Genomic DNA, 56740 nt, shown 5'->3' with positions numbered 1-56740 from the left:
TTTTCCTTCAATGGCAAAGATGCCATGTCCACTAACAATAAAGCGAACTTCATCATCGGTATGATGGTGTTCTTTTTGGAAATTAATTAATAATTCGTCAAGGTTAGGTGTGCTATTTGAAAGTGAAATTACATCATGTGCTTTATAACCTCGGCGCGCTGAAACATCAGCGATTTCTTTTGAAAACACAGCTAATATTTCAGCCTTGTTTTCATCTGTTAACGAATAATTTTCATTTAAATAAGTAGGAAGTTTAGAGATGTTCCATTTCTCATATAAAACGCCTTCCTCTTGTAGAAATTTAGATACTTCTACTTCATTTTCTATGCGAGTATTTACTTCATGAATACGAATTTGCACCATTAGAAACGCCTCCTTGAATTGATAATAGTTTTATATGAAATTGGAATAAAAACTCATAAGCTTCTAATCTTTTCTTTGCATCAAAGCTATCTCGGCCCCATACGGTAATACCGTGGTTACGAATTAATACTGCTCCCGAATCTCCTTGTATGTGCTTTCGGAAGTTTTCTCCAAGCGTTGGGATATGGGCATGGTTTTCGATAATAGGAATGTGAATTGTTGCACCTTCTTCCCAAATATCGAGAGCTTTAATAATTTCTTGATTTTGAAGGGTGACTGCATCACTATATAAATTTGTGATGACATTATTATCAGTTGTATGAACATGAAGTACGCACCCAGCATTCGTATTGTTATAAATATGTGTATGCAATATTGTTTCTGCTGAAGGGCGTAATTCAGTCTCTAATACGGGAACCCCTAGATGATCTACTAATAGAAAATCATCTGGAGTAGTTTTTGTTTTATCTTTACCACTTGCTGTAATAAGAAAAGTAAGTGGCTCATGACTAACCTTTATAGAAATATTACCACTCGTTGCTGGAAACCAATTTCGTGTTGTTAATTCTTTTTTTATCTCGCTTAAGTCATACCATTGACGAAAAAGTTGTTTCATGATTTCACCTCCAACAAATGTTTTAATTGGGTTTGAACATCGTGAAATGTTTCAAACGGTGTATAAGCAATATAATTCTCTTCACACTTTGTAATAAGGAAGTCACGAGCGAATACTTTATCTGCTTGTTTCGCAGCTTGTAAATCAGTAATTGAATCTCCAATCACAATATGGAAGTCATTCGTATCACTTAATTTACGGATTAAAGATGATTTGCATAATCCGCAATGATTTTGACAATGATGATCACAAGGATGAGGCCACTTAACTGTAATGAATTCACTTGAAAAGTCTGTTTCATTACAGTAAATTTGCTCTTTTGGAATGATTCCTTGTAAGAGTGGATAGACGAAGAAATCCATTCCACCTGATATAACGTAAAAAGAAATGTTATTTTCATTTACAAATTGTATAAATTCATAAAAACCACTACGGATTTCAGCAGTTTTTATTAAAAATTGAATCATATCATCGTGTAGACTAGTAGGTATTAATTGAAATAATTGAGAAACACCTTCTTGAATAGACAGCTCTTGTGATAAAATTTTATTCTTTACTCCTTCGGCTTCTGGTGGTGCGAATTTTTCCATAATGGACATAATGTTATCATTATTTGTAATCGTGCCATCGAAATCACAAAATACTTGAATACTCATAATTTCACCCCATGAGAGGGATTTCCCCATATTTGTAGTGCACTATGCAAATTTATGTCATCTACTTCATGGAGTGGTGTATTTTGCAAAGTAGCATTAATTGCAGTACGGAAAGCTTTACCGCCCCCTTGCGCCCCACTCGGATGTCCATGTATCCCGCCGCCAGCATTAATAACAACATCTTTACCGAAATCTCGTACAATAAAGGGAACGAAACCAGGGTGAATACCAGCAGACGGAACAGAAAAACTCTTCTTGAAAAATGCATCGTCTTCAGTTAAATGTTTTGAGATGGCAAGAGCCTCCTCTTTTTCTAGTGCAACACTTCCGTATGGAGATGGGAATAATGAAAAGTCAGCCCCAGCATAACGTAGTAGCTTTCCTAGTAATAATGGAGAGGAAACTCCATATAACTTGGATGATGAATAAGCACCACTTACAGCAGGATGTGCCATAATAGGAACTGGGATTTCATCATCTTCTGCAAGTGATTGTAGTACATCTAGTCCGTAAGCAAATACATTAAATAATAGAATATCTGCCCCAGCTTGCACTGCGCGTTTCGCATTTTCTTTTAAATCAAAAGTTCGTCCTGTTAAATTTACGGCATATAACGTTTTATGTCCGTATGTTTCATATACGGATTGTAAAACTTCTTTTCCAGATACAATGCGTTTCGTAAGTGGTGTTAATGTATTCTCAAATAATATTTCATCATCTTTTACTATATCTACACCACCAATTGCTTGATCGCGTAATTGCGTTTTTAAATACCCAATATTTCGTCCAATCATTCCTTTAAAAATACTCATTAAAAGGGGACGCTCATGCACTTGTAAAAGATTTCGAATACCATCTATCCCGAATTTTGGACCAGGGAAATATTGTTTTAACTCGTCTGAAAATGTTAAGTCGATTAATTTCACTTCACCATCAAGTGATAGCTTTCCGAATGTAGTTGTTAAAATTGCTGGTAAGTCCGGACTGAAGTTTAATAAAGGATATTCGATTTTAATAATCCCGCGTTTAACTTTTTTACGTAAATACGAATTGGTATGTTCTTGTTCAGCTAGTTCCTCAACATGAATGACGTTGCCTTTATGCTGTTTTAATTGTTCTTGCAATAAGTGTGGCAAATGAGTCCAAGAGCCAATTGTTAAACCGAGTGCAATTTGCTCGGCTTTTTTTTCTAAGTTATGTGAATCATCATGGATTAAATACGTTGCTATAATTCCGCTCATTGTTAAAACCTCCTAGTTAAATAAAAAAACCTCTCAGCTAAGGAGAGGTTTTTTTACAACCAGCTCCTTATCTGTCAGCATAATGCTGCGAGAATTAGCACCGTGTCTACAATTGTAGATCGGTTGCCGGGTTTCGTCGGGCTCGTCCCTCCACCTGCTCTTGATAAGAAGTATTTAGAAATGTTTAAATTTTTAAGATAACTGAATTTTGTCAGATATTTTTCATGTTGTCAATTACTTTTTGAAAAAATTTAATTTATCAATTCGATTAATGGCTTCTCTTAATCTATCTTCTGTATGCAAGAGACCAACACGGACATACCCTTCGCCATGTTCACCAAATCCAACACCAGGAGCAACTGCAACGTGTGCTTTTTCTAGTAAAATATTAGAAAATTGCTCAGATGTATATCCTTTCGGAACAGGAAGCCATGCAAAGAATGAGCCTGTTGGAATGTCTACATTCCAACCAATTGAGTGACAAGCTGAAACAAGAGCGTTTCTTCGAGATTCGTAACTATTTACAAGGTCTATTACGCAAGACTGTGAACTTAATAGTGCTTCGCGGGCAGCATCTTGAACTGCACCAAAAATACTAACATACATATGATCTTGTAATAAGTTAATTGTCTCAATCACACTTTCATTCCCCACAGCAAAAGCGATGCGCCATCCAGCCATATTGAAAGTTTTCGATAGAGTGTAAATTTCAATACCTGTATTTTTAGCACCGTCTGCTTGCAAGAAACTAACAGGTTTTTGACCATCGAATCCAATAGCACCGTAAGCAAAATCATGAACGACTAATATATTATGTTCATTAGCAAAATGAATGGTTTCATCAAAGAAACCTTTTGATGCAGTAGCACCGGTAGGATTATTTGGATAGTTTAAAAACATTAACTTTGCATGCTTAGCGGTAGCGGCATCAATTTTTGTATAATCTGGTAAAAAATTATTTTCTGCAATAAGCGGCATTGTTTCAAATTGTGCTTTTGCTAAAGCAACTCCTGATAAATAATCTGGATAGCCTGGATCTGGAACGAGAATAGTATCACCAGGGTTTGTAAAACAAAGTGGTAATTCTACTAATCCAGCTTTTCCACCAAACAAAATAGCAACTTCTGTTTTTGGATTTACTACTACATCATATTCGCGTTGATAGAATGTTGCCACGGCTTCTTTTAAACTTTCGTGTCCGCGAAATGGTGGGTATTTATGATGAATGGTCTTTTCAGCAGCATCTTGTAAAGCTTTTACGATATGCTGCGGTGTTGGTTGATCTGGATTACCTTGACCTAGATTAATAACATCGTGACCATCTGCAACGACTTTGTTAACTTTTGCAACAAGTGAAGCAAAAAATTGTGTAGGCAATGATGTTACTATCTCAGAAGGTTGAAATAATTTCATACTTTCCACCTCTTTTGAAAGTTGTTACAATTCTAGTGACAAATGATATAATCTTTCCAGTATTTTGTAAAGAAAAAATTAAGAATGGGGCTGACAAAATGAAAGTCGCATGTATTCAAATGGATATTGTCTTTGGAGATGTAGAAAAAAATATTGAGAATGCTAAAAATAAAATAAGCGAAGCGATGAAGGAAAGACCAGATGTGATTGTCTTACCAGAACTATGGACAACGGGATATGATTTAACGAGGCTTACTGAAATTGCAGATAGGGATGGATTGCAAACGAAAGAAAAGCTGAAAGAATGGTCGAAGCAATATGGTGTACATATTGTCGGTGGGTCTATAGCGAAGCAAACAGAACAAGGTGTTACAAATACAATGTATGTGGTAAACAAGGAAGGAGAACTAGTCAATGAATATAGTAAAGTGCACTTATTTCAGCTTATGGATGAACATAAATATTTAATCGCTGGAAATAGTACAGGTGAATTTAGGCTAGATGATGTAGAGTGCGCCGGCACAATTTGTTATGATATTCGTTTTCCAGAGTGGATGCGCGTTCATACTGCGAAAGGTGCAAAAGTTTTATTTGTTGTAGCAGAATGGCCATTGGTTCGTGTAGCGCATTGGCGTTTGTTATTGCAAGCAAGAGCAGTTGAAAATCAGTGTTATGTTGTTGCATGTAATAGGGCAGGAAAGGATCCGAATAATGAGTTTGCCGGTCATTCTTTAATTGTCGATCCTTGGGGCGAAGTTGTTGTAGAAGCGAATGAAGAAGAAGCAATTTTATTGGGAGAGCTTCATTTTGAGAAAATTAAAGAAGTACGCAAAGGAATTCCAGTTTTTGCAGATCGTCGTCCAGAATTATACAAATAAAATGTTGACAAGTGATTTTTATTCTTGGTATAGTCTTCAACATAAAGTTAAAAATTCAAAAAATTATACAACTCTTATCAAGAGCAGGTGGAGGGATTTGGCCCGATGAAGCCCAGCAACCGACCGTAATACCATTGTGAAATGGGGCGTTTATTTACGCCAAAAGGCACGGTGCTAATTCCAGCAGAAAGTAAACCTTTCTGGCAGATAAGAGGGGAGAAGATAAACTTCAAACCTCTTTCTTTGTGGAAAGAGGTTTTTCTACGTCAGAAAAACCTCTGAATTAAAAAAGGGGGAGAAGACGATGGGATATTATTCATTAACTGAAACGACAGCTATACAATATGCGAAAGAACACGGTTATTTTGAAAAGAAAGCAAATGTAGTTTGTCATGAAATTGGAGATGGAAATTTAAATTACGTGTTCAAATTAGATGATGGAGAGAAGTCTATTATAATAAAACAAGCACTGCCATATGCGAAAGTAGTTGGTGAGAGCTGGCCACTGTCTATAAAAAGAGCGACGATTGAAAGTAAAGCATTACAAATTTTTGCGAAGTATGTGCCGGAATATGTGCCGGTAGTGTACAGTCATGATGAAGAGTTAGCAGTAACAGTCATAGAAGATCTATCAAGGCTAACAATTGCAAGAAAAGGATTAATAGATGGAGAGGAGTACCCGCTTTTATCCCAACATATTGGTCGCTTTCTAGCACATGTGTTGTTTTATACTTCAGATTTCGGTTTACAATCAGAAGAGAAAAGGGTACTAGAAGGTGCATTTGTAAACCCAGATCTTAGTAAAATCACGGAAGATTTAGTGTTTACAGATCCGTTTAGTCATTATGATACGAATGATTATGAACCAGAGTTACAACTAGCGGTGGATGAACTATGGAGTGACAAAAATTTAAAATTAAAAGTAGCACAGTATAAATATAAATTTTTAACGAGAAAAGAAGCGCTTATTCATGGTGATTTACATACTGGTAGTATTTTTTCATCCCCTGCTGAAACGAAAGTAATTGATCCAGAATTTGCAACATATGGTCCATGTGGATTTGATCTTGGCCAATTTATTGCAAATTTATTATTAAATGCACTATCCCGTGAAGAGGAAAAAAGAAGTGTGCTATTTTTCCATATTGAGAAAACATGGAGTTATTTTGTAGAAGCTTTTACGAAGTTATGGATTGGAGAAGGTGTAGAAGCATATACGAAAGAGAAACAATGGTTGCCAATTATTTTGCAAAATATTTTTACGGATGCCGTTGGATTTGCCGGATGTGAGCTTATCCGTAGAACAATTGGCTTAGCGCATGTAGCTGATTTAGATGGAATAGCAAATAAAGAAACGAGAATTCAAGCTAAGAAACAAGCGTTATCCTTAGGTAAAGAACTAATAAAATATGAATCTAAGAGTGCTGATATTCAACTGTTCCGAACATTATTTCAACAGACAGTTTCTGGAGGGATAAAAGCATGAGTACAATTGTTACTGTTCCGAGATCTGTCAGTTGGAAAGGTAATGCCATTGCAGTATTAAATCAAACAAAGTTGCCGCATAGTACAGAATACAAAACATTAACGACGATTGAAGAGGTATGGAAAAGTATTGTCATGCTAGAAGTACGAGGAGCACCTGCAATTGGAATTGTAGCTGCATTTGGCTTGGCACTTGCATCAAAAAAATATAATACTGTACATATGGAAGAATTTCAAAAGAAGTTTAATAGAGATTGTAATTATTTAGGAACGTCACGCCCAACAGCAGTCAATTTATTTTGGGCAATCGATCGTATGAGAGAATCAATTCGAGAAATTACTACAATAAAAGAAGCACAAAAAAAATTAGAAGAAGAAGCGCTTCTCATTCAGCAAGAAGATGAAGCAGTATGCCGGAGTATTGGAGAACATGCATTAACATGTTTTAAAGATGGTGATCACATTTTAACAATTTGTAACGCTGGAAGCATTGCAACTGCTAGATATGGTACTGCATTAGCACCGTTTTATATTGGGAAAGAAAAAGGTGTACGTTTACATGCGTATGCGTGTGAAACGAGACCGGTTTTACAAGGCGGGCGTTTAACGACCTGGGAATTAAAACAGGCAAATATTGATGTAACACTTATTACCGATAATACGGCAGCTCATGCTATTCAAACGAAAGAAATAAACGCGATTATTGTAGGAGCGGACCGAATTGTCGCAAATGGAGATACAGCAAATAAAATCGGAACAATGAATTTAGCTATATTAGCAAATTATTTCGATATTCCATTTTACGTTGCAGCTCCGTTATCTACGTTTGATATTACGAAACAAACAGGTACAGAAATTGTTATTGAAGAAAGAGATGAAACCGAAGTTACGAAAATTTTTGGAAAACAAGTGGCGCCAATTGGAACTGATGTTTATAATCCTGCATTTGACGTAACACCGAATGAATTAATTACAGGTATTATTACTGAAAAAGGCATCATACACGGAGATTATAAACGGGAAATTGCATCATTATTTGAAAGACAAGCTAATACATAATAGCTTGTTTTTTTTATGCCTAAATGTTTTCTTTTCTCTTATTTATATAATGGAAGGAGGCGGAAAAGATGGAAGAGTGGATCAGGATGGTAGGTAATGTAGGGTTTCCGATTGTTGTAACATTATATTTACTCCATCGTATTGAAAGTAAATTAGATGGGGTAATTGTTGCAATCGAGAAACTCCCTAAACAATTACTAAAGTAGGAAGGTCCTCGCGATAGAAAGTAAAATAAAGTTTGCTCTTCGTGAGCAAACTTTATTTTTTACCCCGCATTAATGGGCAGTAAAAGCCTTCACTTTATTGAGCAGTATAACCACCATCGATAACAACGGCTTGTCCAGTTATACCTCTTGCTTTTTCACTCGCTAAAAACATAGCATAATCAGAGATTTCTTGTACTTGCAATAAGCGTTTTTGTGGTACAAGTGGATAAATAACATCTTCTAAAACATTTTCAAGTGGTACATTTCGTGTAGTAGCTAAATCTTGTAGTTGATTACGTACAAGTGGGGTATCGACATAACCAGGACAAAGCGCATTAACGGTAATTCCGTGAGTAGCGCCTTCTAAAGCGGCAACTTTTGTTAATCCGATTACGCCATGCTTCGCGCTATTGTAGGCGGATTTTCCTGCAAATCCAACGAGGCCATTAATGGAGGCTACATTAATAATTCGGCCATACTTTTGTTTTTTCATGATTGGGAAGGCATGCTTAATTGCGATAAAAGGAGCGATTTGCATAATTTTAATAAGTAGTTCAAACTTTTCAGTTGGAAAGTCTTCAATTGGTGAAACGTGCTGCATTCCTGCGTTGTTAATTAATATATGTAATGAACCGAAATGAGTAACGGTTTGAGAAATTGCAGCGGTAATCTCTTCTTCAGATGTAACATCACATTTTAAACCGATAGCTTGATAGCCTTCTTTTTGTAATTGTTCAGCAGCTTCTTTTGCACGTTCTTCAAGACGATCGGTAATCACAACTTTTGCACCTTCTTTTGCGAAAGCGTTTCCCATTTCATAACCAATACCGCTTGCAGCACCTGTTAAAAAGACAACTCGATTTGTAACCATGGTGAAAAACATCCCTTCGTAATAAAATTCTCATATTGCTCTATTTAGAGAGGGGATAATAAAAATCCTGCAAAGATTTGGAAAAATATTGTTAGCTATCTTGTTTTGCAAAATAGCCTCTGCTATACTATTTTGTAAAGCAAGATACTTACGCTTATCTATCTTGTAAAACAAGATAGTGGGAGGATTTGAATTATGTCGACAAGTCAAATGCTGAAAGGGATTTTAGAAGGATGCTTACTTGCTATTATTTCTGAAGGTGAAATATACGGTTATGAAATGAGTGAAAAGCTAGCGAAGTATGGCTTTACTATGGCGAGTGAGGGAAGTATTTATCCGCTATTAATACGAATGCAAAAGGAAGGATTAATAACAAGTGTAATGAAGGAATCTCCATCTGGCCCAAAGCGAAAATATTATACATTAACAGAAAAAGGCGAGGAAGCACTTAATGAATTTATGGATCGCTGGGAAGCGATGCAAAGTAGTGTAGAGCGTCTACTTGAGGGGAAGGGGAGAAAAAAATAATGTTATCAAGTGAAGCACGAAAGTTTTTATTAGATATGAGATTATTTTTAGTGGCAAAGGGTGTGAAAGAAAGCGATATTGAAAATTTTATAGAAGATGCAGAACTTCATTTAATCGAGGGTGAGAGTGATGGGAACAGTGTAGAAGATATTTTCGGAAGCTCACCGAAAGAATATGCAAATGAACTTGTAAAAGTAATGGAAAGAGATAGACAGGAAACGTGGAGACAAATTGGTTTTACAGTAATGAATATTGTATCGTTTTGGATTATTGCTTCTATCCTAATAGTGAATAACGGATTATTACAGATCTCACTTATTCAGTGCGTTGGGTATAGTTTGTCATTGATTTTAGTTGTTATAGGTCCTAATTTTTTACTTCGCAAAATGACCTTCGTAACAAGCTTTACAAAAACGTGGTTTTCTATGTGGTTTTTAGTTATGGTAGCGCCAATGTTTTTAATGGGGGCTGTTACGATACTAGATGTAATCTATCCTACCAAAACGTTTACATTCACCCAAACGCAAAGTTATATATTAGCTGGAGCTATTTTTATGATCACAGTAGCGATAAATATATATTTTGAAGGATGGTTTAAAAACTTATATTTAATTATTCCACTTTCGATTATGTTACTGTTTAAAACATTTACATCAGAAGATCTCGTGCCAATGTTATTTCAAATTATATGTTTATACGGAAGTTTGTTTATTTTAATTTTCCTTGAAATTATGATGAAGACGAATAGAAGAGAAACGGTTAAATAAGGGAGGGGTTATCATGCAGATTTCCAAAGAAGGAGAAAAGTTTTTAATCGATACGAAAGTGTATTTAATAACAAAAGGAATGAAAGAAGAAGATGTGGACGCTTTTATAGAAGATGCAGAGCTTCATTTAATAGAAGGTGAGAAAGAGGGAAAGACGGTAACGGATATATTTGGTGATTCACCAAAAGAGTATGCGGAAGAATTGGCGAAAGAGATGGAGAAGGATAAAGGTGGGAGTATAAAGAGTATTCTTGCGATGATAATTGGTATTGGCGGGTATTGGATATTAACTCATATTTTATTTAATAATCCAAATCAGCAATTTACACTAACGAATATACAGTTAATTGGCTATCCTATCGTCTTAATCATTACGATTATTGGAACCATTGTTGCGTTTAGAATGTCTTCTTTTAAAAATAAATTTGTAGAGTTCGGAATTATTTACATAATAGTAATGGTTCCCATTTTATTATTAGTATTATTGATGTTTGTTGATAAATGGTACGGTACACCTATTTTGCAATTATCGACAATGCAAACATATATATTAGCAGCAAGTATCTTTTTATTACTTTTCGTTGGAGAAGTGTATGTCCTTGGTTGGATGGGTGTTTTGGTGCTAATTGTTCCTTTAGCGATTATGTTTATATTTAAAGGATTAGAAGAAAAAAATGTATTTTGGGGAATTGCAAAGATATTACTTATGTATGGAAGTATATATGGGTTAATGAGATGGTCTTTAAAAATTGAAGAGAGAAAAAGTGTAAACTAGTATTTCAAAAAAGTGGCTGCTCTGGATATACAAAAAATTATTTCCAAAGAAATACTATATTTTGATTTTTAGAGGGATTCGTTTTAGGTGTATAGTGTATCCTTTGCAGCCGGTATATCGTTTATTAATTGGAATAAATTGTTTTAAACAGTAACATGACAGTTACTGTTTTTTTCTTTGTAATAAAGAACTTTGTAAAGAGAGTGCTTTTTGTTCGTTTGTTAATAAGGATTGAATATGGACGTTTTCAGGACGAGGTACGATAGGGTACATAAGATTTGTTGGAGAAGGATGGTGCTCCGAGCCAGTTGGGGAATGAGGATCTGCGTGAGTAAGTTTTCCATGAACACGTCTTGTAAATAAAATATGACCGACTTCGTGAGCGAGCGTATATATATTTTTCATGGGAGCAGCCGAATTTGTTAAAACGATATAACCAGTAAGTTGCTGTTGTTTGGCTAAAGAGTACGCGCAGGCAATTACGGCTGTTTCTTTGAAATAATCACTGCCAATATAACAAATGTAAAGGTCGCATTCAGGAGCTTCATTTACACATGTTTGGAAAAAGGATGCTAATTTTTCCTGACTTTGAATAGAATTTTTATAACTAATTTCACGGTCAGAAAAACGAAAAAGTTCATTTAAAATAATTACGTCTTTAATTTGAAATGTAATGGGGTGCCAAATTGATTCTGCAACTGCTAAATCTTTTGCAATACGGTCATCAGAAATATCGGCGCCTGGAGTAATGCAAATACATATATTGACGTATGGATCCATAAGGAACACCTCAACTGAAAAAATTCTTTCTATAATATATGTTGGGAAAAGACCCTATGTATGGATAAAAGCCTTGTTTATTACAAGTCGAAAAAATTTCATAGTTCTATAACATGGTGTGGTCATCTTTTTGATATAGTAAAGAAAAGGGGGAGAATATATGTATACATTAAAAATCGTTTCAGACAGAGAAGCACTTTATCAATTTGCGAGTTATGTAAGAGTTGTACAAGGGGTTGAAGATGTATATGTAGAGGTGGGAGAACCTTTATATGAACATCCATTAATGAAGTTTTATGTACATATTAAGCTGGAGGAAACATATGAGCAACATAAAGCGTTACAAGAAATAGCAAGATTAGTAGAATTAGGGCGTTTTACATACGTTCATTATCGTAATGATGAAATTGAAGAAGCTTTTGAAGCTGTAAAATATGAAAGTTTTAAGAAATAAAAATGGAAAAAAGGAAGCGAAAGCTTCCTTTTTTTTCTTGGAAATTACATCAACAAAAGGAGAAGAATTTTGTTATGATAAGGGAGGGTGAGGAAAGGAGAATTTACATAATGGGGTATATTGAAGAGTTACGCAAAGTTGTTGGGACAAGACCACTTATTCTCGTTGGATCAGCAATAATTATACTAAATGATAATCAGGAAGTATTGCTTCAATATCGTTCAGATACATATGATTGGGGTGTACCTGGCGGCGCGATGGAACTAGGAGAAACGACGGAAGAAACTGCTCGCCGAGAATTATTCGAGGAGACGGGATTAACTGCAAAAATAATGCAATTTCTAGGTGTCTTATCAGGAAAGGAAGTATATTTCCGTTATCCTAATGGGGATGAAATTTTTAATGTTATTCATCTGTATCAGGGGCATCATGTGAGTGGAGAATTAAGGCTTGATCATGAGGGATTGAAGCTTCAATATTTTCCGGTAGATAAGTTACCAAAATTGAATGAAACGACAGAGAAAATTTTACAAAAATTTTTATATGCATTAACAGAATAGAAGGTTAATTCCTTCTATTTTTATTATATTAAATATTTTGATTTTTTAGTATGTTTATAGTATGATAGATGCAGACATACATCTTATGGAATTTCACCTAAAAACTGACTAGGGTACATAAGAGAGGGGCAAGTGCAAAATGCATAATGTTGTTATTACAGCTGCAGTTCGTTCGCCAATTGGAACTTTTGGAGGAGCGCTAAAAAATGTAACGCCAGTAGAATTAGCGGTTCCTGTACTTCAGGAAGCTGTAAAACGAGGCGGGGTAGAACCACACGAAGTTGATGAAGTAATTTTAGGTCATTGTATTCAAAGAACTGATGAAGCAAATACTGCAAGAACAGCTGCATTAGCGGCAGGATTTCCTGACACAGTTACGGGTTATACAATCCAACGCCAATGTTCTTCAGGTATGCAAGCAATTATGTCAGCTGCAATGCAAATTCAATTAGGTGTAAGTGATGTTGTTATTGCAGGTGGAGTAGAAGCAATGAGTTCAAGCCCTTATGCATTAAAACAGCACCGCTGGGGACAACGTCTACAGCACGGAGAAATTCGTGATACGGTGTGGGAAGTACTAGAAGATCCGATTCATCATATTATGATGGGTGAAACGGCTGAAAATTTAGTTGACCAATATGAAATTACAAGAGAGGAACAAGATGAAGTTGCGCTTCGTAGTCATACATTGGCACTGCAAGCCATCGAGTCTGGATATTTTGACGAGCAAATTGTTCCTATTACGATAAAAGAACGTAGAAAAGAAATAGTATTTTCGAAGGATGAACATCCACGTGCAGATATTACAGCGGAAAAATTAGCAGGATTAAAACCAGCTTTCCGTAAAGATGGATCTGTAACGGCAGGGAATGCATCTGGCCTTAATGATGGAAGTGCGGTTCTAGTATTAATGAGCGAAGAAAAAGCGAAAGAAAAAGGCTTACAACCGTTAGCTAGAATTGTTGGATATTCAGTAGCTGGAGTAGATCCGAAAATTATGGGTATTGGACCAGCACCAGCAATTCGTAAAGGGTTAGAAAAAGTAGATTGGTCATTAGAAGATGCTGATTTACTGGAAATTAATGAAGCTTTCGCGGCTCAATACCTAGCTGTAGAGAAAGAATTAGGTTTAGACCGTGAAAAAGTGAATGTAAACGGTAGCGGTGTAGGACTTGGACATCCAATCGGTTGTACAGGAGCTCGTATTACTGTAAGTTTAATTCATGAATTGAAGAGACGCGGTTTAGAAAAAGGAATTGCTTCTCTATGCGTCGGTGGCGGTATTGGGGTAGCATTATTTATAGAAGCACTATAAAAAAGAAGCAGCAATCGCTGCTTCTTTTTTATTAAGAATCAAATAAATGATGAAATAATCGATCACGATTTTCAAAGAAAAGTTTTGTCGTTTGGTAATGCTCGGTTTCTTCTAATGTGGATTCATGAATCCCTTCTTGTGTTAAAGAATATATAGTGGATTCAGGATAAGCCATTAAAATAGGAGAGTGCGTCGCGATAACAAATTGTGAACCTTGTTCCGCTAGTTCGTGCATTCGAATAAGCATGGAAAGTTGCCTCATTGGTGATAGAGCGGCCTCAGGCTCATCTAAAATGTATAAACCTTGTCCTGAAAAACGGTTCATAAATAAGGAAAAGAATGATTCACCATGGGATTGTTCGTGAAGTGAAACACCGCCATAAGATTTTATAGCGTCTATCTCATCAATATAAGAAGCAACGTTATAAAATGATTCAGCACGAAGAAAGAAACCGTCGTTTGGTGTATTGAAACTTTTAGAAATTCGAAGGTATTCATGTAAAGATGAATGTGAATCGTTTGTGCTAAAGCGGAAATTCTTCGTTCCACCTTCTGCATTAAATCCTAAAGCGATTGCAATTGCTTCGAGTAATGTTGATTTTCCCGTTCCGTTTTCTCCAATAATGAATGTTACATTTGGATGGAAGGCAAGTGATTGTAAAGTTCGGATAGCGGGTAGACAGTAAGGATATGCGGAAAAACTAGGGATATTTTCTTTTTTTAATGTGACATTTTTTAAAAAGGGTACGTCAATCAATATATAAACCTCAATTCATAACGGATTTTGATTCTAAAAAAGCAGCAAATACAAGGGTAAGACAGCTTGCAAATAGTATTGTATATTGAAGTGCGCCAAAGCCAAGACCTTCCCAGCCTAAAGTCATTCTCTTCCATATGAAAATAAAAAAAACGCTTATAAAACCAACGAGAGCAGGCATATATTTTATAATTTTTAAGTGCTTCCACAGAAAAAAGCCGATGTATGTAAGTACAAAGAAGATAAGCAGAATGAGAAAAAAGGCAAGTGTTAATGACACGTGAACCTCTCCTTATTTTCTGAATATTTCATGTGGATTATAACATGTAAACTATCATATTCCAATGTGAAAATAAATATTGCATCAAGATCAATTCTCTCGTTATGATAGATGGTATTCTATTGAAGATATGAAAAGGAGTTAAAACATGCCGTTTACATTTGCGCATCCAGCAGCAGTTCTTCCTTTTGTGAAAAAGCGTTCTCAATATATTTCAGTAACGGCTCTTATATTAGGCAGTATGGCGCCTGATTTTGAATATTTTTTACACTTTAGACCGTATGGTGTTATTGGGCATACATGGCTTGGATTCTTATATTTAAATTTACCACTTGTATTTCTGTTAGCATATATGTATCATTACATTTTAAAAAAGCCGTTTATAACACATTTACCTAAACCATTTGCTGGCTATTTTGCATATGCAGTAGATGAGAGGTGGGGGCTTCATACATGGAAGGATTTCTTTGTATTTTGCTATTCTGCTTTATTTGGTATGCTCACGCATGTCGTTTGGGATGCATTTACTCATAATACAGGCTATTTTGTTACGAAGATACCATTGTTACAAAGAGGATTACATAGTATCCCGGTGTATAAATATATGCAACACGGGAGTACATGTGTTGGTTTCTTATTACTATTATACGTACTATGGAAGTATAAAGATGAAACAGGGAAAGATTTTATGATAGCTTCAGAAAAAAGGAAGTATTGGGTTTCGGCAATCATTTTCGCAGCTCTAGTATTTATCGTTCACGCATTAGTAGATCCCTATTTTCATATTTTCCAAATAGGGGGTATAATAGTATCTGGACTGACAAGTTCCTTTTGTGGAATTCTCATTGTTTCTATAGTCTACAAAGCAAAGGACTAATTTATATTAATGAATGATAGTGTTAGGAGAAATTATATGATGAAAGCATGGAAAAATATTTTTGTTTTATGTAGTTTTCTTCTTATGTTAAGTGGTTGCTTCCATCAAGAAGAAAAGAAAGTTGAACCGAAGAAGAAAGAATCTATTCCTGAAACAAAAGAATATGGTGGGCGTGAGCTGAAAAAAGTAGGACAAAAAGTGAAAGAAACAGGGTGGGGTACTTTTAAGTTAGAACAGATTCAATCTGTAAATCAAACATTTGAAGTAGCACCAATGAAAATTCACATACAAGATGTAAAAGTAATCTCTTTATCGCAGATGAGTAAAGATGCAAAAAATGCATTAAAAGTATTTACGGCATTAACTCCTGAAGAAGTAAAGCGTAGATTAGGAGATAAAGTAAGTCAAGAAGATGCGGAGTTATATGCATCGATAAGTGGTACAGAGATTAGTGATACGATTCGTTACGTTGAAATTACATATAAGGTGGAAAATAGCGGGAATAAAAATATGCAATTTTTCTCTATGAATGATGTTACGATTAATGATAAGCAACATTTTAAAGTAGCAACTCAAAACTTTTTATATGATGAAGATACGCTCGTTGGTACAAAAAATGTATCAAGGGAAGACTATAAGCCTGGTGAAACAAGAGATGGTATTATCGGCTTAATACTTGATGATGGAAAAGAAAAGGTAAAGGATATTAAGTTTACAACAGATAATGTAGTCGCAGCAGATACAGAAACGCAAGATGTTGTAAAAGAGGCACAAACTTTTAATATCTCACTTTCTGAGTAGGGGATTTTTAAAAACATAAAAGAAAAAACAGTCAGCGTTAAAAATATTATGCTGACTGTTTTTTCTTTTCTTTTATGTATGAATCTACATTTTGAAAAGGTACCTTAATTTTAAATGCATCTTTTTGTTCATTAAATTGCTTTTCATTATAAGGACCAAAACGTTTATTATGCTTTACGTCAATAATCCAATAATGCTCACTTTTTTTATTTGCAATTGCTCCGTCAGGGTTATTCGGATCTGACTTTTCCTCAATTTGTTTTGCAATAATGTATTTATCATCCCAAGCTATGTCTGTAATTTTTGCAGGAATGTATTGTGTGGCATATACAGCATCTTGCGATGGGAAAAGTTCAAATGCATTCCCAGAAGTACGTATGAGTTCGTATTCATCGTTAATCGTATAAGTTATATGATTTGTATTTCCAGCACAACCGGCTAATAGGAATGCGACGAATAGGATTATCCATTTTTTCAATATGGGAACCTCCTTTACAATGCTGTTGTAACACATTGTACAAGAAAAGTAAGAGAAACGCTAGTTTACAATGTTTTTTAGAAGTGGTACGATGAGACGGGTAAAGAAGGATATGAAGGAGTCGACATAAAATGAAGTTAAAGATGCATCGTCCAGCGCTTGTAATGAATCGCATAGGTGCTTCCCTAATTGACATGTTTTTAATCTCGGTTATGTATGGTGCAGTAGTAGCTATTATGACCGGAAATTATAGTGCTATTTTTAATCGCTTTAATATTAGTTTTGGTGATTATAGATATGATCTCGCAGTAGTTTTTATATTAATGGCGATATATTTTATTTTGGTACCCTTTATTTGGAACGGTGTTACACTTGGTAAAAAGGTAACGAGAATAAAATTAATTTCATTGAAGAGTGAAAAGTTAACATTACAAACATTAATTATAAGATTTTTTGTATTGTTATTACCGAACATATTGCTACTTGGAATTCCGATATTATGTAACGTATATATGATGTTATTCCGCAAAGATAATTGTGGTTTTCAAGATTTAATTACAAAAACAAAAGTGATAAGTCTTGTATAATAAAACAGAGACCTTTTTATACATAAAATAAGAAGGTCTTTTTTAATTATATAAATATATTTTAAAGGATATATAATAAGAAAAAGTTAATCCATATCATTTTTGATTTCAATAGATTGAAAATTAAGAAAATTTTATAATGATTAAAATAATATCTTTATATAATAAGGGGGAAATTGAAATGACTGGGGGTAGCGTAATCTTTTGGGGGATTTTAATTTTCATCGGTTTAGTTTTCGATCAGCGTAATAGTAAGAAAAAAGAAGGAGTAAAAAAGTAATCGCTTACAAATTAATAAGCAACTTTTCTTGCTTGCAGACTAATCTCATAAAGGAGTATACTGAATGACGGTAAGACTTATAGAAGGGGTAATGAAAATGAAGCTTGCAGGAAAAGTTGCTATCGTAACTGGCGGTGGCATCGGTATTGGACGTAATACAGCTCTTTTGTTGGCTAAACAAGGCGCAAAAGTAATTGTGACGGACATTGATCAAGAAAGTGGACAAGCAACAGTGGAGGAAATTACGAATCTAGGCGGAGAAGCACTTTTTGTATCCTATGATATGGGAAAGCAAGGAGATTGGCAACGCGTTATCAGTATTACTTTGAATGCATTTAGTCGCATTGATATGCTTTTTCAAAATGCTGGTTTATATAAAATAGATTCTATTTTTTCTCGCCAACAAGAGAACGATTCCAATGTACTTTGTATTAATGACGTTTGGATAGAGATAAAACAATTAACGTCATCTTTTATGAAACAGCAAGAAGAAGTGGTGCTGAGTGACTTACCGATTTTCGGTATTATTGGCACGAAAGGACAATCATTTCATACAGTAGAAGCCCTCGTATAATAATGAAAACCGCCCTCAAAGTATGTGGACGGTTTTTTTGTATGTTATACAGAGGAAAATTATTTTTTAACGAATACGTTGTTCAGTTTGACTATCAAAGAAATGCGCTTTATTCATATCAAATGCTAGTTTAATTTGATCTCCAGGTGAAAATGTATGTCTTGCATCAACACGTGCTGCAAAATCTTGATCTCCAAGTTTCATATATAAAATAGATTCAGCACCTAGTAACTCAGCAACTTCGATTTTTGTTGTGAAGGCAGTAGATTGTGAAGCTTCTAAAAATAATAGTTCATCATGAATGTCTTCAGGACGAATACCTAAAACAATTTCCTTATTTACATAGCCTTGTTCACGTAACATCTTCATTTTTCCTTCAGTTACTTTGACTTTTAATGAATTATCTATAACGAAATCGGTTTCAGTCAATTTACCACGGAAGAAATTCATTGCTGGAGAGCCAATAAATCCACCAACGAAAATATTTTCAGGTGTTTCATATACTTCTTTTGGAGTTCCGATTTGTTGAATCTTTCCGTCTTTCATAACAACGAGACGTGAAGCCATTGTCATTGCTTCTGTTTGATCATGTGTTACGTAAATTGTTGTCGTTCCAAGACGGTGATGTAATTTAGAAATTTCTGAGCGCATTGCAACACGTAATTTAGCGTCTAAGTTGGATAAAGGCTCATCCATTAAGAATACTTTCGCGTCTCGAACAATCGCTCTCCCTAACGCAACACGTTGACGTTGTCCACCAGATAACGCTTTCGGTTTTCTATCTAAATATTGTTCCAGTCCTAAAATTTTTGCTGCATCTTTCACACGACGATCGATTTCATCTTTTGGTATTTTTCTAAGTTTTAATCCAAATGCCATATTATCATACACGCTCATATGTGGATATAAAGCATAGTTTTGGAAGACCATTGCGATATCGCGATCTTTTGGAGGGACATCATTCATTAGCTTACCATCAATTGAAAACTCTCCTTTTGAAATATCTTCAAGTCCAGCGACCATTCGTAATGTTGTAGATTTTCCGCATCCAGAAGGACCGACAAATACGATAAACTCTTTATCTTGAATGTGTAAATTAAAATCTGTTACAGCTGTTACATTATTATCATATATTTTATAAATGTTTTCTAATTTCAATTCTGCCATGGTATTGCCCCCTAGAAAAAATTATGCAAACGTTTTCTTTGAGTTCATTATAAACTAATAGATTCAAAAAATAAACAAAAAAATAAAACGTTTTCATTTATTAGAGGAATATTAGTAATTTGCGTATGTTTTCTTAGAAAAATAAGAATAAAAGTTGTAAGCGCTATTTTAAATTAAGATAGAATCTGTTATCATTCATTAATGAAAACGTTTGCGCCTTAAAATAGAGAAAATCGAATTATTAATGAAATGGGGTAGCATAATGGAAAAACAGTGGTGGAAAGAAAGTGTAGTATATCAAATTTATCCTCGTAGCTTTATGGATAGTAACGGTGATGGTATTGGGGATCTTCGTGGGATTATTTCAAAGCTAGATTACTTAAAAGAATTAGGGATTGATGTCATTTGGTTATCACCGGTCTATGAATCTCCAAATGATGATAATGGTTATGATATAAGTGATTATTGTAAAATTATGAATGAGTTCGGAACAATGGAAGATTGGGATGAGCTATTACATGAAATGCATGAACGTAATATGAAACTTATGATGGACTTAGTTGTTAACCATACTTCTGATGAACATAATTGGTTTATTGAATCACGTAAATCAAAAGATAATAAATATAGAGACTACTATATATGGCGTCCTGGAAAAGAAGGAAAAGAGCCGAACAACTGGGGAGCAGCTTTTAGTGGATCTGCATGGAAGTATGATGAAATGACAGATGAATATTATTTACATCTGTTTTCTAAAAAACAGCCGGATTTAAATTGGGATAATGAAAAGGTAAGACAAGATGTTTATGAAATGATGAAGTTTTGGTTAGAAAAAGGAATTGATGGCTTCCGTATGGATGTTATTAATTTTATTTCTAAAGAAGAGGGATTACCAGCTGTTGAAACCGAAGAAGAGGGGTATGTTTCAGGTCATAAGCATTTTATGAACGGTCCAAACATTCATAAATATTTACATGAAATGAATGAAGAAGTATTGTCTCATTATGATATTATGACGGTTGGTGAAATGCCTGGTGTAACGACAGAAGAAGCGAAAATGTATACTGGAGAAGAACGAAAAGAACTGCAGATGGTATTCCAATTTGAACATATGGATTTAGATTCGGGAGAAGGCGGAAAATGGGATGTAAAACCATGCTCACTTCTTACTTTAAAAGAGAATTTAACGAAGTGGCAAAAAGCATTAGAGCATACAGGGTGGAATAGCCTGTATTGGAATAACCATGATCAGCCACGCGTTGTATCTCGTTTTGGTAATGATGGAATGTATCGCATTGAATCTGCGAAAATGTTAGCGACGGTGCTTCATATGATGAAAGGAACACCGTATATTTATCAAGGAGAAGAAATCGGAATGACGAACGTTCGATTTGAGTCGATTGATGAATATCGAGATATTGAAACGTTAAATATGTATAAGGAAAAAGTGATAGAGTGCGGTGAAGATATAGATAAAGTGATGCAGTCTATTTATATAAAAGGCCGAGATAATGCTAGAACACCGATGCAGTGGAATGATAAAGATCATGCTGGATTCACAACAGGTGAGCCTTGGATTACGGTAAACCCTAACTACAAAGAAATCAATGTGAAACAAGCGATCCAAAATAAAGATTCAATTTTTTATTACTATAAAAAATTAATTGACCTACGCAAAAATAATGAAATAGTTGTGTACGGATCATATGATTTAATATTAGATAATAATCCTTCTATTTTTGCATACGTAAGAACATATGAAGAAGAAAAACTTCTTGTTATTGCAAACTTTACGGCGGAAGAATGTGTATTTGAATTGCCTAAGGACATTAGTTATAGTGAATCAGAGTTATTAATACACAATTACGACGTAGAGAGTGGATCGATAGATAACATTGTATTACGTCCATATGAAGCGATGGTATTTAAATTAAAATAAGAAAGATCCTTATGCCACACCTTGGCATAAGGATTTTTTATTACCATTTTAAGATTGAGAATCCGTATGGAGGAAGTGTAACTTGTAATACACTTGCTTCCGCTGAAAATTCTTCGTTTGTATAAATGTTAATAATTTTCTTTCCAGTAACATGGAGAGGGAGTGAAGCTGTAACATCACTATTAGTCGGATTTAAAACGAAAAAGATAGTTTCATCTTCATATGTTTTCGTATAAGAAATATAATTATGTTCATCATTTGCTTCGATGAATTGGAAAGTACCATGTCCTCCAAATGCTTTATATTGCTTTCGTAATGAAATTAATGTTTGTATATGTGTAAATAATAGATGATCTTGTTCTTTCGTATCCCAAACCATACATTTGCGACAATCTGGGTCCATACCACCGTCCATACCAATTTCGTCTCCATAATAAATACAAGGAGAGCCGATGAAGGAAAGATGGAATACATAAAGTAACTGTAACTTATTTTTATCTCCGTTACATGTTGTCAATATTCTTGGTGTATCATGACTGTCTAATAAATGAAACGCTGCTTCATTTACATTCATAGAGTAGGAATGTAGAGATTCTGTAATTTGTTTCATAAATTCATTTGCTTTAATGGAATCATTAGCAAAGTAAGACAGTAGAGCGTTTGTAACAGGGTAGCTCATTACAGCATCAAATTGATCTCCTTGTAGCCATGGAAGTGCATCGTGCCAAATTTCTCCTAAAATATATACTTCAGGATTTAATGCCTTTATCTCACTTCGGAATTCTCTCCAAAAGCTGTGGTCTACTTCATTTGCTACATCAAGGCGCCAACCGTCTATATTGAATTCTCTTACCCAATAACGCCCTACTTCAAGTAAGTATTCTTTTACATCTGGGTGTGCTGTATTTAATTTAGGCATATACGGTGTAAACGCGAAAGTATCATAATTCGGGAGTGGCTCCGTTACAATTGGAAATTCATGAATATGGAACCACTCTTTATAAGCAGACTTCTCACCGTTTTCTAGTACGTCTTGGAATTTATCGAAAAAGTATCCACTATGATTAAACACGGCATCGAGCATTACTTTTATACCGTGTGTATGACATGCCTGAACGAGTTCTTTGAACGTTTCTTTCGTCCCGAATTGCGGATCGATTTCCATGTAGTCAATTGTGTCATATTTATGGTTTGAATGTGCTTTGAAAATAGGTGTGAAGTATATTCCCGAAATTCCAAGCTTAACAAGGTAATCGAGGTTTTGAATAATACCAGCAAAATCTCCGCCGAAAAAATTAGTTGGAGTTGGCTCAGCGCTTCCCCAAGGAAGAGTGTTTTCTGGATTTAGTGCACGATCTCCATTAGCGAACCGTTCTGGGAAAATTTGATACCAAACGGTGTCTTTAATCCAAGAAGGTGCTTGAAACACATCATTTGCATGAATAAATGGCAAACAGAAAAAGTTACCAACGTCATCATTTGGAATACTGGAAAAAAATCCTCGCTCTGCATAAATAAGCGTTTCTGTATCATTTTTTAATTCGAATCCATAACGTAAGCGCTTAAATTTAGGCTCGATGGAAATGGACCAATAATCAAACAATGCAGTAGAACCAGTTTTTTTCATCGGTGTGCTTGATGTAATCCATTTCCCGTCTTTCCATTCATAAGGATCACCGTAAATAAGAGTGGCGCTTTGAACATCTTCTCTTTTAGTACGTATTCGGATATGAATCGTTTTTTCATCATAAGCGTATGCGTAATTATCTTTTGGCCTATGATAAATAGCTTCTTTAAGCATATAGAAAATCCCCCTTTAATATCTCCATGCATATTGTTCCCTTAAGTATAATAATAAAGTATATGTTGCAAACGATTGCTTTTTGCATAGCTTTAATATTGCTTATAAGAGTAGTATTCATTTCATATAAAGTCAATGTATAAGGAGTGTAGTAATAATATTTTAAAATTAATATTTGCAAAATGAATAAAAGAATGTATAATGAGAGACAAATAGCGCAAACGTTTTCATAGATTGAGATATTGTTTGTGCTTCTATTAAACCATTTAATGCAAACGTTTTCAATTAGTAAGGTACATATACAATTTAGGGAGGTTTTTGGGATGAAGAAAGCATTATCATTATTAACTGTTTCAGCATTATCAATTGGTATGTTATCTGCATGTGGACCGAAAGATTCAGGGAAGAAAGAAGAAAGTAAAGCGAAGAAAGATTACGATCTTCTCGTTTGGGAAGATGATAAAAAAGGTGTTGGTTTAGAACCAGCAGTGAAAAGTTTTGAGGAAAAATATAAAGTAAAAGTAAAAGTCGTTGAAATGCAAATGACAGATCAAGTGAAGAAGTTACGCCTTGATGGACCAGCGGGGACGGGACCAGATGTTGTAACATTGCCACATGATCAAATTGGAAATGCAGTAACAGAAGGTTTACTTTCTGAAGTGAAAGCTGATGATGCTGTGAAGAGTAGATTTACTGAATCATCAATAGAAGCACAGACATATAACGGGAAATTATATGGTTTACCAAAAGCAATTGAGACACCAGTCTTTATTTACAATAAAAAATTAATGCCAAAAGCACCAGAAACGATGGACGAGCTGTTTAACTTCTCAAAAGAATTTACGAAGGATGGCAAGTATGGGTTTTTAACACTAGGAGATAACTTCTACTTTGCTAATGCATTCATGGCAGGTATGGGTGGTTATGTGTTTGGTGAAAAAGATGGAAAGCCAAATGCAAGTGATGTTGGATTAAATAATAGTGGGACAGTACAAGGTGCTGAATATCTTCAAAAATGGTACAAAGAAAAGTTATTCCCGAAAGGTATTATCGGTGAATCGGGTGGACCTGCTGCTGATGGACTATTTAACGAAGGAAAAGCAGCATCTATCATGAATGGTCCATGGGCGTTCCAAGCAATGGAAAAGAACGGAATTGATTATGGCGTTGCTCCAATGCCGAAATTACCAAACGGTCAACCAATGAAAACATTTGTTGGGGTTAAAGGGTGGCATGTAACAAGTTTCTCTAAACAAAATGATTTAGCTACAAAGTTCACTGAATGGGTAACAAATGAAGAGAACGCAAAAATTCGATTTGAGAAAACAAAAGAAATTCCTCCAGTAAAAGCAGTAATGGAAGATCCAATCATTAAAGATAATGAAGCTGCAAAAGCAGTTGCAACACAATCTGAAAATGGAATTCCAATGCCGAACATTCCAGAAATGCAAGAAGTATGGAAACCAGCTGGAGATGCGCTTCAATTAGTTGTTACGGAAAAAGAGGCACCAAAAGCAGCACTTGACAATGCAGTGAAGCAAATTAAAGGTAATATTGAGGCAAATCATAGTAAGAAAAAATAAGGTGAAATTCGTGCCTCTCATATGAGGGGCATGAATTCTCTCCCAGAAAAAAGGGGGAAGGAACATGCAAACATCTATGGAACCAGCAAACGGTTTAAACGGTTCAAAGCATAGGAAAATGGCAACCATGTTATCTATCATTCCAGGCGTGGGCCAAATGTATAATAAGCAATTTGTAAAAGGGCTTATTTTTCTAGTATTAACAGGTTCATTTATTGTAGCCTTTGCTGATTTATTAAATATGGGATTATGGGGAATTGTAACGCTAGGTACAGAAGTTCCACGTGATCATTCTGTCTTTCTATTAGTAGAAGGAATCTTGGCACTCATCGTCATCGTTTTTGGACTCGGAATATATGCATTTAATTTATATGATGCATACCAAAACGGGAAGAAACGTGATATAGGAACACCTTTAAACTCTGTAAAAGAGCAATACCGTAATTTACTAGATCAAGGTTTTCCATATTTAATGGTTTCACCAGGTTTTCTATTACTTATCTTTGTAGTTGTATTTCCAATCATCTTCGTAATTTTAATTGGATTTACGAATTATGATTTATACCACTCTCCTCCAGCTAAATTAGTAGATTGGGTGGGCTTCAAAAACTTTATTGATATCTTTACATTACCGATGTGGAGAGAGACATTTTTAAGCGTATTTTCTTGGACTGTCATTTGGACATTCGTTGCAACGACATTACAAGTTGCGCTTGGTATTTTCTTAGCGATTATCGTAAATCAGCCTGGTATTAAAGGGAAGGCAATTATTCGAACAATCTTCATTTTACCGTGGGCGGTTCCAGCATTCGTATCTATTCTTGTTTTCTCTGGTATGTTTAATGAGACATTTGGAGCAATTAACAATCAAGTATTAGCTTTATTTGGAATCGAAAAGATTGCTTGGATGACAGATCCATTTTGGGCAAAAATTGCTTTAATTATGATTCAAACGTGGCTTGGATTCCCGTTCGTCTTTGCAATGACAACAGGTATACTGCAATCGATTCCAGGGGAGTTATATGAAGCTGCTACAGTAGATGGAGCTACAGCTTGGCAACAGTTTCGTAAAATTACATTGCCACTTGTTCTATATGCAACAGCACCAATATTAATTACGCAATATACGTTTAACTTTAATAACTTTAGTATCATCTATCTATTTAACGGCGGAGGTCCTGCTGTAGCTGGACAAGACGCAGGTGGAACAGATATTTTAATTTCATGGATTTATAAGTTAACGATGACTTCGGCGCAGTACGGGAAAGCGGCAGCTCTTACAATGATCTTATCGTTAATCGTTATTACAGTTGCGTTATGGCAATTTAAGAGAACAAAATCATTCCAAGAAGAGGATATGATGTAAATGAATATTAAAAGACAAAAGATGTTACGTCTCTCATTAAGTTATCTCGTTATTTTCGTAATGTGTGCCATCATTTTCTATCCATTATTATGGATTATTGGCTCATCGTTTAATCCGGGTGATAGTTTATCTGGATCAAGTATTATTCCGCAAAATGCAACGTTAGATCATTATCGTAAGTTATTAGATTTAGAGAATAGTAATTATTTACTATGGTATAAAAACACATTAAAAGTAAGTGTTATAACGATGATTTTCTCAGTGTTAGCAATTAGTTTTACTGCTTATGCATTTTCAAGATACCGTTTTGTTGGAAGAAAAAATGGTTTATTAACATTTTTAATTCTGCAAATGATTCCAAACTTTGCGGCGCTAATCGCTCTATACGTATTAGCACAGTTAACAGGGTTAATCGATACGCACCTTGCATTAATTTTAATTTATGTAGGCGGAGCAATTCCAATGAATACATGGCTTATGAAAGGATATTTTGATACGATTCCGAAAGAATTGGATGAGTCAGCTCGTATGGATGGGGCAGGACATTTCCGTATTTTTTGGCAAATCATTATGCCACTTGCAAAGCCAATCGTAGCGGTTGTGGCGTTATTCACTTTCATCGGTCCATTTACAGATTTCATTTTAGCGAGTGTTATTTTGCGCACACCAGAAAATTATACGTTAGCAGTTGGGTTATATGAAATGGTAGCGAAGAAATTTGGTAATGAATTCACAACGTTCGCAGCGGGTTCAGTATTGATTGCAATCCCAATTTCAATTTTATTCCTATCACTACAAAAATACTTTATCTCTGGTTTAACTGCTGGAGGTACGAAAGGATGAAAAATGGGACATTATGTCCCATTTTTCTTTTCATCTCCCTATAAAAAGCTTTATAGGGAGATGAAAAGAGATTTGACATCACATATGAAAAGAAGTGAAATAAATAGTATATTATAGTATAGGAAAAAAGAGCTATATCCCTTACAATACATGGAGAGGGAGAATATGATAGGTATTACAAGATAGAATCAATGAAAGTTTATGATTGCTCCTATTACTTGCAACGGGTGCAAGATTAAAATATATAACAAAATGGCAGAGAAGTGAGAGGAGGGGGATTTTTATGACAGTTACAATTAAAGATGTGGCGAAGAAGGCGAATGTAGCACCATCTACCGTTTCTCGTGTAATTGCTGATAATCCAAGTATAAGTGAAAAAACAAAGCGTCGTGTTCGGAAAGTAATGAGTGAACTAGGGTATCATCCCAATTTAAACGCAAGAAACCTAGCTAACCAAACAACAAAAACACTTGGTCTTGTTATGCCAAGTTCTGCAAGTAAAGCTTTTCAAAATCCGTTTTTCCCAGAAGTTATAAGAGGGATTAGTTCATTTGCACATGTGGAAGGGTATGCGCTTTATATGTCGACAGGTGAGACGGAAGATGAAATTTTTAATGGTGTTGTAAAGATGGTACAGGGGCGCCAAATTGGTGGCATTATTCTTTTATATTCAAGAGAGAATGATCGGATTATTCAATATTTGCATAAACAAAATTTCCCGTTTGTTTTAATTGGGAAACCGTATGATCGAAAAGATGAAATTACATATGTAGATAATGACAATTATACAGCTGCAAGAGAAGTAGCAGAATATTTGATTTCATTAGGTCATAAACAAATCGCGTTCATCGGCGGTGGATCAGATTTACTTGTAACGAGAGATCGTTTGGCTGGTATGAGTGATGCTTTAAAATTAGCGGACATTGTATTACCAAAAGAGTATATTTTACATTTTGATTTTTCGAGGGAAAGTGGTCAACAAGCCGTTGAGGAGTTAATGGGACTACAGCAACCACCGACAGCAATTGTGGCAACGGATGATTTAATTGGACTTGGTGTGTTAAGTGCTCTTTCTAAAAAAGGATTCGTTGTACCAAAGGATGTTTCCATTATAAGCTTTAACAATGCTTTATTATCAGAAATTGCGAGTCCGCCACTTTCGACAGTTGATGTGAATATTTATCAACTAGGATATGAGGCAGCAAAAGCTTTAGTGGATAAAGTAGAGAATGCAGAGTCTACTGCAAAGTGTATTATTATTCCTCATAAATTACTAAAGCGCCAAACTTGCGATCATTATGCAACAAAAAGCTGAGAGTTTAACTCTTAGCTTTTTGTTGTAGAAAGGCCTCTAATCGATCACAGCCTTCTTTTAAAGTTTCAATACTATACGCATAGGACAAGCGAAGATAGCCTTCACCATATTCAGAAAATGCAGTTCCAGGAACGACAGCTAGTCCAGCTTCTTTGACAAGGTCAAGTGCAAAATCAAATGATGAAGATGTTAAATGACCAACATATGGGAATAAGTAAAATGCACCTGTTGGCTTTTCAACTGTTAAGCCTATTTGAATGAGTCGATTATATACATAATCGCGGCGTTTCTTGTATTGATGACGCATCATTTTTGGTGCATCTTTAGCAGCTGTTAATGCTTCAATTGCAGCATATTGAGCGATTGAAGTAGCACACGTTACGTTGTATTGATGAACTTTTAGTATATGTCCTGCTAAATAGCTTGGTGCGAATAATAGACCGATACGCCAGCCAGTCATAGAATGAGATTTTGATAAACCGTTAATGACGATAGTCTTTTCACGCATTTCTGGGAAATGAGCGATAGATGTATGCTTTTGTTCATATACAAGTTCGCTATAAATTTCATCAGAAAGGACGAAAATATTTTTATCTTTTAAAACAGTTACAATACCCTGTAATTCTTCTTTTGATAAAGTTACACCAGTTGGATTAGAAGGATATGGCAGTACGACGCATCTTGTTTTTTCTGTAATAGCATTTTCTAGCGCTTCGGCTGTTAAACGGAAGCCAGTTTCACGAACATCGATAAAAATAGGTGTAGCACCGCATAATCGAATAATTGGTTCGTATCCTGGATAAATAGGGGCAGGTAAAATAACTTCTGTTCCTGGCTCTAAAATCGTTCGGAATGCAATATCAATTGCTTCACTAGCACCGATTGTAACGATGGTTTCGTTTTCAGGTGAATACTGTAAATCGTAGTTATCTTTTACAAAGTTACAAGCTGCCTTGCGTAATTCTAGTAAACCAGCGTTATGTGTATAGCTTGTATAATTTTCTGTAATAGCCCGTTTTGCCGCTTCTTTTACGAGAGAAGGCGTAGGGAAATCGGGTTGTCCAATTGTTAAAGAGATAAGATTATCATAGTTTTGAATCATGTTAGAGAATTGACGGATTCCAGAAATTTGGATGTCTTTCACTCTAGGATTAATGAATTGTTCCATTGTATCTCCCTTTCTTCCGTTTGAAAATTAAGTTCATTTTAACATATTTTCTATGATTTCGCTTGCGTATATGTTATGTAGAAAGAGAGGGATAATAGAAAAAAAGCCGCTGTAAGCGACTTTTTAATATCCGTACTCCCAATCTATTTCATCTTCATTCCAAAGTACAGAGGATACTTTGCCAAGGTGAACAACTGATTCATTCACAGCACATGTGCAATTTTCTTCTCCGGTTTTATGCTGTAACTCTTCATATACTGATTTTTCAACATTTTCTAGAACGACCAAATTTTCTTCTTTTAAAACAAGCGTAGTACCCGCCATATTTATCTTCCTCCTACTAAAATAATGATCACTTATTTGTAAACATAGATAGTATGGATTATATGCTGTATTTTGCTATAGTTGTCCGTCTCATGAAGTATTTTTTATTTTCTTTGTAATCCGTATTCATTGTATACTGTCAGGCAGAAATTTGGTACAGGGTTTACATTCATTTCGAAAATCTGTAACAATTATTATGTGCTGTTAACAAAGAATTAACAAATATGTTAAGAAAAATCAAAATTTTAAAACAAATAAACCCGTAAAATGATATAATCATATCAAAATACATATAGGGGATGAGAGGCTATGGAGCTGATCCGTGATTTAATGATCCAAATTGCCATCATTATTTTGCCACTATTTTTATATGAAGCGATTCGTTTAAATCGTTATCAAGAAATGCCTCCGAAGCCGAACCGCTACTTTATTATGTTTTTATCCAGCATTACACTCATTCTCTCCATGACATACTCTATTTGTTTTGGTGACATTTGTGGGTATAATTTTCACCCAATCCCGATTGTTAGTGGTTTTTTATATGGTGGGATTGTTGGTTTAATCCCGGCCGTTATTTTTGTTGCATATGAATGGGCGCTAAAGGGAATGAGCCTTCTTCCGGTCATAGAAGTAATATTTCTATTGATAGTTCCATTATTTTTATCAAAGAAATGGTCTCTATTTTCAAGGGATAAGAAGCTAATTTTAGCATTTATGATTTCATCATTGTACGTACTTGTTTCTTTAGTGATTGGTATGATTAACGTTCTGTTAGAAACGGGGTTTACACCACACATTTCACACTTATATAGCGGATATATATTTGCTTCGCTTATTATGGTTATGACTATGGTATTTCAAGTGTACTTAACAGAATATTTAAACGAAAATGCAATATTACGTACAGAGATGCAAAAGTCAGAAAAGCTTAATATTGTAAGTGAGTTGGCAGCAAGTGTTGCACATGAGGTTCGAAATCCGCTCACTGTTGTTCGTGGTTTTATTCAATTGTTAGAAAGTACGGAAGATGTGAAGAATAAGGATTATATGCGTCTCGTATTAGCCGAATTGGATCGGGCAGAACAAATTATTTCAGATTATTTGAATTTAGCAAGGCCGCAAATTGAGAAAAAAGAACACATTTGCTTATCCGCTCAATTAATTGAAATGACAACTCTTATGTCATCATTTGCAGCGATGCAAGGTGTATATTTGCAAGTTGAGATTTCTGAAAGTCTTTATACGATCGGTGATAAGACGAAATTGAAGCAAGCTATTATGAATGTTGTTAAAAATGGTATTGAAGCAATCCAAGGAAATAAAGGATATTTAAAAGTAACGGCTATGCAAAAAGATGAAACGATAGTAATAAGAGTTAAAGATAGTGGTGTTGGAATGACGAAAGAACAGTTAGTAAGACTGGGACAACCGTATTATTCTTTAAAAGAAAAAGGGACAGGATTAGGACTTATGGTAACATTTAGTATTTTACAAGCGCATAATGGTACGCTGGAATATAAAAGCGAAAGTGGGAAAGGAACTGAAGCGATTATTATATTGCCAGCTGTAAGAAATAAGGAATAAAAGTTACCGATGGAAGGTAACTTTTTATTTTATATAGGAAAAAAATATTATTTTATTCAGATGTTTTTTCTTGTTTTGATCGGCTAAATAAACTTCTAAATGATTGAAAAAAACTTTGTTCTTTCGAAGCTGCGACTAATCTTTTTGTTTCTTGAATTTCGCGAATCACTTGCATAAGTTGTGCATCCCGATTGCTGTCTTTATTATAAATTTGATTTACGAGTTTATTCATTTTTTCCTCTTGCTTGGATTCTCGTTTATACATATGATTCATTAATAAGTCCATCTTTTCTTTTTGCAGGGCATCTGTTTGAGCGGCATGATCTACTAACTCTTGTAGCATTTTTTCTTGAGAGCCTTCTTTTACATAAACTTGTTGCATCAATTCATCTAGCTTTTCATCTTTTAAACGATTTTGGGTAATAAGGGTAGAATTTTGATGAATAATTGCTTCATTTAATTGAGCGAGCATTTCAAGTTTTAACATGAACTCCTCAAAGTTACGCCCATCTTCTTTTTCTTTCGTTTGTATTTCTTGCTTATCTTGTATAGCGGGTACAGGCGGGGCCTCTTTTTCTTTTAAAATAATAGGTATCGTTTCTGAAATATCTTCTTGCAGTTTAGCAGCTCTTTCATGTATAGATTTCAATAGTTTTAAATCATCCAGTTTATAAATACGAGCATCAGCTGTTTTTGAAATGATATAACCATGTTCCTCTAACAGTTGGCTATATTTACGGACTATATGTTTTGGGATGCCTGTTTTATTCGTGACATCTTTCGTTTTATAGATAGCTTCCATGTTATTTCCTCCCCAAAAAGTATCGTATATATCATTTCAATCTTTTATGAGGACTTCCTTTAAAAAAGAATGTCGGAAGGTTATTAGTTTTCTACAGCATTAGTGAAAAGATGAAGAAAAATGAGAGTTTTTGGCGGAATGGCGAAGAAGAGCTAAAATAATGTCTGAAAACATATACAGGAGAAGTTTGTTATAATAACTGAGGAAAAGAAACTGGTAGAAGCATGGAGGTATACATGAAGCAATTAAAAGGTATTATCATTTCAATTATTGCAATTCTTTCTATTGTAGTAGCGGTTTATGAAGTACTTGTTCCAGAGGAAACAAGTATCAAAAAAACGAATGCATATGATCAAGTTCTAGAATTTCCGAAAGAGCGATATCCAGAGACAGGGAAACATATTACGGATGCTATAAAAGAAGGACATTCAGAAGTTTGTACAATCGACCGTGGTGGTGCTGCGGATAGAAGAAAATTATCGTTAGCTCCATACCCATCAAAAAAAGGGTATGATCGTGATGAATGGCCAATGGCGATGTGTAAAGAAGGCGGAAAAGGGGCACATATTGAATATATAAGTCCAGCAGATAACCGCGGAGCAGGGTCTTGGGTAGGAAATAAGTTAGATAAATACCCAGATGGTACGCGTGTGAAATTTGACGTAAAGTAGTAGTTGCATATTTCATAATGAAGGAGAAGGGGAACGATGGAGTTAACAATTTCTTATTCGCAATTAATGTTGATGAACTATGACGGTGATCAGCCTTACGTAGACTGGACGGATGAAGATTTTGAAAGAGGTTATGCGAAGGTGGATGGAACTGTTATTTTTGAAGCACTCTCTGATTATACTTGTGAAGTAAAAGTGACCCCTGGGAAACATATTGAGAAAGAAGAGGTGATTAGAACGGTTACAGTTCCTTTTACAGTTAAAAATGAATGTATCGTTGTAACAAGTATTCTTTCGAATAAATTCCAAATCCCTATTCCGAATGGTGAGTATACGGTTGTATTACAGGCAACTCCTCTTGAAGAACCAACGGATGATGAATTATATAAAATACAATACGAATTCTTTTTTGAAAGTAAAGAATAAAAAATGGGTTATCCTCAAAAAGGATAACCCATTTTTGTTATGCGTTTGTTTTTAGCAGGGAACGAGCATCTTTTGCTGCTTGCACCATGTGTTCTAAAGCCGGGATAACTTCTTCCGTTCTTCTCGTTTTTAAACCACAATCAGGATTAATCCAGAAATATTTAGGATCACATACTTCTAAAGATTGTTCTACGATTTTATACATTTCATCTTTACTCGGTACACGTGGGCTATGAATATCATATACACCTAGACCGATGCCTTTTTCGTATGTTGTATGTTTTAATGTGTCAATAAATTCACCGTGACTTCTTGATGTTTCGATAGAAATCACATCTGCATCTAATGCGCGAATCGCATCAACAATATCTTCGAAGTTACTGTAACACATATGCGTATGAATTTGTGTTTCATTTGCTACAGAAGAAGTTGCTAAAAGGAAGGATTGTACTGCCCATGTAATATAAGCATCCCAATCTTTTTCTTTTAGTGGCATTCCTTCACGAAGTGCTGGCTCATCGACTTGGATTACTCGAATTCCGGAAGATTCAAGTAGTTCAATTTCGTGACGAAGAGCTAATGCAATTTGATACGAAACTTCTTTTCTTGGAATGTCATTTCGAACGAAGGACCAATTTAAAATCGTAACAGGTCCAGTTAACATTCCTTTTACAACTTTCTCTGTTAAGCTTTGTGCATAAACTGTTTCCTTAATAGTCATTCCGTTAATAAAGGCAACATCGCCATAAATAACAGGTGGTTTTACGCAGCGAGAACCGTATGATTGTACCCAACCGTTTTTAGTGAATGAGAAACCAGCAAGGCGCTCACCAAAATATTCGACCATGTCAGTTCTTTCGAATTCACCATGTACAAGAACATCAAGACCAATTTCTTCTTGGTAACGAATCCATTTTTCTGTCTCTTTTTCAATAAATTGTTCATATTGTTCATTTGAAATAACACCGTTACGCCATTCTTTTCGAGTTTGACGAACTTCAGTTGTTTGCGGGAAGCTACCAATAGTCGTTGTTGGTAATAACGGTAACTCCAGGGCAACTTGTTGTAATTCGTATCGTTTTTCAAATGGAAGAGGACGTGAAAAATCTTCTTCTTTTAGTGCTGTTCGTGCTGCTTTAACATCTTCTCGGTTACGTGCAGCAGATGAACGAATTGTATGATGTACATTTCGGTATGTTTCCAGCTCATTACTRATGCTTTCTGTACCTTGAGTAAGAGCGGAATGAATAAGAACTAACTCTTCTAATTTTTGATTTGCAAATGCTAACGCATCGAATAGCTCAGTTGATAAGTGAGTTTCTTCTGTTTTATCAATTGGCGTATGCAATAAGCTACAAGAAGGCTGAACGATGAAATCTTTCGTTTGGACTTGTTTTTGTAACGTTGTAAATAACGTAAGAACTTCATCAAGGTCAGCTCTCCAAATGTTACGGCCATCTATACAACCGACAGCTAAAGTTTTATCAGCTGGGAATCCATATTTTGAAATAGCATTTAGATTACCTTCTTTACCATGAACGAAATCTAATCCAATACCGGATACAGGGAATGTAATAATTTCTTCATAGTTTTCTTCTACACTATCAAAATATGTTTGTAAAAGAAGATTCGCATTTGGAACTTCTTTACGAATAGCTTCATAAATTTCTTTTGCTTGTTGAACTTCTTCTTTCGTTAAAGAAGCAAAAATCGGTTCATCAACTTGAATGACTTGTGCACCAGCTGCATGTAGTTCTGAAATCAGTTGTACGTAAGGTGCAACTAACTGTTTTAAAATCGTAGCAAATTGCTCTTGTGTGTAGCCTTTAGCTAATTTTAAGAAAGTATATGGTCCTAAAATAACAGGTTTTCCATCTACTCCTAATTCTTGTTTTGCCTCTTCGTATAAGCGAAGTGGACGATTATCTTTTAAAGAGATTTGTAATCCCTCTTCATATTCAGGAACGATATAATGATAGTTTGTGTTAAACCATTTTGTCATTTCAGAAGCTACGTGATCTTTAGAGCCACGCGCCATTGCGAAATATACATCAAGGTAAGATGTAAACTCAGAAAAACGTGATGGGATAAATCCTAGCATATAAGCAGTATCCAAAACGTGATCATAATATGTAAAGTCGCCAATTGGAATGAGTTCAATCCCTTTTTCTTGCTGTACTTTTACGTGTTGAAGGCGAATTGTTTTCATCTTTGTTAAAAATTGTTCTTCATCGATTTTATTGGACCAAAAAGCTTCCAATGTCTTTTTCCACTCTCGTTGTAGTCCGATACGTGGATAACCTAAGTTACTTGTTTGAATTGCCATTTTAAATTCCTCCCTAATTGAAAGTAAGCATTTCCGTTTACTAGGAAATACCTATAACAAAAAGCATAAAGGCATAGAAAATAAGCCTTCCTTTTTGTTTTAACACCTCATCATCATCCGTGAATCTATCAGTGTTGTTAAAACAGGCAGGTCTCCTGACTTATGCTTCATATAATCTCTTTTACCTTCCCGTTTTCACAGTGGCATAGAAAAGAAATCTCAGCATTTACAGTGGCGGGACCGTGTTGGAGTTTCACCAAGCTTCCCTTTTAAACACGAAACAAAATTTTCGTGTACCTATTTTCCTTTTGAAAGGAAGTTAACAAGCGATATGATATTGAAACAAATTCTAACACAATTTTTGGAATTTTGTCTACTGTTTTAAAATAAGAAAATTCTAAAGTTTTTTATTTTTATTATTCGGATTATTCTGGTTTTTATAAGGCGAAGAAAAGTAAGAGGAATTGAAAGTAAGTACGATTAAACATACAAAAAAGTATGTACTTGTACAGAGCTAAGATGCTAGTTATGTTATTTGAAAATTAATCCATATTCTGGAATGAGGAAGGGGATTGAATGGTTCATTTTGAAATAGTAAGTTATCACAAGAAAGAAAAAGGTTTCTGTATAAAGATACATATACTAAGTTTATAGAAATGGGGAATTTCAATTGGAACAAAGTACACAAAATATTTATTCACCACCAAAACATATAGTTTCAGCAGCGACAATTGTAATTAATGAACAAAAAGAAATCTTATTAATTAAGGGACCTAGAAGAGGATGGGAAATGCCAGGTGGACAAGTTGAAGAAGGAGAGTCTTTGAAGGATGCTGCAATAAGGGAGACTAAAGAGGAGACAGGTGTTGATATTGAAGTTTTAAAATTTTGTGGAGTATTCCAAAATGTGAACCATTCAATATGTAATACGTTGTTTTTAGCTAGACCAGTTGGAGGTAAATTAACGACTACACCAGAAAGTTTGGAAGTAGGGTTCTATCCTATTGAGCAGGCGTTAGAGATGGTGAATTTTATGAATTTCAGACAAAGAATTGAATACAGTTTGGATGAAAATCAACAACCTTTTTATATAGAATTTTAAGAAATAATCTTCTATTATGGGATGCCGGTGATAAATAAATCTTTGTTATATTTTTGAGTGCAGTGAAATAAGTATCTTATAGCGAAAATAAAACAAGCATCCCCGTCCTAAATTAGAACGGGGCTATGCTTGTTTTAGGGTGTAAAAAGAAATAACTTTATTGTCTTTTTACAGTTTCTTCTTTATAAGTTTAATTTGTATCTATATCAATTTCCGACAGTCGCCCTGCAACTGCATCTGTAAGGAGGGTGTTTAACCATTGCAATTCAACTGTAATATGTTCAATAACGCTTTGTAAAATATATAGTTGTGCACGTGGAATTTGTCCTTTACTACAATCATATATAGTTTGCATTTTATGTAAATATTGAACGGTATCATTTTTCTTTTTTTCTAAAATAGGAATTAACTCTTGATCATCACCAAAATGAGCGAAAGAGAGTGCTGAATAAATTGGTTTATATATTTGATTTTTTGCCTCGAATTGTTTTAATAGTAACGTGTGAAATAACCGTTTACCTTCTTCTGTTATATGAAAGATTGTTTTATCGGGTCTATTCGTATCCCGAACAATCGTGGTAATACGAATTGCACCCTGCTTTTCTAATTGCTCGAAGGCGTAGTAAAGTGATCCTTTTGCATATTTAATATAACAATCCATTTGTCGTTCTTTCATGATGTGCTGCACTTCATATGGATGTTTATCCCCTTCGAGTAGCAAGCCGAGAATGACTAGTTTCATGCTCATGCTGTCTCAACTCCTATAAATAAAAACTTTATACATAGTATAAACGGCATATCCGTTTTCATAAAGGGATATGCCGTTTCTTTTCTCTATATTAACTTACTTGCTTTTGTTTTTGTTTCGTTTTTGGACCTGTAAAGAGGCGTTCATTTCCCATAAGTAAAATACAAATAACACTTAGTACAGCCGGGATCAGTGCCCAGAAGAATGTACTGGCAATAGAGGTAGCGAGAGCATCTTTAATACCAGTTAATATTTCAGCTGGAATCTTCTCGGTAGCACCTTGTGATAATAAGAAACTTGTGTCTCCGCCTTTTGGAGCTAATTTAGCTAGTTCTGGAGGGAACACAGTGTTTAATTTAGTAGTAAAAATATGGTTTTGAATTGTACCAAAAATCGTTACACCAAGAGTCATACCGAGTGAACGGAAGAATGAGTTTGTTGATGTAGCAGAACCACGGTCTCGCATTTCTAACTTGTGGATAGAAGACATACTTAAAACTGAGAACGAGAAACCAACTCCAAGTCCAGTGAGAACCATAAATAGCGTTACAAGTAGACGAGGTGTATCCATTGTTAAAGTGCTTAGTAAATAAATACCAATTACGAAGAAAATGCCAGATACCATCATGATGTTACGATAGCTTGTTCGAGAAGCTAACTGTCCACCTGTTTGACTTCCAATTACAGAGCCAACCATCATAGGTGTTAAAATTAATCCAGCATTGGAGGCTGAACCACCGAGAACGCCTTGAACGAAGATTGGGATATAAACTGTACAGATAATAAAAGCGGCACCATAGAAAAAGGCAACGCCTTGGCTAGCTGCGAATAAAGGTTTTTTAAATAGATGGAAAGAAATGATAGGCTCAGTTGCTTTTCGTTCTACGAAGAAGAAAATAATAAGCATAATAACAACTGTTGTAAATAAACCGATAATTACAGTGGAATTCCATGCGTATTCTTTACCACCAAGTTCTAAGGCGAACATTAAGCAAACGATACTAATAACAAGTGTAATAGCGCCAGCCCAATCAATTTTTTGTTTTCTAAATTCTAGAGATTCACTGTAGTATTTAGTAATGAAGAAGAAGGAGATAATTCCTAATGGAATATTAATATAGAAGACCCAATGCCAACTTATATAGTCTGTAATATAAGCACCTAATAAAGGGCCAAATACACTAGATGTCCCGAAAACCGCACCAAATAGCCCTGTCATTTTTCCTCGCTTTTCTGGTGGGAATATATCGTACATAATCGTGAAGGCGATAGGCATAAGAGCACCGCCACCGATCCCTTGAATTGCTCTATAAATACTTAGTTGCTCAATACTAGATGCTGTCCCGCAAAGTGCAGAACCGAATAAGAAAAGAATGAGACCACCAATATAAAAGCGTTTCCGTCCGTACATATCAGAAAGTTTTCCGAAGATAGGCATCCCTGCCATTGTTGCTACCATATATGCAGACGTGACCCAAACAAACTTGTCAAATCCTCCTAGGTCTCCAACAATCGTTGCCATTGCTGTTGCAACGATTGTATTATCCATTGCCGCCATTAAAATACCAAGTAATAAACCTGCAACAACAAATTTTGTATTGTTAGAGTCTTTTTTTGATAATTGAGATTCCAAATATAACCCTCCTTTAATAATAAGTAAACTATATGAAGTTTTGAGTGCAGCGCATAAAAATTTGAAATATAGTTTTTAAAATTAATTTACATAAGTGCACTGACAAAGCCATAAAGAATATTATAGTCAAATTTGACTAAAAGGCAAACTTTTTCTTCCGCCAAAATATTCTGTTGTATGGACAGAGAAAGAGTGAGCAATACTTAGTATTGGTTTAAAGTCAATGAAGGAAATTGTAAAAAAATATTTCAGTAAGAATACCTTCTGTTAACAGAGGAAAAATGGTTTTTTCTTTATATTGTCGAATAGGATAAAAGAAAGAGTAATAACTATATATCGTTTGTAACAAGCTTTATTAATATTGTGTGGAGAGGCAGAATAAGGTCGTATGGATATGATGCATCTGAAATGGGGTGAATATTATTATGAAAATATGGAAACGAATTTCAGATCAAGGTAGGCGTTCAATGCCGCTACAACCGGTGTTATGGATTGATGGCTCAAAAAAAGAAAACGAATGTCCTAATGTAGCAGTTACATTGCAAATCCGTAGTATGTATAAAGAAAAATTTGCATATGAACTGACCTATGATGTAAATGACATACTTATTATTCGAATTGAAGTTGAAAATAAAGGAATGGAAATGATTTCACGAGTTGTAGTAAGTCATATGATTCGAGATTATTTTGCCTATATTCCAAACTCATTAAAGGCTGATAAGGGGATGAGTGAGTTCCTGTTCCAGCTTGTAAGGTGGCGGATTGATAATTTATTACCGAATGAGAAGGTAGAACTAATTTGTAAAATAAAAGCAAATAAAGATAAAGCACTTAAAAACGCATTATTTCAGGCTACATATACATTTCAATATAAAGGAGTATCATATGGTCCACTGCAAACAAATGAAGTTGTTGTGCGGCAATGATAAAAAGGAACCTGTAAGAAAGGTTCCTTTTTTAATGAAGATTGTGTTTTTTGAGTACTTTTTTTTGCTCGATTCCTTTTTTTCCTACATAATTATTTTTATAACCAAAATATAAAATGAAAAGAAAGGAAGCAACATTTACAATAGCATCAATTTGATCGTTTGTAATAAAGTTCACTCCGAAAGAATTAAACAGTAATTTTAATGATAATAGAAAACCTGCTAGTAAACGTATAATATCTGATAGATTCTCTTTTTGTAGCATATAAGTCACCTCTTTCTAAAACGATATATAGTATATATATGAAATAGAATAGAAATGGTAGACAAGCTTAAGCGGAAATGTACACTCAATATGTACATTTTTTATTTTGTAGAAAAACATAATTGTTATAGAAACATATATTGGTATAGAAAGGAGGGGAAGTATGAAACATAAAGGGAAAATTAGTGGGTTATTACTTGGGAATACAGTGGCAGTTACAGAATGGATTGCGCTTCAGGATGTAATTACAAAACTGGATTCGCGATCATTTTATACCGTCTTTATTATTTATATATTGCAAATGATACTCAGCTATTATTTTGGACATTGGTATGATAAAAGAGCGAGTGGGCGTATGGATACGGAAGTAGGGGGAATGGCAAGTAATGATTTTGTAGTTGATTTCTTTGAGAAAGTAGCTGCTTTATCAGAACGGGATTCTCATAATATTACAGTGTACATTCTTTCTGTGAAAGAATGGAAAGAACTAAAAGAAACAGTGCAAGAAAAAAAATTGGAGGTGTTAGTACAAAAATTGGAGAGTACGATTGTAAAGACAATTCGTAAAGGAGATGTCGTTACTAGGTGGGATGAAAATAAGTATGTTATTGTGGCGATTGATAACGGACATGAAAAGTCGACAATAACAAATCGATTAATGAAAAATATTGAAAGTGAAATAGAAAATGGTTTGTTAAGTATGACGCTATTATTTGGAGCTGCTAGTTATCCAATAGGAGGAAAAACTTTTGAAGAATTGTTAAGAAAGGCACAAAATCAATTGTACCAGCATAGGGATTTGTAAGAAAATGAGTGAAACTTTGATTTAAAGAAATATGATATGAAGAAGTTTTTAATGTAACATTTTTTTGACTTTTATTACAAAAAGAACTTTTATTGTAATAAAAGTCTTTAAAAATATATGGAATAAGCATATAATTATGATGGATGTGTCAATGCATTTTGCACAATGTGTTTCATTTTAAAAGTGTAGAGGGAAGCATGCTCTACACTTTTCCTTTTTAGGGAATGACAAGAATAATTGTAAGTTGTTGCAAGTTAGCATTTAAACTGTGTAAAATGAACAAAGAAATTATTTGATAGAAAGCGGAAAGGGAATGATAGAATGATAGACGTGAGAGAACAACGAACATCTTTTATCAGGTGAATTATTACTGTTGTTCTTCAAATTATTATGGCTGTGATGAATTCCGTTGTACTTTTATGTAATACATAGTATGAACAAGTTTTAAAAAGTACCAAGTAAAAGTATATGTAAAGATGGATACGAAACTGCTATTGAGTTCAAAGACGTAAAATGTAATTTCAAGTAATACAATTTGACAAGTATAATAAATAATATCAATGATTTTCGTAAAAAAGGTGCGAGTGTGGAGTTTATAGAAGGGTATATAATTTTCATAGCTTTTTACACGATGATCGTATATAAGTAGGAGGAAAAAGATGTTGAAGTATAGTAAATTAGCAATTGTAACTGCATTATCAATGACTTTATTAGCTGGTTGTTTCGGGCCGAAACCAGAAGAGGAATTATATGTTGCGTTTGAAAATGCTGCAAAGCAAGAAAAAACAATGTTTGAAGATGCAAAGAAACTTGAAACTTTAGAGAAAGAAGGACAAGAATTATATAACCAGATTGTTCAAGAAGGAAAAGATAATAATCAAACTGTTAAGGAAAAACTGAACCAAGCAGTGAAAAATACAGATGAACGAGAAAAAGTGCTAAAAAAAGAAAAAGAATCTTTAAATAAGGCACAAGAAGAAGTGAAATCAGTAGATAAATATGTGAAGAAAATTGAAGATAAGAAATTGAAAGATCAAGCAGGTAAAGTGAAAAGCGCATATGAGAAACGACAAGATTCATTTAACAAGATGTATGATAGCTATAATAAATCGTTAAAACAAGAAAAAGAATTATATACAATGTTACAAGATAAAGGTACAAAATTAAAAGATATTAGTGAAAAGGTAAAAGTAGTAAATCAATCTTATAAGGATATTGAATCAGAAAAAGACAAGTTTAATGAATTTACGAAATCTTATAATACAGAAAAAATAGCTTTTTATAAACAAGCAAATATTAAAATTAAAGAAGAGAAAAAATAAAACAGTTTGGCCTACAATTGGCCAAACTGTTTTATTTTTTTGTATAAGTACGACTATACCATGGAACAGGTTCACTTAATTTTTTTTCTTGTTTCAATGCTTCAGGACCAATATAATCTTGAAGTGTTTTTTTTGCTACTGTTAAAGATAAGGTTGTTTTCGGATTTCGATAGGAGGATTCAAGATGACCAAGATGTGGTAGGATTCGAAAATCTTCTTTGGTAGGAGGAATATGGAAAAAATAATCACCTAAACGTATAAGAACATCAGATTGTTGTTGGCTAAAACGTGGATTTCTAGAAAAATGTAATCCTTCTTTAATAGCTTTTTTCTCAGCAATTAAGCGTTCTAAAGCCGTCTTTTTTAACCAGTATAAATACTTCGGATTAGTTGCAGCTTTAGCATGACGATTCACAACGAAAATAGATTGAGCTAGTCGATTAATAGAATGTTGGTTTTGTAATTGAGATTGTGGTTGTGAAGGCTTCATATTGAATCTCCTTTCAATTTTTCATTATTATAACATAAATAAAAGAGGTTTTTATTATATGCAAAAAGTGATTGTATATATTTTCAATATTAAAGCAATATTGTTACAAAAAACAACTATTTTGTATAATAGTAATAGAACGTGTTTTAGAAATTTGATAATGAAAGAGTGAGAAGTTTGAAAGAAATATTAAAACAGCAATATGCCATTATAGATATTGGATCTAATACAATGCGTTTAGTTATTTATGAAAAGCAAAACGGAGGTTTTTATAAGGAGATTGAAAATACGAAAGTGGTTGCTCGGCTAAGGAATTACTTAATTGATGGTGTGTTAAATGAAGAAGGAATAGAGGTATTGTTACAAACGTTATTTCAATTTCAAGAAAGTACACGATTCCACCAGTTGCATCATGTACTTTGTGTTGCAACAGCAACAATTAGACAGGCTGAGAATCAAGAGGCAATTAAAAAACTGGTTGAAGGACAAACAGACTTTACTCTTAGAGTCTTATCAGAATATGAAGAAGCACGTTACGGCTATTTAGCGGTTATGAATTCAACTTCGTTCTCTGAAGGAATTACAGTAGATATTGGTGGAGGAAGTACAGAAGTTACATATTTTCGAAATAGAGAGATTCTAGAGTACCATAGCTTTCCCTTTGGAGCACTTTCTTTAAAGCAACAATTTATTAAAGAGGATATACCTACTGAAGACGAGTTGGAAAAGATTCAAACGTACTTAGAATATCAATTTCGAACATTACCATGGTTAATTGATAAGAAATTGCCTCTTATTGCAATTGGTGGTAGTGCGAGGAACTTAGTGAAAATCCATCAAAATTTAATTTGTTATCCTATAGCAGGGGTACATTTATATAAAATGAAAGAAGAAGATATTAAAAATGTGAAAGAAGAATTGGAAGCATTGTCGTTCATAGAACTTCAAAAATTGGAAGGATTGGCAAAAGATCGAGCAGATACAATTATTCCAGCAGTCGAAGTTTTTCATACGCTTGTTAATGTTATAGAGGCACCAGCATTTGTGTTAAGTAGAAAAGGGTTACGAGAAGGTGTTTTCTATGAAGAGTTGACAAAAGATTTGGGGATTTCATATTATCCGAACGTAGTCGAAGAAAGTTTGTATTTATTATCACATGAATATGAAATGGATATGGAATTTGTAATGCAGCTTATTAAACATGGAAGACTCATTTGTCAACAACTTGAAGAAACAGGGCTGATTTCTATGTCAGTAAAAGACTGGGAAGTATTCCATCAAGCAGCGAAAGTATTTAATATAGGTAAATATATAGACGAAGAAGCGAGCCGCTTACATACGTTTTATTTATTAGCGAATAAAACAATTGATGGGATGATGCATAAAGAGCGAGTTAGATTAGCGCTTATTGCGTCTTATAAATCAAAAATGTTATTCAAACAACATTTGTCCCCATTTGAAGGATGGTTTGATAAAAATGAACAAAAAAAAATCCGCCTATTAGGGGCTGTTTTACAGTTTTCAGCAGCTCTGAATATAAGACAAAGATCGCTTGTTGAATCGATATCTATAACAGAAAGTAAAGAAGGATTAACATTTAAAATTGTATGTGAGCAATCGGCATTAGCGGAAAAAGTGCAAGCTGAAAAACAAAAAAAGCAGCTGGAAAGAGTGTTGAAAACGACTATTAATTTATCCTTCGAATCAAAACGTTAAGTTGTACGGATGTCTTTACAAAAAATTAACACCTTGGAATATTGTAATTTGCTAAAATAAAAGTAACTAAATTATAGTAAAAAAGTTTCAGGGGAAGTGTGAAGAGGATGGAAATGTTGATGGGGAATATAGTGAATTTAAATGATACAGCTTATTACAATAATCGAGAATTAAGTTGGTTAGCATTTAATGAACGTGTACTACAAGAAGCGCAGGATGAAACAAATCCGCTCTTGGAAAGGTTAAAGTTTATTAGCATTTTCGGTTCCAATTTAGATGAATTCTTTATGGTACGCGTAGCAGGATTGAAAGATCAAGTGAGTGCTGGGTTTAACCAACCAGAAAATAAGGCTGGCTTAACACCAAAAAAGCAATTAAATAAAATTGCGATAAAGGCCCATGAATTAATGACTGTACAATATGATACGTTTAAAAATTATGTGTTGCCAGCGCTGGAGTTAGAGGGGATTGAACGTTTAACATTCCACGATTTGACGAAAGAACAGAGGGAATTTATAGAAGAGTATTTTGATGAGCAGATTTTTCCAGTCTTAACACCTGTAGCTATTGATGCATATCGTCCATTTCCGATGTTATTAAATAAAAGTTTGAATTTAGCTACTCTTTTATATGATGAGAAACAAGTGGAGGAAGAAAACCGCACGAAGTTAGGAATTGTACAAGTTCCTTCATTACTTGAACGTTTCATATTTTTACCGAGTGAGGGGCAAAAGCATAAATTTATTTTATTAGAAGATGTAATTAGTGGTTTTACTCATAAATTATTTACAGGATATAAAGTATCGTCTGTTACTCGTTTCCGTATTACACGCAATGCGGATTTAACGATTCATGAAGAAGGTGCGAGGGATTTATTAAAGGTAATTGAAAAAGAATTAAAAAAGCGTAAGTGGGGAGCTGCTGTACGTTTAGAAGTTGGCAAAGAGCATATTGATGAAAGAGTATTAGCATTATTATATGAGGTGTTGGAAGTAAAAGATGAAGATGTGTATATAATGGATGGACCATTAGATTTAACATGTCTATTTTCTTTATATAAAAAACTAGCTCCTTTATATGAACATCTAGTATATCCGGCTCTTATTCCGCAACGGCCTCAAGACTTGGGGGATGCGGAAGATGTATTCGAAAAAGCAATTGAGCATGATATTTTATTACATCATCCTTTTGAATCATTTCAGCCAGTAGTTGATTTTGTCCGTGATGCGGCAGACGATCCGAATGTACTTGCAATCAAACAAACATTATATCGAGTAAGTGGGGATTCACCGATTATTCAGGCGCTAAAGGTAGCAGCTGAAAAAGGGAAGCAAGTTACGGTATTAGTTGAATTGAAGGCAAGATTTGATGAAGAAAATAATGTGCATTGGGCTAAAGAATTAGAAAAGGCAGGCTGTCACGTTATTTACGGTGTAAGTCATTTGAAAACACATAGTAAAATTACGCTAGTTGTAAGAAGAAAAAACGGAAAAATCGAAAGGTTCGTACATCTCGGGACTGGAAATTATAATGACGCAACAGCAAAGTTATATACTGATTTTGGGTATATTACATCACGAAAAGACTTTGGGGTCGATGCAACAAATTTCTTTAATTATTTGAGTGGTTATACAACCAAGCCACATTTTCATCATTTATCGGTTGCACCATTTGATATAAGAGAGCAATTTATGGATTTAATAGATGAAGAAATCCGTTATCATAGGCAATATGGAAATGGATATATTATCGCTAAGATGAATTCATTAACAGATAAACCATTAATCAAAAAAATGTATGAAGCATCACAAGCTGGAGTAAAGGTAGAGCTCATCGTTCGAGGAACTTGTTGTTTAAGGCCTGGTATTCCAAATGTAAGTGAAAATATTCGGGTAGTTAGTGTTGTCGGGAGATATTTAGAACATAGCCGAATTTATTATTTCCATCATAATGGAGAAGAGAAAATATACTTATCTTCAGCTGACTGGATGACGCGGAATATGGAGAAGAGAGTAGAAATATCTTTCCCGATATTAGATATTGAAATGAAGGCGAGAATTAAGGCGATTTTACAACTTATATTAGCTGATAATGTGAAAACACGTGAACAGAATAAATCTGGTGAGTACTACTATGTTATTAATAGTAGTACAGAAGAAATTGATAGCCAAGTGAAGTTGTTTAAGATGGCGTATCAAAACACGGATGCTGAATAATGAGAACAAAGTAAAAAAACCTCTTTTTTTAAGAGGTTTTTTTACTTTGTTCTCTACTTATTATACATTCTCTAAATAGAAGGATGCGTAGAGAGAATAGTTTTTATTGTAAGCATGTTAATGGATCAGTTAAGAGAGGGAATAACATTGGTAGGATTGTTGGAGTACATTAATAATAGAATGGTTGTTGACAAGGTCCGCCATAACAAGGATAAGGTGTTGGCGGTGGGAAAGGTGGTGGATATGGTGGGTAATACGGTCTAGGACCGAAAGCTAATGCTCCACCGAGCAGTCCACCAGCAATCCCAGCTAGAAATGGAACACCAAAAAACGGAAAGAAGCGTGAGTCGCCTACTGGACCAATAGGTGCTGAACGGACTGGGATTGGTTGATAATATGGATACATGAACAAACCTCCTTTATTGGACTCATTTTTATCATATGGTAAATGAAACGTGGATGAGCGCGTACAAGAAAGGATATGTAAGAAAATAGGCGAATTATTACGAATGTTGGAGCGTAAAAATTGTAATTTCAGGTTTTGCCATAAATCGGAATGGGACGCGTGTTCTGCCAAGACCTCGATTGACATAGAGAGCTAAATCTTGAATCGTATAGAAACCTTCAACATAGTTTTTAGCAAGTGATGGGGTAATAATAGCACCTAAAAAGGGAATTTGTACTTGTCCGCCATGGCTATGACCAGAAAGTTGTAAGTTAACTGGATATTTAGCGATTTGTGGTGCAATATCTGGCTCGTGAACAAGAACAATGTTATAAGTGTTTTGCCTCGCGTGCTGTAGTGTTTTCTCTATTTTGGGTTTGCCTAGTAGTATATCATCAAGACCGAAAATTGAAATTTCACTATTATCCAGTAGACGAATTCTCTTTTCGCTATTTAGTAGTAGTTCAAATCCAGATTCACGCATGATGTGCTCGTAGTATTCCGTTCCATATCCGCCGTGATCATGGTTACCATAAATAGAAAATTTACCGAAGGGTGCTTGTATATTTTTTAAAATAGATGGAACGAAAGGAGTGTCAGTATATGTTTGATAATTATCAATGAGATCACCAGTGAAAAGAACAATGTCAGGTTTTACAGCATTAATTTTAGAAACGATTTGAGATAAATGTTGGAGAGAGAAATAGTATCCGAGATGTAAATCGCTAAATTGAAGAATCTTCATACCATGAAAACTTTTGGGTATGAGTTGTGATTTAAGTGTATGCTCTGTAAAAGAGAGTAAATGAGGCTCAATATATTTAGCGTAATAGTATCCGATGCTAGTGGTTATAAATGAATATAGACAAGTGCGCATTCCAGCTTTAAAAAAATCTCTTCTTGTAATTTTCTTCATAAAAATATGAGTATACCTATTTAACTTATATCACATGTTTTCGTTACATTTATAGGTTACTCAAATCTCCTTTCAGTTTATTTAAAATATATTTTAAATAATAAAAAAGTAGTATAGATTACGAAAAAAACGAATAAAAAGAAACCTCTTTACGTTAAAATATCAGAAAAGTTTAAAAATATAAAGATTTCTATTAAATAAAATGATAAAATGAATGTGTATTCATTTTTGGGAGGGGATGTATGTGAAAGAAAAGGTAGTTATTATAACAGGTGGATCGAGCGGAATGGGAAAAGGAATGGCGACCCGTTTTGCAAAAGAAGGGGCACGAGTTGTTATTACAGGACGTACAAAGGAAAAACTAGAGGAAACAAAGTTGGAAATTGAACAATTTCCGGGGCAAGTATTACCCGTACAAATGGATGTAAGAAATACTGATGACATTCAGAAAATGATTGAAGAGATTGATGAGAAGTTTGGTCGAATTGATGTTTTAATAAACAATGCAGCTGGAAACTTTATTTGTCCAGCAGAAGATTTATCCGTGAATGGCTGGAATTCAGTCATTAATATTGTATTAAACGGTACATTTTACTGCAGCCATGCTGTCGGAAAATATTGGATTGAAAAAGGCATAAAAGGGAATATCATTAACATGGTAGCAACATATGCATGGGATGCAGGTCCGGGAGTTATTCATTCGGCTGCTGCGAAGGCTGGAGTATTAGCAATGACGAAGACACTCGCTGTTGAGTGGGGCCGTAAATATGGAATACGAGTTAATGCTATCGCGCCAGGACCAATTGAACGTACGGGCGGTGCTGATAAATTATGGATTTCAGAAGAAATGGCTAAGCGTACGATACAAAGTGTTCCGCTTGGAAGACTGGGCACGCCAGAAGAAATTGCAGGTCTAGCTTATTATTTATGTTCAGATGAAGCTGCGTACATAAATGGAACTTGCATGACAATGGATGGAGGACAACATTTACATCAATATCCATTTTAAAAGGGATAAGAAAATGAATGTTTGATTCATATTCTCACGGTTAAATGTGACGGAATTGTGACATGTGAAAGAAAAGTGTTTACAAGAGGTCATATATACGTTATATTTAAGACCTCTTTTTTCTTCATAGTAGAATTGCTAATTCCCCTTAGCATTTTACCCCTCTAATCCCTTCAGGAAAACTGAAGGGATTTTTTATTATTTTTCCGTAAATATCATGTTATAATTTTTGAAAAGTAAAGGGAGGGAAGTACATTGATAGATGCATTAGATGTAATGAGTAACTTGGATAAAGTCCTTCCTTATTATCAAGCTATTTTTAGTGCTGATGAGCATACTGTAATTGGATATGAGGTAGTAGGACGTATTCAAACAGAAGAGGGCATACAAAGTTTAGCTTCTTTCTTTCATGATGATTCTATTCCGAGTGAGTTTCAACTGGAAGCGGATAACATTATAGTAGAAAAAGCTTTAAATCGTTATTTAGAAAGTGATCAAAAACTATTATTATTCATACATCGGAATGCTAACGTATTAATGAACGATGATGATGAAAGTTTACTTCAACTTTTATTGATGTATGAAGAGCAAGGTTTAAATTTGAAACACATTGTTTTAGAAATTACAGAACATGAATGTAAAGAAGATATAGAGCAATTTAATCATTTGCTTATGTATTATCGTACATATGGTATTCAAATTTCGATTAATAAAGTCGGAACGGGTACAAGTAATTTAGAACGTATTAGCGTGTTAGCACCGGATATTTTAAAAGTAGATTTAACAAACTTAAGGCAAACTGCACTTTTACAATCTTATCAAGATATTTTATATTCTTTATCATTACTTGCTAGAAGAATTGGTGCAACATTGTTATATGAAGAAATAGATGCTTTTTATCAACTACAATATGCTTGGAAAAACGGTGGTAGATATTATCAAGGGAATTATTTGAAAGAGTGCTTACCTGATTTTATTGAAACGAATGTTTTGAAAGAACGACTTGGTAATGAGTGTCATCAATTTATTCAACATGAGAAGAAGAAATTACAAAAAATTTATAATTTAACAGAAATGTTACGTGATCGAATTGGTGATGTTCTAGCCAAACAGAAAAAGAATGAAGATATAAATGATTGGTTATTACAATTTAGCCAAAGTGTATCACAGTGTAGTTTCCGCATATTTATTTGTAACGAAGATGGTTTCCAACAATCAGGAAACGTTATGAAAAAAGATGGGGAATGGATTGTGATGCCTGAGTATTATATGAAGAACTGGAGTTGGCGTCCGTATTTTCTAGAAAATATTATGAAAATGCGTTTTGAGAATAAGGCAAGACTTTCAGATTTATATGCTGATATTGAAACCGGTGAGATGGTACGAACATTTTCCTTCCCAATTGATGATGAAAACTTTTTATTTATAGATTTATCGTATGAATATTTATATGAAGAAGATGTTTTATTTTAATGCACGAAGAGATTCGTGCATTTTTTGTTTGTTTTTATCATAAATTGGTAATAGTGAAAATGGTGATGAAAATGCTGTCTATCGTTGTAAAGATTTTACGAACGAAACCACCCCTGTCTTTGCATAATCATTGTTACAATGAATACTACAAAGACAAGTTTTCTTAAAAGGAAGGTGAAAAAATGAGGAAATATGGAATATGGTTAGTTCTATTTGTATGCGTTGCCTTTCTAGTTGGTTATAGTGTCACAACTGTTTTAGGAAAAGAGGAAGTGAAAGTCGATCGGGAAGAAGTGTTTACAACGATACAAAAGGGCTATGAAACCCAATTTTCAATTCGTGGGAAGCATTTGCCGATGAATAAGATGATAGAAACGTTATCACCATATTTTACAGAGAATTTCCTTCAAGTATTTACAGATGAAAATAGTAGAAGTGATAAACAAAGTGGTGAATATTTACTTCCAGCAAAAGAAGCGCCGTTTTCTTTTCATTCAGAAACGAAAATGTCATATGATGAAGAGCATAAAATTTTATATGTATATGAGCGGGCGAAAAGTGGACAATATCAAATTGTAACATTGCAAAGAGATCAAGGGAAATGGAAATTGGCCGGATATCATGAAAGCCAAGAACTTTTAACTGAAATAAAACGATTACAACAATTATAAAGTGAAACTGTAATTGGTGGGGGATGTTTATCTCTCACTGATTAATAGCTCGCACCAATCGGGCTATTACTGCCCACAAATAGTGGGATAAAAATAAGAATAGGTCTTTACCTATTCTTATTCAATATTGAGTAGCTGTTGTAATTTTTCAATTTGAAAACCAGCAACAACTTCTCCATCAATTACAACTGTTGGAGTTGAATACGAATCATAGTCGTATAAAAGACGATTGCGTGCAGCAGCGTCTTTTTTTACGTCAAATTCTTCATATACAACGTTATTATGCTTTAAAAATTCTTTCACAATGACACATGGCGGACAATCAGGTTGTGTGTAAACCTCAATTTTTCTCATTGTAATTCCTCCTTTTTTCTGTTTTTTATTATATTCTTCCAGTATAAAAATCGCAATAAAGAAGGGAAAAGATGTTCTTTCTGTTTTTTCCTTCGCATTTCGACAAATTTTTAGTTGAGTTTCTGGCCAATAACCTTTATCCTAGACTGTGGAACATTTTTTCTGTTATGACGGATAGAATGAGTATAGCTGTAAAACCTATTGGTAGGAAGATCAGAGAAAGGAGAGATTTCATGTCTCTACTCCAAGGAATTTTAACTCGACTTGTTAGTCTACAAGAACAAGCTGAAAGCGGTGAAGTAGCACAACGCTATTTTGAAGTGAACGGTGAGCGCAAATGTAGCGTGAAATTTTTCGATAAAAGTGAAATGTATGAGTTAGAAGTGTATCAACAAGGTGAAAAACCTCAAGTGTATCAATTCGATAATATCGATATGGTTGCAATTGAGATTTACGATATCATTTCTTGATACATATAAAAAAGGTGTTGCCATATGGCAACACCTTTTTTAGTTCTATTACTTTTTAGCATATATGTATAGGGAGTTTTCATTTTTCCTACAATGGTAATAAAGTGAAATTGTAATCAGTGGGGCTTCTTCGTCCTATACTGAATATTAGTCATCACCAATTGGTTGTTTACAGATAGCAAAAGCGAGATAAAAATAACGAGGAGGTGTGTTGTATGGAACGTTTACCAGTTGTGCTTTGTCCTAAATGTCACAATTCTGCTGAGATTATTCATGTATTAACAGCTCAATCGAATCAAAATGTAATTTATACGTGCCAAGTTTGCCATTATGTAATTCGAAATATTGAAACGAATAAAGGATAGGAAGTTATAATTTTTATTTTTGTCCCATACAATGAGAATACGAAAAGTCTGTCTAATTGAAAGGACGTGACTATGTGGCCGGTGAACATACATTTTATAATGTTTCAGAGAGACATTTAAATTTTGATATGGTCTTTAGCCGTATTTGTAGTTTTATTGAAAAGGATCCACGAAATTTATATCGCTTATCCATTGGGACAGACTCACAAGCACATCAAAAGGATACGAGGTTTATTACGGCAATTCATATTCATCGCGTTGGAAAAGGTGCCTGGGGGTGTTTACACCATAAATCAGTGAAAGATAAGCCAGCAACTTTACGTGAGAAAATATATTTAGAAACGCAGTTTAGCCAAGAGATCGCATGCCTATTTACTCCAAATCATATACAAACAATATGGGATTTATTGCATCCATATGCTCAAGAGGGAGCTGGATTTATAATGGAAATTCACTTGGATATCGGAAATGATGGTTTAACAAAAGAATTTATTCTAGATATGACAGCGAAAATTCAAGCGATGGGATTAACTGCAAAAATTAAGCCAGATGCTTATGCGGCGTTTAGTTATGCAAATCGATATACGAAATAAAAAACAATTTTTATATATCCTTTGCTAAAAACTGAATATTACATCTATTAAATAGGTTGGAAATTATATATAATAAGAGTAACGATGCGAGTATAAGGAGAGGGGTATATGAAAAGGGAATTTGTTTTAACAGAAGAAGAAGAGAGTTTGTTACTAGATATTCTATTTCAGCAAAATTATGCGAGTGAAATTTTAGCTGTGGAAATTACAGATATTGAGAATGGTTTAAAACAGACAGATGTGACACAATATAAAAAAATCACAAGGTTATTTTACAGATTAAAAAATAAGGGGTATTAAGCGCTACCGGGATGGTAGTCTTTTTTTTGTGTTGTATGCTAAAATAGCTGTGTAATTTTGTTTTTATTGAAATAAAGTAAGGACAAAATAATAATATGAAAACGCTGTCATAAAATATGAATAGATTCGGTGATTAAAAGTAGGAAAATGGGGGATGTAATATGATTAGTATTCCGAAAGACGAGTTTCAACAAATTTTTGTGAAAGATTTAATGATTTCATCAGAAAAAGTAGCACATGTCCAAATGGGGAATGGTTTAGAGCATGCTTTACTCGTTCTTGTGAAATCTGGATATTCGGCGATACCTGTTTTGGACCCGATGTATAAATTGCATGGGTTAATTAGTACTGCTATGATTTTAGATGGTATGTTAGGGTTAGAACGTATTGAGTTTGAAAGACTTGACGAAATGAAAGTAGAACAGGTGATGAAGGAAGACATTCCGGTTCTTAAGTTAGAAGATTCGTTTGCAAAAGCTTTAGAAATGACAATTGATCATCCTTTTATTTGCGCTGTCAATGAAGATGGGTATTTTGAGGGGATTTTAACACGTCGGGCTATTTTAAAATTGTTGAATAAAAAAGTAAGGCAACATAATCGATAATGTGAGAAAAGTGACTTCATAGAAGCGGAGAAGTCACTTTTTTTTCGTGCATATCAGTTGTGTATGTATTATATTTAAAAAGATAAAAAATATAAGAGTATATAGTTAAATTAAGGATGAAAAGCTTATTGAGATAAGGTGTATGGAAGCTAAGGAAAGAGGGAGAAAGTTGCAAATTGATGATTTTCAAATGATGGTTGTGTTAGCTCAGGAATCAAATATGAGAAAAGCGGCGGAACGTTTATTTGTTTCACAACCTGCGCTTAGTCAACGATTACAATCTATGGAGAAACAATGGGGAATGAAGTTTTTTATTCGCTCACAAAAAGGATTGACAATTACACCTGAAGGGGAAAAAGTCGCAAATTATGCAAAAGAAATGCTGCAAAAGGAAGAGGATATTAAAAGTGAGCTAGCTGTTTTTAGAACAGAAACTCACGGAACGTTAAAAATAGCTGTTGCATCAGTTATTGGTCAATATTGGCTTCCTCCTGTTTTGAAGAAGTTTGTACATAAATACCCTTCTGTGAAAATATCGCTGTTTACTGGCTGGAGTAGTGAAGTACAAAAGCAATTTTATGAAGGGGACGTTCATGTTGCTATATTGAGAGGAACACAAGAATATAAAGGTCAGAAGCAACAATTATTTGAAGATGAACTTTATTTAGTGGATAAAGAAATAAAAGATATTACGATGTTAAAAGAAACAAATAGACCATTTATTCAATTTAAAAGTGATTCGACTTATTATGGACAAATACAAAATTGGTGGTATGGTTTATTTTCTAATCCACCTAAGAGAACAATTGTGGTTGATCAAATTGAGACTTGCAAGCAACTCGTTTTAAATGGTATAGGTTATGCTCTTTTACCTTCTACTGTTTTAAAAGAAGTACAGGAAAATATGTATAAAACACCTGTTCAATTAACGAGAGAAACATGGTTATTGACGAGTGAATCGGCCAGACAATTGAAGCAAGTAAGGGCATTTTTAGAAATTATAGAAGAAATTCAAATGGAAAAATAGGATTATTATCTTGCTACTCGCTCTATCGTTTGGTAGAGTAACATTATAAATGGATTTAGGAGGCAACAAGAATGAAAATGATGGACGCTAACGAAATTATTTCGTTTATTCAAAAAAGTGAAAAGAAAACTCCTGTAAAGGTATACATAAAAGGGGATTTAAAAGAAGTAACATTCCCTGAAACGGTACAAGCATTTGTAAATAAAAAGTCTGGTGTATTATTTGGAGAATGGTCTGAAATTAAGACAATTCTTGATGAAAATAGCAAGCACATCGTTGATTACGTTGTTGAAAATGACCGTCGTAATTCTGCAATTCCAATGCTTGATTTAAAAGGTATTAAAGCTCGTATTGAGCCAGGCGCGATTATTCGTGATCACGTTGAAATCGGCGACAACGCTGTTATTATGATGAATGCAACAATTAATATCGGTGCTGTAATTGGTGAAGGTACTATGATTGACATGAACGCGGTACTTGGTGGACGTGCAACTGTTGGTAAGAACTGTCACGTAGGTGCAGGTGCAGTACTTGCAGGTGTTATTGAGCCGCCTTCAGCAAAACCAGTTATCGTTGAAGATGATGTTGTAATTGGTGCAAACGTAGTTGTGTTAGAGGGAGTTACAGTAGGTAAGGGTGCAGTTGTAGCAGCAGGAGCTGTTGTAACAGAAGATGTACCTCCATATACAGTTGTTGCCGGTACTCCAGCACGTGTAATTAAAGAGATTGATGAGAAGACAAAAGCAAAAACTGAAATTAAACAAGAGCTTCGTCAATTAAACCCAGAGAAATAAACACAAAAAAAGCGTAAGAGCATAACAGGCTCTTGCGCTTTTTATAGATAGAGGTGCAAAAATGGCAGTAAGCAAATTCGTTCAAATTCGTAGAGACTTACACAAAATACCGGAAATTGGATTTAAAGAGTGGAAAACACAACAGTATATTTTAGATTACATAGGAACGCTTTCGAATGAATATGTGGAAGTGAAAGTATGGAAAACGGGTGTCATTGTTAAAGTAAATGGAAAAAATCCAGAAAAAATTATCGGTTATCGCGCAGATATAGACGGTTTACCAATTACCGAAGAAACTGGATATGAGTTTGCTTCTATTCATGAAGGAATGATGCATGCATGTGGACACGATTTGCATACAACAATCGGTTTAGGCCTTCTAACAGCAGCTGTAACAGAAAGAATAGATGATGACCTTGTGTTTCTATTCCAACCAGCTGAAGAAGGGCCAGGAGGGGCTCTTCCTATGTTAGAGAGTGAAGAGTTAAAAGAATGGAAGCCGAATATAATTCTTGGTCTTCATATTGCACCTGAATACGCTGTAGGAACAATTGCCACAAAAGAGGGGCTATTATTTGC

Annotated in this window: 63 protein-coding genes, 1 pseudogene and 3 riboswitches (2 of these 67 cut by a window edge); of the genes and pseudogenes, 41 read left to right on the top strand and 23 right to left on the bottom strand. The window is 34.5% G+C overall.

Annotated features, from left to right (window positions below; translation table 11 throughout):
* The 5 genes from AC1DMU_RS01700 to AC1DMU_RS01680 form a co-directional block, all read right to left on the bottom strand.
* A protein-coding gene (locus tag AC1DMU_RS01700) for a 1,2-dihydroxy-3-keto-5-methylthiopentene dioxygenase (RefSeq protein ID WP_088064337.1) crosses the window boundary here: on the bottom strand, positions 1 to 363 show its 5' portion. 150 nt of this gene lie to the left of the window's left edge; only the first 363 of its 513 coding nucleotides appear in the window; the start codon lies at positions 361 to 363; the stop codon falls past the left edge of the window.
* Complete coding sequence (locus tag AC1DMU_RS01695; RefSeq protein ID WP_000811328.1) at positions 341 to 979, bottom strand: methylthioribulose 1-phosphate dehydratase; 639 nt, start codon at positions 977 to 979, stop codon at positions 341 to 343. Before AC1DMU_RS01695 ends, AC1DMU_RS01700 begins: the two co-directional genes overlap by 23 nt.
* Positions 976 to 1635 carry a 2-hydroxy-3-keto-5-methylthiopentenyl-1-phosphate phosphatase gene (locus AC1DMU_RS01690; RefSeq protein ID WP_088064336.1) on the bottom strand — a complete coding sequence of 220 codons (660 nt, stop codon included), beginning with the start codon at positions 1633 to 1635 and terminating at the stop codon, positions 976 to 978. Before AC1DMU_RS01690 ends, AC1DMU_RS01695 begins: the two co-directional genes overlap by 4 nt.
* On the bottom strand, positions 1632 to 2876 hold the full coding sequence (gene mtnW / locus AC1DMU_RS01685) for a 2,3-diketo-5-methylthiopentyl-1-phosphate enolase (protein WP_087985114.1): 1245 nt from the start codon (positions 2874 to 2876) through the stop codon (positions 1632 to 1634). Before mtnW ends, AC1DMU_RS01690 begins: the two co-directional genes overlap by 4 nt.
* Positions 2877 to 2940: 64 nt before the next feature.
* Positions 2941 to 3046: riboswitch (SAM riboswitch) on the bottom strand.
* Between the two features lie 64 nt (positions 3047 to 3110).
* Positions 3111 to 4289 (bottom strand): aminotransferase class I/II-fold pyridoxal phosphate-dependent enzyme, encoded by a 1179-nt coding sequence (locus AC1DMU_RS01680; RefSeq protein ID WP_476941457.1) that lies wholly within the window; start codon positions 4287 to 4289, stop codon positions 3111 to 3113.
* A gap of 14 nt (positions 4290 to 4303) precedes the next feature.
* Between AC1DMU_RS01680 and AC1DMU_RS01675 the strand changes: the two genes are divergently transcribed.
* The 4 genes from AC1DMU_RS01675 to AC1DMU_RS01660 all read left to right on the top strand — a co-directional run bounded on the left by AC1DMU_RS01675 (position 4304) and on the right by AC1DMU_RS01660 (position 7917).
* Positions 4304 to 5167, top strand: coding sequence for a carbon-nitrogen family hydrolase (locus AC1DMU_RS01675; protein WP_142291813.1), 864 nt, complete (start codon positions 4304 to 4306; stop codon positions 5165 to 5167).
* Between the two features lie 71 nt (positions 5168 to 5238).
* A riboswitch (SAM riboswitch) is annotated at positions 5239 to 5381 on the top strand.
* A 90-nt stretch (positions 5382 to 5471) separates the two neighbouring features.
* The gene (mtnK, locus tag AC1DMU_RS01670; protein WP_088064335.1) at positions 5472 to 6653 is read left to right on the top strand and encodes an S-methyl-5-thioribose kinase; all 1182 of its coding nucleotides are present in this window, start codon (positions 5472 to 5474) and stop codon (positions 6651 to 6653) included.
* Positions 6650 to 7711 (top strand): S-methyl-5-thioribose-1-phosphate isomerase, encoded by a 1062-nt coding sequence (gene mtnA, locus AC1DMU_RS01665; protein ID WP_088064334.1) that lies wholly within the window; start codon positions 6650 to 6652, stop codon positions 7709 to 7711. The genes mtnK and mtnA overlap by 4 nt, the downstream gene beginning before the upstream one ends.
* 68 nt (positions 7712 to 7779) lie before the next feature.
* Positions 7780 to 7917 carry a YvrJ family protein gene (locus tag AC1DMU_RS01660; RefSeq protein ID WP_000393345.1) on the top strand — a complete coding sequence of 46 codons (138 nt, stop codon included), beginning with the start codon at positions 7780 to 7782 and terminating at the stop codon, positions 7915 to 7917.
* A gap of 94 nt (positions 7918 to 8011) precedes the next feature.
* On the opposite strand, the gene AC1DMU_RS01655 is transcribed toward AC1DMU_RS01660, so the two are convergent.
* Positions 8012 to 8788 carry a 3-hydroxybutyrate dehydrogenase gene (locus AC1DMU_RS01655; protein WP_000258444.1) on the bottom strand — a complete coding sequence of 259 codons (777 nt, stop codon included), beginning with the start codon at positions 8786 to 8788 and terminating at the stop codon, positions 8012 to 8014.
* A gap of 195 nt (positions 8789 to 8983) precedes the next feature.
* Here AC1DMU_RS01655 and AC1DMU_RS01650 point away from each other — a divergent pair, with 195 nt between their 5' ends.
* The 4 genes and pseudogenes from AC1DMU_RS01650 to AC1DMU_RS01635 form a co-directional block, all read left to right on the top strand.
* Positions 8984 to 9316 (top strand): PadR family transcriptional regulator, encoded by a 333-nt coding sequence (locus AC1DMU_RS01650; protein ID WP_000107987.1) that lies wholly within the window; start codon positions 8984 to 8986, stop codon positions 9314 to 9316.
* Complete coding sequence (locus AC1DMU_RS01645; protein WP_088064333.1) at positions 9316 to 10083, top strand: DUF1129 domain-containing protein; 768 nt, start codon at positions 9316 to 9318, stop codon at positions 10081 to 10083. Before AC1DMU_RS01650 ends, AC1DMU_RS01645 begins: the two co-directional genes overlap by 1 nt.
* 13 nt (positions 10084 to 10096) lie before the next feature.
* Positions 10097 to 10858: a DUF1129 domain-containing protein gene (locus AC1DMU_RS01640; protein WP_088064332.1), complete on the top strand. Its 762-nt coding sequence runs from the start codon at positions 10097 to 10099 to the stop codon at positions 10856 to 10858.
* A 10-nt stretch (positions 10859 to 10868) separates the two neighbouring features.
* A pseudogene (locus AC1DMU_RS01635) lies at positions 10869 to 11005 on the top strand (DNA-binding protein); the annotation flags it as partial.
* 15 nt (positions 11006 to 11020) lie between these two features.
* Here AC1DMU_RS01635 and AC1DMU_RS01630 read toward each other — a convergent pair.
* Positions 11021 to 11638: a DUF955 domain-containing protein gene (locus AC1DMU_RS01630; protein ID WP_087985107.1), complete on the bottom strand. Its 618-nt coding sequence runs from the start codon at positions 11636 to 11638 to the stop codon at positions 11021 to 11023.
* A gap of 160 nt (positions 11639 to 11798) precedes the next feature.
* On the opposite strand from AC1DMU_RS01630, the gene AC1DMU_RS01625 reads away from it, so the two are divergent.
* The 3 genes from AC1DMU_RS01625 (at position 11799) to AC1DMU_RS01615 (ending at position 13967) form a co-directional block, all read left to right on the top strand.
* Entirely contained in the window at positions 11799 to 12092 is a 294-nt protein-coding gene (locus AC1DMU_RS01625) for a DUF3928 family protein (protein ID WP_000288327.1), read from the top strand.
* A gap of 110 nt (positions 12093 to 12202) precedes the next feature.
* Complete coding sequence (locus AC1DMU_RS01620; protein WP_000540530.1) at positions 12203 to 12652, top strand: NUDIX hydrolase; 450 nt, start codon at positions 12203 to 12205, stop codon at positions 12650 to 12652.
* A gap of 139 nt (positions 12653 to 12791) precedes the next feature.
* Positions 12792 to 13967 (top strand): acetyl-CoA C-acetyltransferase, encoded by a 1176-nt coding sequence (locus tag AC1DMU_RS01615; RefSeq protein ID WP_000552069.1) that lies wholly within the window; start codon positions 12792 to 12794, stop codon positions 13965 to 13967.
* A 31-nt stretch (positions 13968 to 13998) separates the two neighbouring features.
* Here AC1DMU_RS01615 and AC1DMU_RS01610 read toward each other — a convergent pair whose 3' ends face one another.
* Positions 13999 to 14724, bottom strand: a complete 726-nt coding sequence (locus AC1DMU_RS01610) for an AAA family ATPase (RefSeq protein ID WP_000567976.1) — start codon at positions 14722 to 14724, stop codon at positions 13999 to 14001.
* A 10-nt stretch (positions 14725 to 14734) separates the two neighbouring features.
* A complete protein-coding gene (locus tag AC1DMU_RS01605; protein ID WP_088064331.1) occupies positions 14735 to 15004 on the bottom strand; it encodes a hypothetical protein in 270 nt (89 codons plus the stop codon).
* 148 nt (positions 15005 to 15152) lie between these two features.
* On the opposite strand from AC1DMU_RS01605, the gene AC1DMU_RS01600 reads away from it, so the two are divergent.
* Together AC1DMU_RS01600 and AC1DMU_RS01595 are read left to right on the top strand one after the other, a co-directional pair.
* On the top strand, positions 15153 to 15881 hold the full coding sequence (locus AC1DMU_RS01600) for a DUF4184 family protein (RefSeq protein WP_088064330.1): 729 nt from the start codon (positions 15153 to 15155) through the stop codon (positions 15879 to 15881).
* 36 nt (positions 15882 to 15917) lie between these two features.
* Positions 15918 to 16682 carry a CREC-EF hand family protein gene (locus AC1DMU_RS01595; protein ID WP_048546181.1) on the top strand — a complete coding sequence of 255 codons (765 nt, stop codon included), beginning with the start codon at positions 15918 to 15920 and terminating at the stop codon, positions 16680 to 16682.
* A gap of 46 nt (positions 16683 to 16728) precedes the next feature.
* Here the strand turns inward: AC1DMU_RS01595 and AC1DMU_RS01590 are convergent, their stop codons facing one another.
* Positions 16729 to 17160, bottom strand: a complete 432-nt coding sequence (locus AC1DMU_RS01590; protein ID WP_000758773.1) for a DUF3997 domain-containing protein — start codon at positions 17158 to 17160, stop codon at positions 16729 to 16731.
* A gap of 131 nt (positions 17161 to 17291) precedes the next feature.
* Here AC1DMU_RS01590 and AC1DMU_RS01585 point away from each other — a divergent pair, with 131 nt between their 5' ends.
* From AC1DMU_RS01585 to AC1DMU_RS01575, 3 genes are all read left to right on the top strand, one after another.
* On the top strand, positions 17292 to 17747 hold the full coding sequence (locus AC1DMU_RS01585) for an RDD family protein (RefSeq protein ID WP_000769076.1): 456 nt from the start codon (positions 17292 to 17294) through the stop codon (positions 17745 to 17747).
* Positions 17748 to 17928: 181 nt separating this feature from the next.
* Positions 17929 to 18027 carry a hypothetical protein gene (locus AC1DMU_RS01580; RefSeq protein ID WP_000145657.1) on the top strand — a complete coding sequence of 33 codons (99 nt, stop codon included), beginning with the start codon at positions 17929 to 17931 and terminating at the stop codon, positions 18025 to 18027.
* Positions 18028 to 18091: 64 nt separating this feature from the next.
* The gene (locus AC1DMU_RS01575; RefSeq protein WP_000218424.1) at positions 18092 to 18601 is read left to right on the top strand and encodes an SDR family NAD(P)-dependent oxidoreductase; all 510 of its coding nucleotides are present in this window, start codon (positions 18092 to 18094) and stop codon (positions 18599 to 18601) included.
* A gap of 66 nt (positions 18602 to 18667) precedes the next feature.
* Here the strand turns inward: AC1DMU_RS01575 and AC1DMU_RS01570 are convergent, their stop codons facing one another.
* Entirely contained in the window at positions 18668 to 19768 is a 1101-nt protein-coding gene (locus tag AC1DMU_RS01570) for an ABC transporter ATP-binding protein (protein WP_000818929.1), read from the bottom strand.
* A gap of 262 nt (positions 19769 to 20030) precedes the next feature.
* On the opposite strand from AC1DMU_RS01570, the gene malL reads away from it, so the two are divergent.
* Positions 20031 to 21707, top strand: a complete 1677-nt coding sequence (gene malL / locus AC1DMU_RS01565) for an oligo-1,6-glucosidase (RefSeq protein ID WP_088064329.1) — start codon at positions 20031 to 20033, stop codon at positions 21705 to 21707.
* Positions 21708 to 21747: 40 nt separating this feature from the next.
* On the opposite strand, the gene AC1DMU_RS01560 is transcribed toward malL, so the two are convergent.
* The gene (locus AC1DMU_RS01560) at positions 21748 to 23508 is read right to left on the bottom strand and encodes an alpha-glycosidase (protein ID WP_088064328.1); all 1761 of its coding nucleotides are present in this window, start codon (positions 23506 to 23508) and stop codon (positions 21748 to 21750) included.
* A gap of 323 nt (positions 23509 to 23831) precedes the next feature.
* On the opposite strand from AC1DMU_RS01560, the gene AC1DMU_RS01555 reads away from it, so the two are divergent.
* From AC1DMU_RS01555 to malR, 4 genes are all read left to right on the top strand, one after another.
* Entirely contained in the window at positions 23832 to 25091 is a 1260-nt protein-coding gene (locus tag AC1DMU_RS01555; RefSeq protein ID WP_476941456.1) for an extracellular solute-binding protein, read from the top strand.
* A 64-nt stretch (positions 25092 to 25155) separates the two neighbouring features.
* Positions 25156 to 26457: a maltosaccharide ABC transporter permease MalC gene (malC, locus tag AC1DMU_RS01550; protein ID WP_001194989.1), complete on the top strand. Its 1302-nt coding sequence runs from the start codon at positions 25156 to 25158 to the stop codon at positions 26455 to 26457.
* Positions 26458 to 27300, top strand: a complete 843-nt coding sequence (gene malD / locus AC1DMU_RS01545; protein ID WP_001022607.1) for a maltosaccharide ABC transporter permease MalD — start codon at positions 26458 to 26460, stop codon at positions 27298 to 27300.
* Positions 27301 to 27583: 283 nt separating this feature from the next.
* A complete protein-coding gene (gene malR / locus AC1DMU_RS01540; RefSeq protein ID WP_048546170.1) occupies positions 27584 to 28615 on the top strand; it encodes a maltose operon transcriptional repressor MalR in 1032 nt (343 codons plus the stop codon).
* A 4-nt stretch (positions 28616 to 28619) separates the two neighbouring features.
* On the opposite strand, the gene AC1DMU_RS01535 is transcribed toward malR, so the two are convergent.
* Both AC1DMU_RS01535 and AC1DMU_RS01530 read right to left on the bottom strand, forming a co-directional pair.
* A complete protein-coding gene (locus AC1DMU_RS01535; protein ID WP_088064327.1) occupies positions 28620 to 29783 on the bottom strand; it encodes an aminotransferase A in 1164 nt (387 codons plus the stop codon).
* A gap of 123 nt (positions 29784 to 29906) precedes the next feature.
* Positions 29907 to 30107, bottom strand: a complete 201-nt coding sequence (locus AC1DMU_RS01530; protein ID WP_000929285.1) for a hypothetical protein — start codon at positions 30105 to 30107, stop codon at positions 29907 to 29909.
* A gap of 309 nt (positions 30108 to 30416) precedes the next feature.
* Between AC1DMU_RS01530 and kinB the strand changes: the two genes are divergently transcribed.
* On the top strand, positions 30417 to 31691 hold the full coding sequence (gene kinB / locus AC1DMU_RS01525) for a sporulation sensor histidine kinase KinB (protein WP_000420378.1): 1275 nt from the start codon (positions 30417 to 30419) through the stop codon (positions 31689 to 31691).
* A 52-nt stretch (positions 31692 to 31743) separates the two neighbouring features.
* Here the strand turns inward: kinB and AC1DMU_RS01520 are convergent, their stop codons facing one another.
* Entirely contained in the window at positions 31744 to 32493 is a 750-nt protein-coding gene (locus AC1DMU_RS01520) for a DUF3967 domain-containing protein (RefSeq protein WP_000387495.1), read from the bottom strand.
* Positions 32494 to 32729: 236 nt separating this feature from the next.
* Between AC1DMU_RS01520 and nucA the strand changes: the two genes are divergently transcribed.
* Together nucA and comJ are read left to right on the top strand one after the other, a co-directional pair.
* Entirely contained in the window at positions 32730 to 33164 is a 435-nt protein-coding gene (gene nucA, locus AC1DMU_RS01515) for a DNA-entry nuclease (RefSeq protein WP_000811502.1), read from the top strand.
* A 36-nt stretch (positions 33165 to 33200) separates the two neighbouring features.
* Complete coding sequence (gene comJ / locus AC1DMU_RS01510; protein ID WP_048546163.1) at positions 33201 to 33590, top strand: competence protein ComJ; 390 nt, start codon at positions 33201 to 33203, stop codon at positions 33588 to 33590.
* A 37-nt stretch (positions 33591 to 33627) separates the two neighbouring features.
* Here the strand turns inward: comJ and metE are convergent, their stop codons facing one another.
* Positions 33628 to 35916, bottom strand: coding sequence for a 5-methyltetrahydropteroyltriglutamate--homocysteine S-methyltransferase (gene metE / locus AC1DMU_RS01505; protein ID WP_088064326.1), 2289 nt, complete (start codon positions 35914 to 35916; stop codon positions 33628 to 33630).
* 128 nt (positions 35917 to 36044) lie between these two features.
* Positions 36045 to 36232: riboswitch (cobalamin riboswitch) on the bottom strand.
* A 354-nt stretch (positions 36233 to 36586) separates the two neighbouring features.
* Between metE and AC1DMU_RS01500 the strand changes: the two genes are divergently transcribed.
* Positions 36587 to 37018, top strand: coding sequence for an NUDIX hydrolase (locus AC1DMU_RS01500; protein WP_046957439.1), 432 nt, complete (start codon positions 36587 to 36589; stop codon positions 37016 to 37018).
* 190 nt (positions 37019 to 37208) lie between these two features.
* On the opposite strand, the gene AC1DMU_RS01495 is transcribed toward AC1DMU_RS01500, so the two are convergent.
* Together AC1DMU_RS01495 and AC1DMU_RS01490 are read right to left on the bottom strand one after the other, a co-directional pair.
* The gene (locus tag AC1DMU_RS01495) at positions 37209 to 37766 is read right to left on the bottom strand and encodes a PadR family transcriptional regulator (RefSeq protein WP_060488391.1); all 558 of its coding nucleotides are present in this window, start codon (positions 37764 to 37766) and stop codon (positions 37209 to 37211) included.
* Between the two features lie 91 nt (positions 37767 to 37857).
* Entirely contained in the window at positions 37858 to 39399 is a 1542-nt protein-coding gene (locus AC1DMU_RS01490; RefSeq protein ID WP_088064325.1) for an MDR family MFS transporter, read from the bottom strand.
* A 425-nt stretch (positions 39400 to 39824) separates the two neighbouring features.
* Here AC1DMU_RS01490 and AC1DMU_RS01485 point away from each other — a divergent pair, with 425 nt between their 5' ends.
* Positions 39825 to 40325 (top strand): hypothetical protein, encoded by a 501-nt coding sequence (locus tag AC1DMU_RS01485; RefSeq protein WP_088064324.1) that lies wholly within the window; start codon positions 39825 to 39827, stop codon positions 40323 to 40325.
* A 31-nt stretch (positions 40326 to 40356) separates the two neighbouring features.
* Here AC1DMU_RS01485 and AC1DMU_RS01480 read toward each other — a convergent pair whose 3' ends face one another.
* Positions 40357 to 40590: an SPP1 phage holin family protein gene (locus AC1DMU_RS01480; RefSeq protein WP_000939452.1), complete on the bottom strand. Its 234-nt coding sequence runs from the start codon at positions 40588 to 40590 to the stop codon at positions 40357 to 40359.
* A gap of 163 nt (positions 40591 to 40753) precedes the next feature.
* Here AC1DMU_RS01480 and AC1DMU_RS01475 point away from each other — a divergent pair, with 163 nt between their 5' ends.
* A complete protein-coding gene (locus AC1DMU_RS01475) occupies positions 40754 to 41395 on the top strand; it encodes a diguanylate cyclase domain-containing protein (RefSeq protein WP_087985096.1) in 642 nt (213 codons plus the stop codon).
* A gap of 659 nt (positions 41396 to 42054) precedes the next feature.
* Positions 42055 to 42717 carry a YkyA family protein gene (locus AC1DMU_RS01470; RefSeq protein WP_088064323.1) on the top strand — a complete coding sequence of 221 codons (663 nt, stop codon included), beginning with the start codon at positions 42055 to 42057 and terminating at the stop codon, positions 42715 to 42717.
* Positions 42718 to 42748: 31 nt separating this feature from the next.
* Here the strand turns inward: AC1DMU_RS01470 and AC1DMU_RS01465 are convergent, their stop codons facing one another.
* On the bottom strand, positions 42749 to 43207 hold the full coding sequence (locus tag AC1DMU_RS01465) for a YkyB family protein (RefSeq protein WP_000804864.1): 459 nt from the start codon (positions 43205 to 43207) through the stop codon (positions 42749 to 42751).
* Between the two features lie 177 nt (positions 43208 to 43384).
* On the opposite strand from AC1DMU_RS01465, the gene ppx reads away from it, so the two are divergent.
* Positions 43385 to 44923: an exopolyphosphatase gene (ppx, locus tag AC1DMU_RS01460; RefSeq protein ID WP_046956440.1), complete on the top strand. Its 1539-nt coding sequence runs from the start codon at positions 43385 to 43387 to the stop codon at positions 44921 to 44923.
* A gap of 107 nt (positions 44924 to 45030) precedes the next feature.
* Positions 45031 to 47139, top strand: a complete 2109-nt coding sequence (locus AC1DMU_RS01455; RefSeq protein WP_088064322.1) for a polyphosphate kinase — start codon at positions 45031 to 45033, stop codon at positions 47137 to 47139.
* Positions 47140 to 47308: 169 nt separating this feature from the next.
* On the opposite strand, the gene AC1DMU_RS01450 is transcribed toward AC1DMU_RS01455, so the two are convergent.
* Positions 47309 to 47545 (bottom strand): hypothetical protein, encoded by a 237-nt coding sequence (locus tag AC1DMU_RS01450; protein ID WP_000283744.1) that lies wholly within the window; start codon positions 47543 to 47545, stop codon positions 47309 to 47311.
* A gap of 97 nt (positions 47546 to 47642) precedes the next feature.
* The gene (locus tag AC1DMU_RS01445; protein ID WP_048546146.1) at positions 47643 to 48500 is read right to left on the bottom strand and encodes a metallophosphoesterase; all 858 of its coding nucleotides are present in this window, start codon (positions 48498 to 48500) and stop codon (positions 47643 to 47645) included.
* A gap of 244 nt (positions 48501 to 48744) precedes the next feature.
* On the opposite strand from AC1DMU_RS01445, the gene fadH reads away from it, so the two are divergent.
* The 3 genes from fadH (at position 48745) to AC1DMU_RS01430 (ending at position 51653) form a co-directional block, all read left to right on the top strand.
* Complete coding sequence (gene fadH, locus AC1DMU_RS01440; RefSeq protein WP_000660912.1) at positions 48745 to 49509, top strand: 2,4-dienoyl-CoA reductase; 765 nt, start codon at positions 48745 to 48747, stop codon at positions 49507 to 49509.
* 255 nt (positions 49510 to 49764) lie between these two features.
* Positions 49765 to 50982, top strand: a complete 1218-nt coding sequence (locus AC1DMU_RS01435; protein ID WP_000564300.1) for an EAL domain-containing protein — start codon at positions 49765 to 49767, stop codon at positions 50980 to 50982.
* A 182-nt stretch (positions 50983 to 51164) separates the two neighbouring features.
* Positions 51165 to 51653 carry a DUF3993 domain-containing protein gene (locus AC1DMU_RS01430; protein ID WP_001233813.1) on the top strand — a complete coding sequence of 163 codons (489 nt, stop codon included), beginning with the start codon at positions 51165 to 51167 and terminating at the stop codon, positions 51651 to 51653.
* 117 nt (positions 51654 to 51770) lie between these two features.
* On the opposite strand, the gene AC1DMU_RS01425 is transcribed toward AC1DMU_RS01430, so the two are convergent.
* Entirely contained in the window at positions 51771 to 52007 is a 237-nt protein-coding gene (locus AC1DMU_RS01425) for a glutaredoxin family protein (protein WP_001225788.1), read from the bottom strand.
* Between the two features lie 233 nt (positions 52008 to 52240).
* Here AC1DMU_RS01425 and AC1DMU_RS01420 point away from each other — a divergent pair, with 233 nt between their 5' ends.
* The 8 genes from AC1DMU_RS01420 to AC1DMU_RS01385 all read left to right on the top strand — a co-directional run.
* Positions 52241 to 52477, top strand: coding sequence for a YkuJ family protein (locus AC1DMU_RS01420; protein WP_000055151.1), 237 nt, complete (start codon positions 52241 to 52243; stop codon positions 52475 to 52477).
* Between the two features lie 215 nt (positions 52478 to 52692).
* Complete coding sequence (locus AC1DMU_RS01415) at positions 52693 to 52842, top strand: hypothetical protein (RefSeq protein WP_087985092.1); 150 nt, start codon at positions 52693 to 52695, stop codon at positions 52840 to 52842.
* Positions 52843 to 52916: 74 nt separating this feature from the next.
* Positions 52917 to 53435, top strand: a complete 519-nt coding sequence (locus AC1DMU_RS01410) for a ribonuclease H-like YkuK family protein (protein ID WP_000896655.1) — start codon at positions 52917 to 52919, stop codon at positions 53433 to 53435.
* A 108-nt stretch (positions 53436 to 53543) separates the two neighbouring features.
* The gene (gene abbA / locus AC1DMU_RS01405) at positions 53544 to 53735 is read left to right on the top strand and encodes an antirepressor AbbA (RefSeq protein ID WP_048546142.1); all 192 of its coding nucleotides are present in this window, start codon (positions 53544 to 53546) and stop codon (positions 53733 to 53735) included.
* Between the two features lie 161 nt (positions 53736 to 53896).
* A complete protein-coding gene (gene cbpB, locus AC1DMU_RS01400; protein WP_000623572.1) occupies positions 53897 to 54340 on the top strand; it encodes a cyclic-di-AMP-binding protein CbpB in 444 nt (147 codons plus the stop codon).
* A gap of 142 nt (positions 54341 to 54482) precedes the next feature.
* Positions 54483 to 55367: a LysR family transcriptional regulator gene (locus AC1DMU_RS01395; protein ID WP_002008407.1), complete on the top strand. Its 885-nt coding sequence runs from the start codon at positions 54483 to 54485 to the stop codon at positions 55365 to 55367.
* A gap of 71 nt (positions 55368 to 55438) precedes the next feature.
* Positions 55439 to 56161 (top strand): 2,3,4,5-tetrahydropyridine-2,6-dicarboxylate N-acetyltransferase, encoded by a 723-nt coding sequence (dapD, locus tag AC1DMU_RS01390; protein WP_000783245.1) that lies wholly within the window; start codon positions 55439 to 55441, stop codon positions 56159 to 56161.
* Between the two features lie 61 nt (positions 56162 to 56222).
* Positions 56223 to 56740 carry the 5' portion of an N-acetyldiaminopimelate deacetylase gene (locus AC1DMU_RS01385; protein ID WP_000301171.1) on the top strand. Its footprint extends 613 nt past the window's final position, so the window shows 518 of its 1131 coding nt (coding positions 1-518); the start codon lies at positions 56223 to 56225; the stop codon falls past the right edge of the window.

The sequence above is a fragment of the Bacillus sp. 01N45 genome (assembly GCF_056399205.1).
This window is presented reverse-complemented; position numbering and strand designations above follow the sequence as displayed.

Bases quoted from the DNA above. Each gene is read 5' to 3' on its own strand.
- AC1DMU_RS01695 (WP_000811328.1), bottom strand. From the start codon at position 979: ATGAAACAACTTTTTCGTCAATGGTATGACTTAAGCGAGATAAAAAAA.
- AC1DMU_RS01690 (WP_088064336.1), bottom strand. From the start codon at position 1,635: ATGAGTATTCAAGTATTTTGTGATTTCGATGGCACGATTACAAATAAT.
- mtnW (WP_087985114.1), bottom strand. From the start codon at position 2,876: ATGAGCGGAATTATAGCAACGTATTTAATCCATGATGATTCACATAAC.
- AC1DMU_RS01680 (WP_476941457.1), bottom strand. From the start codon at position 4,289: ATGAAATTATTTCAACCTTCTGAGATAGTAACATCATTGCCTACACAA.
- mtnK (WP_088064335.1), top strand. From the start codon at position 5,472: ATGGGATATTATTCATTAACTGAAACGACAGCTATACAATATGCGAAA.
- mtnA (WP_088064334.1), top strand. From the start codon at position 6,650: ATGAGTACAATTGTTACTGTTCCGAGATCTGTCAGTTGGAAAGGTAAT.
- AC1DMU_RS01660 (WP_000393345.1), top strand. From the start codon at position 7,780: ATGGAAGAGTGGATCAGGATGGTAGGTAATGTAGGGTTTCCGATTGTT.
- AC1DMU_RS01655 (WP_000258444.1), bottom strand. From the start codon at position 8,788: ATGGTTACAAATCGAGTTGTCTTTTTAACAGGTGCTGCAAGCGGTATT.
- AC1DMU_RS01650 (WP_000107987.1), top strand. From the start codon at position 8,984: ATGTCGACAAGTCAAATGCTGAAAGGGATTTTAGAAGGATGCTTACTT.
- AC1DMU_RS01645 (WP_088064333.1), top strand. From the start codon at position 9,316: ATGTTATCAAGTGAAGCACGAAAGTTTTTATTAGATATGAGATTATTT.
- AC1DMU_RS01640 (WP_088064332.1), top strand. From the start codon at position 10,097: ATGCAGATTTCCAAAGAAGGAGAAAAGTTTTTAATCGATACGAAAGTG.
- AC1DMU_RS01630 (WP_087985107.1), bottom strand. From the start codon at position 11,638: ATGGATCCATACGTCAATATATGTATTTGCATTACTCCAGGCGCCGAT.
- AC1DMU_RS01625 (WP_000288327.1), top strand. From the start codon at position 11,799: ATGTATACATTAAAAATCGTTTCAGACAGAGAAGCACTTTATCAATTT.
- AC1DMU_RS01620 (WP_000540530.1), top strand. From the start codon at position 12,203: ATGGGGTATATTGAAGAGTTACGCAAAGTTGTTGGGACAAGACCACTT.
- AC1DMU_RS01615 (WP_000552069.1), top strand. From the start codon at position 12,792: ATGCATAATGTTGTTATTACAGCTGCAGTTCGTTCGCCAATTGGAACT.
- AC1DMU_RS01600 (WP_088064330.1), top strand. From the start codon at position 15,153: ATGCCGTTTACATTTGCGCATCCAGCAGCAGTTCTTCCTTTTGTGAAA.
- AC1DMU_RS01595 (WP_048546181.1), top strand. From the start codon at position 15,918: ATGATGAAAGCATGGAAAAATATTTTTGTTTTATGTAGTTTTCTTCTT.
- AC1DMU_RS01585 (WP_000769076.1), top strand. From the start codon at position 17,292: ATGAAGTTAAAGATGCATCGTCCAGCGCTTGTAATGAATCGCATAGGT.
- AC1DMU_RS01580 (WP_000145657.1), top strand. From the start codon at position 17,929: ATGACTGGGGGTAGCGTAATCTTTTGGGGGATTTTAATTTTCATCGGT.
- AC1DMU_RS01575 (WP_000218424.1), top strand. From the start codon at position 18,092: ATGACGGTAAGACTTATAGAAGGGGTAATGAAAATGAAGCTTGCAGGA.
- AC1DMU_RS01570 (WP_000818929.1), bottom strand. From the start codon at position 19,768: ATGGCAGAATTGAAATTAGAAAACATTTATAAAATATATGATAATAAT.
- malL (WP_088064329.1), top strand. From the start codon at position 20,031: ATGGAAAAACAGTGGTGGAAAGAAAGTGTAGTATATCAAATTTATCCT.
- AC1DMU_RS01560 (WP_088064328.1), bottom strand. From the start codon at position 23,508: ATGCTTAAAGAAGCTATTTATCATAGGCCAAAAGATAATTACGCATAC.
- AC1DMU_RS01555 (WP_476941456.1), top strand. From the start codon at position 23,832: ATGAAGAAAGCATTATCATTATTAACTGTTTCAGCATTATCAATTGGT.
- malC (WP_001194989.1), top strand. From the start codon at position 25,156: ATGCAAACATCTATGGAACCAGCAAACGGTTTAAACGGTTCAAAGCAT.
- malD (WP_001022607.1), top strand. From the start codon at position 26,458: ATGAATATTAAAAGACAAAAGATGTTACGTCTCTCATTAAGTTATCTC.
- malR (WP_048546170.1), top strand. From the start codon at position 27,584: ATGACAGTTACAATTAAAGATGTGGCGAAGAAGGCGAATGTAGCACCA.
- AC1DMU_RS01535 (WP_088064327.1), bottom strand. From the start codon at position 29,783: ATGGAACAATTCATTAATCCTAGAGTGAAAGACATCCAAATTTCTGGA.
- AC1DMU_RS01530 (WP_000929285.1), bottom strand. From the start codon at position 30,107: ATGGCGGGTACTACGCTTGTTTTAAAAGAAGAAAATTTGGTCGTTCTA.
- kinB (WP_000420378.1), top strand. From the start codon at position 30,417: ATGGAGCTGATCCGTGATTTAATGATCCAAATTGCCATCATTATTTTG.
- AC1DMU_RS01520 (WP_000387495.1), bottom strand. From the start codon at position 32,493: ATGGAAGCTATCTATAAAACGAAAGATGTCACGAATAAAACAGGCATC.
- nucA (WP_000811502.1), top strand. From the start codon at position 32,730: ATGAAGCAATTAAAAGGTATTATCATTTCAATTATTGCAATTCTTTCT.
- comJ (WP_048546163.1), top strand. From the start codon at position 33,201: ATGGAGTTAACAATTTCTTATTCGCAATTAATGTTGATGAACTATGAC.
- AC1DMU_RS01495 (WP_060488391.1), bottom strand. From the start codon at position 37,766: ATGAGCATGAAACTAGTCATTCTCGGCTTGCTACTCGAAGGGGATAAA.
- AC1DMU_RS01485 (WP_088064324.1), top strand. From the start codon at position 39,825: ATGAAAATATGGAAACGAATTTCAGATCAAGGTAGGCGTTCAATGCCG.
- AC1DMU_RS01480 (WP_000939452.1), bottom strand. From the start codon at position 40,590: ATGCTACAAAAAGAGAATCTATCAGATATTATACGTTTACTAGCAGGT.
- AC1DMU_RS01475 (WP_087985096.1), top strand. From the start codon at position 40,754: ATGAAACATAAAGGGAAAATTAGTGGGTTATTACTTGGGAATACAGTG.
- AC1DMU_RS01470 (WP_088064323.1), top strand. From the start codon at position 42,055: ATGTTGAAGTATAGTAAATTAGCAATTGTAACTGCATTATCAATGACT.
- AC1DMU_RS01465 (WP_000804864.1), bottom strand. From the start codon at position 43,207: ATGAAGCCTTCACAACCACAATCTCAATTACAAAACCAACATTCTATT.
- AC1DMU_RS01455 (WP_088064322.1), top strand. From the start codon at position 45,031: ATGGAAATGTTGATGGGGAATATAGTGAATTTAAATGATACAGCTTAT.
- AC1DMU_RS01450 (WP_000283744.1), bottom strand. From the start codon at position 47,545: ATGTATCCATATTATCAACCAATCCCAGTCCGTTCAGCACCTATTGGT.
- AC1DMU_RS01445 (WP_048546146.1), bottom strand. From the start codon at position 48,500: ATGAAGAAAATTACAAGAAGAGATTTTTTTAAAGCTGGAATGCGCACT.
- AC1DMU_RS01430 (WP_001233813.1), top strand. From the start codon at position 51,165: ATGAGGAAATATGGAATATGGTTAGTTCTATTTGTATGCGTTGCCTTT.
- AC1DMU_RS01425 (WP_001225788.1), bottom strand. From the start codon at position 52,007: ATGAGAAAAATTGAGGTTTACACACAACCTGATTGTCCGCCATGTGTC.
- AC1DMU_RS01420 (WP_000055151.1), top strand. From the start codon at position 52,241: ATGTCTCTACTCCAAGGAATTTTAACTCGACTTGTTAGTCTACAAGAA.
- AC1DMU_RS01415 (WP_087985092.1), top strand. From the start codon at position 52,693: ATGGAACGTTTACCAGTTGTGCTTTGTCCTAAATGTCACAATTCTGCT.
- abbA (WP_048546142.1), top strand. From the start codon at position 53,544: ATGAAAAGGGAATTTGTTTTAACAGAAGAAGAAGAGAGTTTGTTACTA.
- cbpB (WP_000623572.1), top strand. From the start codon at position 53,897: ATGATTAGTATTCCGAAAGACGAGTTTCAACAAATTTTTGTGAAAGAT.
- AC1DMU_RS01395 (WP_002008407.1), top strand. From the start codon at position 54,483: ATGGAAGCTAAGGAAAGAGGGAGAAAGTTGCAAATTGATGATTTTCAA.
- dapD (WP_000783245.1), top strand. From the start codon at position 55,439: ATGAAAATGATGGACGCTAACGAAATTATTTCGTTTATTCAAAAAAGT.